At 42.4% G+C, this 56585-nt stretch carries 69 protein-coding genes and 1 tRNA gene; 46 read left to right on the top strand and 24 right to left on the bottom strand.

The features are described 5' to 3' along the window. The first annotated feature begins 140 nt into the window (after positions 1 to 140). Complete coding sequence (locus tag PHE37_RS09475) at positions 141 to 1325, top strand: hypothetical protein (protein ID WP_300008467.1); 1185 nt, start codon at positions 141 to 143, stop codon at positions 1323 to 1325. A 308-nt stretch (positions 1326 to 1633) separates the two neighbouring features. Here the strand turns inward: PHE37_RS09475 and PHE37_RS09470 are convergent, their stop codons facing one another. Continuing rightward, a complete protein-coding gene (locus PHE37_RS09470; protein WP_300008465.1) occupies positions 1634 to 3166 on the bottom strand; it encodes a TraM recognition domain-containing protein in 1533 nt (510 codons plus the stop codon). 127 nt (positions 3167 to 3293) lie between these two features. Here PHE37_RS09470 and PHE37_RS09465 point away from each other — a divergent pair, with 127 nt between their 5' ends. Continuing rightward, positions 3294 to 3512 (top strand): XRE family transcriptional regulator, encoded by a 219-nt coding sequence (locus PHE37_RS09465; RefSeq protein ID WP_299997313.1) that lies wholly within the window; start codon positions 3294 to 3296, stop codon positions 3510 to 3512. A 31-nt stretch (positions 3513 to 3543) separates the two neighbouring features. On the opposite strand, the gene PHE37_RS09460 is transcribed toward PHE37_RS09465, so the two are convergent. Beyond that, the gene (locus PHE37_RS09460; RefSeq protein ID WP_299997316.1) at positions 3544 to 4863 is read right to left on the bottom strand and encodes an integrase arm-type DNA-binding domain-containing protein; all 1320 of its coding nucleotides are present in this window, start codon (positions 4861 to 4863) and stop codon (positions 3544 to 3546) included. A 31-nt stretch (positions 4864 to 4894) separates the two neighbouring features. Here PHE37_RS09460 and PHE37_RS09455 point away from each other — a divergent pair, with 31 nt between their 5' ends. Further along, entirely contained in the window at positions 4895 to 5065 is a 171-nt protein-coding gene (locus PHE37_RS09455; protein ID WP_299997319.1) for a hypothetical protein, read from the top strand. A 165-nt stretch (positions 5066 to 5230) separates the two neighbouring features. On the opposite strand, the gene PHE37_RS09450 is transcribed toward PHE37_RS09455, so the two are convergent. Beyond that, positions 5231 to 5926, bottom strand: coding sequence for a hypothetical protein (locus tag PHE37_RS09450; RefSeq protein WP_299997322.1), 696 nt, complete (start codon positions 5924 to 5926; stop codon positions 5231 to 5233). A gap of 12 nt (positions 5927 to 5938) precedes the next feature. Continuing rightward, positions 5939 to 6553 (bottom strand): S24 family peptidase, encoded by a 615-nt coding sequence (locus tag PHE37_RS09445; protein WP_299997325.1) that lies wholly within the window; start codon positions 6551 to 6553, stop codon positions 5939 to 5941. 355 nt (positions 6554 to 6908) lie between these two features. Between PHE37_RS09445 and PHE37_RS09440 the strand changes: the two genes are divergently transcribed. The 16 genes from PHE37_RS09440 to PHE37_RS09365 all read left to right on the top strand — a co-directional run bounded on the left by PHE37_RS09440 (position 6909) and on the right by PHE37_RS09365 (position 16155). Beyond that, positions 6909 to 7187, top strand: coding sequence for a hypothetical protein (locus PHE37_RS09440; RefSeq protein WP_299997328.1), 279 nt, complete (start codon positions 6909 to 6911; stop codon positions 7185 to 7187). A 141-nt stretch (positions 7188 to 7328) separates the two neighbouring features. Then, on the top strand, positions 7329 to 7700 hold the full coding sequence (locus tag PHE37_RS09435; protein WP_299997330.1) for a hypothetical protein: 372 nt from the start codon (positions 7329 to 7331) through the stop codon (positions 7698 to 7700). Between the two features lie 9 nt (positions 7701 to 7709). Beyond that, positions 7710 to 9887, top strand: a complete 2178-nt coding sequence (locus tag PHE37_RS09430) for a transposase family protein (protein WP_299997331.1) — start codon at positions 7710 to 7712, stop codon at positions 9885 to 9887. A gap of 70 nt (positions 9888 to 9957) precedes the next feature. Then, the gene (locus PHE37_RS09425; protein WP_299997334.1) at positions 9958 to 10680 is read left to right on the top strand and encodes an AAA family ATPase; all 723 of its coding nucleotides are present in this window, start codon (positions 9958 to 9960) and stop codon (positions 10678 to 10680) included. Further along, the gene (locus PHE37_RS09420; RefSeq protein ID WP_300008462.1) at positions 10646 to 11233 is read left to right on the top strand and encodes a hypothetical protein; all 588 of its coding nucleotides are present in this window, start codon (positions 10646 to 10648) and stop codon (positions 11231 to 11233) included. Before PHE37_RS09425 ends, PHE37_RS09420 begins: the two co-directional genes overlap by 35 nt. After that, the gene (locus PHE37_RS09415; RefSeq protein WP_299997669.1) at positions 11181 to 11504 is read left to right on the top strand and encodes a hypothetical protein; all 324 of its coding nucleotides are present in this window, start codon (positions 11181 to 11183) and stop codon (positions 11502 to 11504) included. Before PHE37_RS09420 ends, PHE37_RS09415 begins: the two co-directional genes overlap by 53 nt. A gap of 203 nt (positions 11505 to 11707) precedes the next feature. Then, complete coding sequence (locus PHE37_RS09410) at positions 11708 to 11872, top strand: hypothetical protein (RefSeq protein WP_299997672.1); 165 nt, start codon at positions 11708 to 11710, stop codon at positions 11870 to 11872. Between the two features lie 142 nt (positions 11873 to 12014). After that, positions 12015 to 12674 carry a DUF3164 family protein gene (locus PHE37_RS09405; protein WP_299997675.1) on the top strand — a complete coding sequence of 220 codons (660 nt, stop codon included), beginning with the start codon at positions 12015 to 12017 and terminating at the stop codon, positions 12672 to 12674. Then, on the top strand, positions 12671 to 12922 hold the full coding sequence (locus PHE37_RS09400) for a hypothetical protein (RefSeq protein ID WP_299997678.1): 252 nt from the start codon (positions 12671 to 12673) through the stop codon (positions 12920 to 12922). Before PHE37_RS09405 ends, PHE37_RS09400 begins: the two co-directional genes overlap by 4 nt. Next, on the top strand, positions 12909 to 13625 hold the full coding sequence (locus tag PHE37_RS09395; RefSeq protein ID WP_299997681.1) for a hypothetical protein: 717 nt from the start codon (positions 12909 to 12911) through the stop codon (positions 13623 to 13625). The genes PHE37_RS09400 and PHE37_RS09395 overlap by 14 nt, the downstream gene beginning before the upstream one ends. Next, positions 13622 to 13774: a hypothetical protein gene (locus tag PHE37_RS09390; protein WP_299997683.1), complete on the top strand. Its 153-nt coding sequence runs from the start codon at positions 13622 to 13624 to the stop codon at positions 13772 to 13774. The genes PHE37_RS09395 and PHE37_RS09390 overlap by 4 nt, the downstream gene beginning before the upstream one ends. Then, entirely contained in the window at positions 13775 to 14092 is a 318-nt protein-coding gene (locus PHE37_RS09385; protein WP_299997686.1) for a hypothetical protein, read from the top strand. Then, positions 14085 to 14288, top strand: coding sequence for a hypothetical protein (locus PHE37_RS09380; RefSeq protein ID WP_299997688.1), 204 nt, complete (start codon positions 14085 to 14087; stop codon positions 14286 to 14288). The genes PHE37_RS09385 and PHE37_RS09380 overlap by 8 nt, the downstream gene beginning before the upstream one ends. 73 nt (positions 14289 to 14361) lie before the next feature. After that, positions 14362 to 15264, top strand: a complete 903-nt coding sequence (locus tag PHE37_RS09375) for a hypothetical protein (RefSeq protein ID WP_300008460.1) — start codon at positions 14362 to 14364, stop codon at positions 15262 to 15264. 128 nt (positions 15265 to 15392) lie between these two features. Then, complete coding sequence (locus PHE37_RS09370; RefSeq protein WP_299997693.1) at positions 15393 to 15797, top strand: phage protein GemA/Gp16 family protein; 405 nt, start codon at positions 15393 to 15395, stop codon at positions 15795 to 15797. A gap of 79 nt (positions 15798 to 15876) precedes the next feature. After that, complete coding sequence (locus PHE37_RS09365) at positions 15877 to 16155, top strand: Mor transcription activator family protein (protein WP_300008458.1); 279 nt, start codon at positions 15877 to 15879, stop codon at positions 16153 to 16155. Here the strand turns inward: PHE37_RS09365 and PHE37_RS09360 are convergent. From PHE37_RS09360 to PHE37_RS09315, 10 genes are all read right to left on the bottom strand, one after another. Next, positions 16144 to 16620, bottom strand: a complete 477-nt coding sequence (locus tag PHE37_RS09360) for a phage virion morphogenesis protein (RefSeq protein WP_299993266.1) — start codon at positions 16618 to 16620, stop codon at positions 16144 to 16146. The genes PHE37_RS09365 and PHE37_RS09360 overlap by 12 nt on opposite strands. 90 nt (positions 16621 to 16710) lie before the next feature. Further along, on the bottom strand, positions 16711 to 17874 hold the full coding sequence (locus PHE37_RS09355) for a PBECR2 nuclease fold domain-containing protein (protein WP_299993265.1): 1164 nt from the start codon (positions 17872 to 17874) through the stop codon (positions 16711 to 16713). 2 nt (positions 17875 to 17876) lie between these two features. Continuing rightward, positions 17877 to 19274, bottom strand: coding sequence for a DUF935 family protein (locus PHE37_RS09350; RefSeq protein ID WP_299993264.1), 1398 nt, complete (start codon positions 19272 to 19274; stop codon positions 17877 to 17879). A 2-nt stretch (positions 19275 to 19276) separates the two neighbouring features. Next, positions 19277 to 21001, bottom strand: a complete 1725-nt coding sequence (gene terL / locus PHE37_RS09345) for a phage terminase large subunit (protein ID WP_299993263.1) — start codon at positions 20999 to 21001, stop codon at positions 19277 to 19279. Further along, complete coding sequence (locus PHE37_RS09340; protein WP_299993262.1) at positions 20988 to 21476, bottom strand: DUF1804 family protein; 489 nt, start codon at positions 21474 to 21476, stop codon at positions 20988 to 20990. Before PHE37_RS09340 ends, terL begins: the two co-directional genes overlap by 14 nt. Next, on the bottom strand, positions 21476 to 21859 hold the full coding sequence (locus PHE37_RS09335) for a phage protein Gp36 family protein (RefSeq protein ID WP_299993261.1): 384 nt from the start codon (positions 21857 to 21859) through the stop codon (positions 21476 to 21478). The genes PHE37_RS09340 and PHE37_RS09335 overlap by 1 nt, the downstream gene beginning before the upstream one ends. Before the next feature lie 142 nt (positions 21860 to 22001). Continuing rightward, entirely contained in the window at positions 22002 to 22976 is a 975-nt protein-coding gene (locus PHE37_RS09330) for a major capsid protein (RefSeq protein WP_299993260.1), read from the bottom strand. Positions 22977 to 22985: 9 nt separating this feature from the next. Then, a complete protein-coding gene (locus PHE37_RS09325) occupies positions 22986 to 23432 on the bottom strand; it encodes a hypothetical protein (RefSeq protein WP_299993259.1) in 447 nt (148 codons plus the stop codon). After that, positions 23429 to 24322 (bottom strand): phage protease, encoded by an 894-nt coding sequence (locus PHE37_RS09320; RefSeq protein WP_299993258.1) that lies wholly within the window; start codon positions 24320 to 24322, stop codon positions 23429 to 23431. The genes PHE37_RS09325 and PHE37_RS09320 overlap by 4 nt, the downstream gene beginning before the upstream one ends. Then, positions 24319 to 24762, bottom strand: a complete 444-nt coding sequence (locus tag PHE37_RS09315; protein ID WP_299993256.1) for a hypothetical protein — start codon at positions 24760 to 24762, stop codon at positions 24319 to 24321. The genes PHE37_RS09320 and PHE37_RS09315 overlap by 4 nt, the downstream gene beginning before the upstream one ends. Before the next feature lie 183 nt (positions 24763 to 24945). Between PHE37_RS09315 and PHE37_RS09310 the strand changes: the two genes are divergently transcribed. The 21 genes from PHE37_RS09310 (at position 24946) to PHE37_RS09210 (ending at position 38225) form a co-directional block, all read left to right on the top strand. Beyond that, a complete protein-coding gene (locus tag PHE37_RS09310; RefSeq protein ID WP_299993254.1) occupies positions 24946 to 25188 on the top strand; it encodes a hypothetical protein in 243 nt (80 codons plus the stop codon). Then, on the top strand, positions 25175 to 25708 hold the full coding sequence (locus PHE37_RS09305) for a phage baseplate assembly protein V (protein ID WP_299993253.1): 534 nt from the start codon (positions 25175 to 25177) through the stop codon (positions 25706 to 25708). Before PHE37_RS09310 ends, PHE37_RS09305 begins: the two co-directional genes overlap by 14 nt. Beyond that, entirely contained in the window at positions 25705 to 25980 is a 276-nt protein-coding gene (locus tag PHE37_RS09300; protein WP_299993251.1) for a GPW/gp25 family protein, read from the top strand. Before PHE37_RS09305 ends, PHE37_RS09300 begins: the two co-directional genes overlap by 4 nt. Further along, entirely contained in the window at positions 25980 to 27047 is a 1068-nt protein-coding gene (locus PHE37_RS09295) for a baseplate J/gp47 family protein (RefSeq protein WP_299993250.1), read from the top strand. Before PHE37_RS09300 ends, PHE37_RS09295 begins: the two co-directional genes overlap by 1 nt. Continuing rightward, entirely contained in the window at positions 27040 to 27585 is a 546-nt protein-coding gene (locus PHE37_RS09290) for a phage tail protein I (RefSeq protein WP_299993248.1), read from the top strand. Before PHE37_RS09295 ends, PHE37_RS09290 begins: the two co-directional genes overlap by 8 nt. Beyond that, positions 27582 to 28172 carry a phage tail protein gene (locus tag PHE37_RS09285; protein ID WP_299993246.1) on the top strand — a complete coding sequence of 197 codons (591 nt, stop codon included), beginning with the start codon at positions 27582 to 27584 and terminating at the stop codon, positions 28170 to 28172. Before PHE37_RS09290 ends, PHE37_RS09285 begins: the two co-directional genes overlap by 4 nt. Continuing rightward, the gene (locus tag PHE37_RS09280) at positions 28172 to 28489 is read left to right on the top strand and encodes a hypothetical protein (RefSeq protein ID WP_299993244.1); all 318 of its coding nucleotides are present in this window, start codon (positions 28172 to 28174) and stop codon (positions 28487 to 28489) included. The genes PHE37_RS09285 and PHE37_RS09280 overlap by 1 nt, the downstream gene beginning before the upstream one ends. Then, positions 28489 to 29427 (top strand): hypothetical protein, encoded by a 939-nt coding sequence (locus tag PHE37_RS09275; protein ID WP_299993243.1) that lies wholly within the window; start codon positions 28489 to 28491, stop codon positions 29425 to 29427. The genes PHE37_RS09280 and PHE37_RS09275 overlap by 1 nt, the downstream gene beginning before the upstream one ends. Before the next feature lie 10 nt (positions 29428 to 29437). Further along, positions 29438 to 29860, top strand: a complete 423-nt coding sequence (locus PHE37_RS09270) for a hypothetical protein (RefSeq protein ID WP_299993241.1) — start codon at positions 29438 to 29440, stop codon at positions 29858 to 29860. After that, entirely contained in the window at positions 29857 to 30237 is a 381-nt protein-coding gene (locus PHE37_RS09265) for a hypothetical protein (protein ID WP_299993240.1), read from the top strand. The genes PHE37_RS09270 and PHE37_RS09265 overlap by 4 nt, the downstream gene beginning before the upstream one ends. After that, positions 30221 to 31315 carry a hypothetical protein gene (locus PHE37_RS09260; protein WP_299993239.1) on the top strand — a complete coding sequence of 365 codons (1095 nt, stop codon included), beginning with the start codon at positions 30221 to 30223 and terminating at the stop codon, positions 31313 to 31315. Before PHE37_RS09265 ends, PHE37_RS09260 begins: the two co-directional genes overlap by 17 nt. 10 nt (positions 31316 to 31325) lie before the next feature. Further along, positions 31326 to 31826 carry a phage major tail tube protein gene (locus PHE37_RS09255; protein ID WP_299993237.1) on the top strand — a complete coding sequence of 167 codons (501 nt, stop codon included), beginning with the start codon at positions 31326 to 31328 and terminating at the stop codon, positions 31824 to 31826. A gap of 13 nt (positions 31827 to 31839) precedes the next feature. After that, a complete protein-coding gene (locus PHE37_RS09250) occupies positions 31840 to 32073 on the top strand; it encodes a phage tail assembly protein (RefSeq protein ID WP_299993236.1) in 234 nt (77 codons plus the stop codon). A gap of 138 nt (positions 32074 to 32211) precedes the next feature. Continuing rightward, positions 32212 to 34251: a phage tail tape measure protein gene (locus PHE37_RS09245; RefSeq protein ID WP_299993235.1), complete on the top strand. Its 2040-nt coding sequence runs from the start codon at positions 32212 to 32214 to the stop codon at positions 34249 to 34251. Continuing rightward, the gene (locus PHE37_RS09240; protein WP_299993234.1) at positions 34248 to 34628 is read left to right on the top strand and encodes a phage tail protein; all 381 of its coding nucleotides are present in this window, start codon (positions 34248 to 34250) and stop codon (positions 34626 to 34628) included. The genes PHE37_RS09245 and PHE37_RS09240 overlap by 4 nt, the downstream gene beginning before the upstream one ends. Next, a complete protein-coding gene (locus tag PHE37_RS09235; RefSeq protein WP_299993232.1) occupies positions 34625 to 34825 on the top strand; it encodes a tail protein X in 201 nt (66 codons plus the stop codon). Before PHE37_RS09240 ends, PHE37_RS09235 begins: the two co-directional genes overlap by 4 nt. Before the next feature lie 38 nt (positions 34826 to 34863). Beyond that, complete coding sequence (locus tag PHE37_RS09230; protein ID WP_299993230.1) at positions 34864 to 35763, top strand: contractile injection system protein, VgrG/Pvc8 family; 900 nt, start codon at positions 34864 to 34866, stop codon at positions 35761 to 35763. Between the two features lie 9 nt (positions 35764 to 35772). Beyond that, on the top strand, positions 35773 to 36123 hold the full coding sequence (locus tag PHE37_RS09225) for a hypothetical protein (protein WP_299993228.1): 351 nt from the start codon (positions 35773 to 35775) through the stop codon (positions 36121 to 36123). A gap of 1 nt (position 36124) precedes the next feature. Beyond that, on the top strand, positions 36125 to 36709 hold the full coding sequence (locus tag PHE37_RS09220) for a hypothetical protein (RefSeq protein ID WP_299993227.1): 585 nt from the start codon (positions 36125 to 36127) through the stop codon (positions 36707 to 36709). A gap of 12 nt (positions 36710 to 36721) precedes the next feature. Then, positions 36722 to 37126, top strand: coding sequence for a hypothetical protein (locus PHE37_RS09215; protein WP_299993226.1), 405 nt, complete (start codon positions 36722 to 36724; stop codon positions 37124 to 37126). A gap of 325 nt (positions 37127 to 37451) precedes the next feature. Next, positions 37452 to 38225 (top strand): DNA adenine methylase, encoded by a 774-nt coding sequence (locus PHE37_RS09210; protein WP_299993224.1) that lies wholly within the window; start codon positions 37452 to 37454, stop codon positions 38223 to 38225. Between the two features lie 93 nt (positions 38226 to 38318). Here the strand turns inward: PHE37_RS09210 and PHE37_RS09205 are convergent, their stop codons facing one another. Then, positions 38319 to 38543: a hypothetical protein gene (locus PHE37_RS09205; protein ID WP_299993222.1), complete on the bottom strand. Its 225-nt coding sequence runs from the start codon at positions 38541 to 38543 to the stop codon at positions 38319 to 38321. A gap of 419 nt (positions 38544 to 38962) precedes the next feature. After that, positions 38963 to 39046: transfer RNA gene (locus PHE37_RS09200), tRNA-Leu, on the bottom strand. Positions 39047 to 39194: 148 nt separating this feature from the next. Here PHE37_RS09200 and PHE37_RS09195 point away from each other — a divergent pair. From PHE37_RS09195 to PHE37_RS09170, 6 genes are all read left to right on the top strand, one after another. Then, positions 39195 to 41297, top strand: a complete 2103-nt coding sequence (locus PHE37_RS09195; protein ID WP_299993220.1) for a flagellar biosynthesis protein FlgL — start codon at positions 39195 to 39197, stop codon at positions 41295 to 41297. Between the two features lie 99 nt (positions 41298 to 41396). Further along, on the top strand, positions 41397 to 43616 hold the full coding sequence (locus tag PHE37_RS09190; protein ID WP_299993267.1) for a DNA translocase FtsK: 2220 nt from the start codon (positions 41397 to 41399) through the stop codon (positions 43614 to 43616). A 228-nt stretch (positions 43617 to 43844) separates the two neighbouring features. Continuing rightward, positions 43845 to 46454 carry a bifunctional aconitate hydratase 2/2-methylisocitrate dehydratase gene (gene acnB / locus PHE37_RS09185; protein WP_299993218.1) on the top strand — a complete coding sequence of 870 codons (2610 nt, stop codon included), beginning with the start codon at positions 43845 to 43847 and terminating at the stop codon, positions 46452 to 46454. Between the two features lie 79 nt (positions 46455 to 46533). Continuing rightward, positions 46534 to 47886: an ATP-dependent RNA helicase DbpA gene (dbpA, locus tag PHE37_RS09180; RefSeq protein ID WP_299993217.1), complete on the top strand. Its 1353-nt coding sequence runs from the start codon at positions 46534 to 46536 to the stop codon at positions 47884 to 47886. Positions 47887 to 47924: 38 nt separating this feature from the next. Continuing rightward, the gene (locus PHE37_RS09175; protein ID WP_299993215.1) at positions 47925 to 48413 is read left to right on the top strand and encodes a PAS domain-containing protein; all 489 of its coding nucleotides are present in this window, start codon (positions 47925 to 47927) and stop codon (positions 48411 to 48413) included. Next, entirely contained in the window at positions 48391 to 49839 is a 1449-nt protein-coding gene (locus tag PHE37_RS09170) for a methyl-accepting chemotaxis protein (protein WP_299993213.1), read from the top strand. Before PHE37_RS09175 ends, PHE37_RS09170 begins: the two co-directional genes overlap by 23 nt. 9 nt (positions 49840 to 49848) lie before the next feature. Here the strand turns inward: PHE37_RS09170 and PHE37_RS09165 are convergent, their stop codons facing one another. The 8 genes from PHE37_RS09165 to PHE37_RS09130 form a co-directional block, all read right to left on the bottom strand. Next, complete coding sequence (locus PHE37_RS09165) at positions 49849 to 51090, bottom strand: glucose-6-phosphate isomerase (protein WP_299993211.1); 1242 nt, start codon at positions 51088 to 51090, stop codon at positions 49849 to 49851. Continuing rightward, on the bottom strand, positions 51090 to 52085 hold the full coding sequence (gap, locus tag PHE37_RS09160) for a type I glyceraldehyde-3-phosphate dehydrogenase (RefSeq protein WP_299993209.1): 996 nt from the start codon (positions 52083 to 52085) through the stop codon (positions 51090 to 51092). The genes PHE37_RS09165 and gap overlap by 1 nt, the downstream gene beginning before the upstream one ends. Positions 52086 to 52189: 104 nt before the next feature. Beyond that, positions 52190 to 52717, bottom strand: coding sequence for a glycine zipper 2TM domain-containing protein (locus PHE37_RS09155; protein WP_299993207.1), 528 nt, complete (start codon positions 52715 to 52717; stop codon positions 52190 to 52192). Between the two features lie 66 nt (positions 52718 to 52783). Beyond that, positions 52784 to 53404 (bottom strand): ATP phosphoribosyltransferase, encoded by a 621-nt coding sequence (hisG, locus tag PHE37_RS09150; protein WP_299993206.1) that lies wholly within the window; start codon positions 53402 to 53404, stop codon positions 52784 to 52786. Then, entirely contained in the window at positions 53398 to 54015 is a 618-nt protein-coding gene (locus PHE37_RS09145; protein WP_299993205.1) for a type III pantothenate kinase, read from the bottom strand. Before PHE37_RS09145 ends, hisG begins: the two co-directional genes overlap by 7 nt. A gap of 4 nt (positions 54016 to 54019) precedes the next feature. Next, a complete protein-coding gene (locus tag PHE37_RS09140; RefSeq protein WP_299993204.1) occupies positions 54020 to 54853 on the bottom strand; it encodes a tyrosine-type recombinase/integrase in 834 nt (277 codons plus the stop codon). Beyond that, positions 54853 to 55851: a hypothetical protein gene (locus PHE37_RS09135; RefSeq protein WP_299993202.1), complete on the bottom strand. Its 999-nt coding sequence runs from the start codon at positions 55849 to 55851 to the stop codon at positions 54853 to 54855. The genes PHE37_RS09140 and PHE37_RS09135 overlap by 1 nt, the downstream gene beginning before the upstream one ends. Continuing rightward, on the bottom strand, positions 55851 to 56447 hold the full coding sequence (locus tag PHE37_RS09130) for a hypothetical protein (RefSeq protein WP_299993201.1): 597 nt from the start codon (positions 56445 to 56447) through the stop codon (positions 55851 to 55853). Before PHE37_RS09130 ends, PHE37_RS09135 begins: the two co-directional genes overlap by 1 nt. Positions 56448 to 56585 lie beyond the last annotated feature (138 nt).

Raw genomic sequence — 56585 nt, 5'->3', positions numbered from 1 at the left:
TGTTTTGATGTTGTCATTTAACCAAAAAGAGAGGTAGCTTGTCTAAAAAAAAAACCGAAAAAAAATCGGTTTTTTTATTTGACAAAACAATAAAAAAACAAATTAAAAAGTTATATTTTTAGTTATACAGAAGGGTCTATATGCAGATTTCTCAAGAATTTATTTCACAATTAAAAGAATTAAACAACTGTTTTTCATCATCACAATCCGCATGCAAATCAGAATTTTTGAATAACGATTTTATGTCAATATTTTGCCAAATGGATCAAAAACAAAGACTTGAATTACTTCAAAACTTGTTAGAAAATAAAAAGTCACCGACTAACGATATAAGTAATCAGACGAATTTTATCAATACTTGCTTGGAAAATGAAAACACTAGGCAAGTGATCATTTTTATATTATGGCAAATGCTTTTAGTAGATGTTAAAAATCATTTCACCCAAAATTTTGTAAATCATGACTCATTTCCAAATGTCGCAAAATACACATCTATTGATGTGTCATCTGTTATCAAAAGAGCAACAGAAGATGATCTTCATAAGCATTCACTAGAATATCTTTTATTTACAAGTTTGAAAAATTTCATTTTATTTGATACATCATGTTTTGAAATATCGCCAGCTTTATTAGACTTAAAATTTAATTGGGAGTCATTGGATAATGATAATAATAAAGAGTTGTTGATTATTCAAGAAATGATTGACAACTCTTTTGACTATCTCATTGCATACATACGAGATGAATTTAAAGAGCAAATCATTAATCTAGATTTTTTTCAATATTATTTACACAAAAAATCAAAAAATGAAAATAACAGATTCACATTTCTAGGCGTTATAGCCGATCAAATGGATGAATTAGTTAAAGAGATAAGAAATTCTGCAAATAAATATGACAAAATTAAAAATATGCTAATGCTGTTAGCAAGTGACCAACAACTATTAAAAGCTACAGTTAATAAAAAAGTCATATTCCCTCAATTAGTATTTGTTCTTGCATATATATTTGCTGAGAAAGTTGTTTACGGAATATTTAGGAGTATGAGTTCATCAAACAATATTTTGGCTGACTTAAAAAAACAATTTGACAATGATTTGATCGCTTTTGAAATGATAAGCAGCTATTTTCTTGATATGTCACCTAATATTTCTGAATTGAAGAAAAAAATTCAACAGAAATATGATTATTATGTCAAAATAGAAAAATTTAATTTTACTTCTGATTGGGATCTTTTCGAAAAGATGATCAAGGAATACCAAGAAAATAGTGAAAAAGACAGTAAAGAAAAAGGTCAACAATCTTTAAACCTCCAAATTGAGTGATTTGCTTATCCATTTATTCAATTCTCTCAAAATTCACGTATTATTACACTACAATACTAAATGCATTTCCAAGTTTTAATGCGTTGTAATGATCCCGGAAAACTCTGCTTTTGACCCTTTCTGCATCAGGCAATAGAGTTACAAATGATATCTGATTGGTCACGAGGTCGTATAAAAGAATCTTGTTTTCTTTCTCCAATATCCGGAAGTAATTGAAGTTAAATATATATTTGAAAACGAGTGTTTATCGCACTCTCTCTACCATGCGATGTTTTTATTTTATAAATAATCTCCACCTCTACGATCAATCACACTGCCACTCCAAACAAACGATTATTTTTCAAATCTTTAACCCTGTCTCGAAGAACAGTGGATTTAACATTGGCTTCAGTTGGGTAGATGGTAGCAAAACTCATCGCTTGATCGGTCAGATTATACAGAATGATTTTTTCTTCTTTCTCAAATAGGGCATGATCGTACATGACAATTATTTTATGTTCCGTATTGCCAAGGTAGCGATTATAGAATTGGTGATTGCTTTGATATTTCCATTCCACATTATCCAAATCATGTTGATTAAAAAACATAGGCTCTGCTTCAAACTCTTGATCATCAAGTTCATTCATCAATTTAAATCTACCACCTTGTCCCATCCCTAAAAAATGAAGTCGAGTGTTGAAATTTTGCGCAAATGAGAGCCATCGGTCCCCACCCATTTTCGTAATCATCTGCTCGTGATTCTGTGCTGCCATGATCACCTCGACTTTACTTTCGCGGAGCACATCAATACGAATGTCGCTGTCAGACGATAACACGCGGTTTGCTTCATCGATGATAATGCTAATCGGGTGTACATTTTTATATTTTGAACGCGTAGCCAGCGATTCGAGTGTCTGATCGAGCAACGATGATAAAATCGGCGTAGAGAACGATTCGGTATTGATAACAATAATTTTCCCTTGATTCAATAATGATGCAATGCTCTCAGCGTGTGGATTATTGACATAACGGTCTTGAGCTAGGATATTGATCACAGAACTGACCATGAAGTAGGTCCCGTTATTTCCACTGGATTCCGATAAGTCTGCTTTGATCATTTTGCCTTTTAGGATTGTTTGAAGCTCGTTCAACTCATCGATCAGCTTTTCGGCTACAAGCAGTTGATCATTAAGACCCTTATTTTTTAGATGATTCGTTTCAATGGATTCAAGGACATGCGTGATCAACATATCAACATAGACACCGCTTTTTTGGGACACCATTGCAAATGCCACTGGATCATGAAAATAAGTGGAAATCTCTTTTGCTGTTAAAGGATTGATATCAATACTCCATACATACTCTTTTTCCGTTTTACTTTCCTTGTGGGTCAATGTTAATTCAATTGCCTTCATATCAAAAGTATCGATTCCAAATCGGTACAGTTTTTTCATGCCTAACAACCATTTGGCAAGCGGCATAAATAAATTGACTGCGCCTTCTTCCCAAAACGATTCTTTTGAACGTTTCAAAAAACGTCGGATAAAACTTTCTAGTTGACGTTCACTGAGATTATCCATCAAATTAACGGTGATTCCGTGGGGTTTGCCTAATTCAATGACATCATTCAAGCGGCCATAACAATCAGCGATGGATTTGACGACACGGTGTTCTTTCCCTTTTTCATCGAAAATCAACATTCCATATCCGGCTTTGATACGGCTATCCATGATCGGATTGATTCCACCGGTAGTTTTTCCATTTCCCGTCTTTCCGATAAAGAGAGCATGTTTGAATTCATCGATTGGTACCTCAATTGAGGTAGATTTTTTACTATTTAGTACAAATCCCATCTCTGCCATGATTTACTCCTTCAATATCCTTATGAATATTAATTTTTAAATTATAGTATTCATATGCTTACATTTAGCTTATTATTATATTCATTTGTATACTATTTGATAAAATTAGTATTCATAGGGATATAATTTGGATAGAGATAGCTTTAACCAAAAACTAAATGATGCCAAACTCTCTCGAAAAGAGTTCGCTGCTTTATTTGGACTAAATTATCAGAGTGTAAATGGTTGGGGAAGCAATGATAGAGAGTTTCCCTATTGGGTCGAATCGTGGCTCGACCTCTACATAGAAAATGAAAAATATAAACGGCTTAAAAGTGTGATAAAAGATATTCAGTTGGAAGATTGAAGAAGTCAGATTGCATCTCAAATAAAATTATTCACTCATATTTTCTGACTTTCAACTCGTCCAAGAAATCAGCCCACCACTGTAAAAGTTCCCTCATCTGTTCAGTGTAATCAGCCATATGTGCATAAGCTCGAACAACTTGATTGCCTTCTTGATGATCCAGAACTCTCTCTAATGCTTCAAATACTGCCCCGTGGTCTTTATGATGCGTTCGCGCCAGACTTGCATAAGTTCCTCGAAAACTATGCAGTGTCTGTTTTCTTCCACTCTCTTCATCCGTAAATCCCATTTTTCGTAATGCTTTATTACCGCTCTCTTTATTCACATGATATCGGCTGTCTTTGATACCGTGGAACACCCATTCGCCCCAACCTGTCAATTCCTTAGTTTCTTTCAATATTTCGATAGCTTGGCGAGACAAAGGTAAAACAAAATCAGGCAAATTTTTATCTTTGACTTTCATCTCAGAACGCTTGATGATGATTACACCTTTTTTTAAATGGATGTTATCCCATTTTAATGTTGCCAAATTACCTATTCTTAGCATTGTCAAAGCGGTAAGTCTTAGGACATTTCGCACTATGACACCACCTTCACCTTTATAACTATCCATCGCTCTGAGCATTTCACCCAATACTTTTTCATCGGTAATTTTTGGACGATGCTTCACTTCATGTTTTTTAAAAGCATCGATGCTTATTCTATCCGGGGTATTGATTTCGGTATGACCGTGATTGATCGCATATCGCCATAAGCGTTTACAGTCAATATAGCGACGATTAGCAACAACAGGTGCCGTCTTCTCTTTTTCCAATAATACTTTCAACAGTTCCGGATGAGTTATATCTTTGATATGTTTTGAGGAGACAATGTGCTTGTATTTATCATAGGTGCAGAAAAATGGAAATATATCATTTTCGAAAGAAGTAAATCTTTTTTTATGGGTACTTTCTGCATTTGTTAGACTATTCAACCAACCATATGCAACTTTATGAAACTGCCCTTCTGACATAGCCTGATTCTCAGCCTCTTTTTCGGCAATAATCTCTTTTGCTTTTTTACGCTCATCGATCGGATCAATACCTTCGAATGATTTACTCCTATATTCATCACGCATTACTCGTGCTTTTGCAAGAGTAACAGTAGGATAAGTTCCAAGCGTAGTCTTTTTAGGTTTACCATTGATCGTATAGCGTATTTCCCAAATTTTTCTGCCATCCGTTTTTACAAGCAGCTGCAAGCCATTGCCATCTGCTTTTGTGTAATCTTTATTTTCTTCAATGTTAGGCTTTAATTTTTTAATCTCGGTATCGGTAATGTGAGGGGTAGGATGAAATGAGAGTGAATCCAAAAGAGCGCTAATCCCTGAAATAGGGAGTTTTATGCGCGAATCACTTGTGTTTCATTTTCAAAGCAACACGTCGTTTCTTCACTCACGCGCAGTTTTGCGAAAATACCCGCTACATTTACGAAAATTACCGAGAAAATATCAATACACGCATATCAATCAATCGACCGTTTTAACGGCATTTATGGCGCGGATACGGGTATGAAAATTTTAGTGAAGAGTGAGCAGCTTATTCACACGAAGATTTTATGGCTTAGTGTGTTGTAAAGTTGTGGTAAATGGACATAAGATATGGACACTTATGGACGCATACTTATGGACACTATTAGGCGTATATATGGACAAAATATAATTTTAAATTCAAATATATTTAATTGTTAGATGGATGAGCACTATTATATTTAGCATAAAACTCAGTAAGCCATTCTTCTGCATCGACGCTTCCGCTCATTGGTTTAGTATGCGAGAAGAATTCCAGATAGGTCAACTCGTCCCATTTATTAGGTAATTGTGTTCTATCTACTTCAATACGTGCCCAATCTAAAGTATGATCGTAATTCCAAACTACAAATGATATTTTTCCTATATCAGATCTTTTAAATAGTGTTTTACTAAGGTCAAATATTCTTATAGCAACTCCATTCCAATCTTGCGCTCCACCCCATAATACTGATGACTTTATATTTACATCGACGTTATATTTCATACCTGCTTCAAATGTTGATCCTGCGTATTGTTGGTTAACAGTAGCGGATAATATATCGCTTGACTCGCTCATTATCATGGCATCAGTAAGATTATGGCTAGTGATATATAATTCATTAGTAGTTGAAACAGCTTTTTCAGTATTTACATGTTTTATTACTGATTGATTATTTTGCATAGACTTTGGTTCAAACAATGCAACACCAATCGTAAGCATTAAAAACCATATTAAAAGACCAGCTATTACGCCAGCAATATAAGATATTAATTTGCTATATCCTTTATCAATATAATTTTTTGAAATATTTTTCCATGCAAAGTAAGCACCAATAAATCCAATAATAAAAAATAAAATTACCATACTGTCCTCTTCTTAAATAATAATCCGTAAAACTTTTCCAACGATATGGAATACGCTCTGATCATCAGGATCAATAACCCAACTCTCATAGTCTTTATTGGCACTATTAATATGAAGTTTTCCATACGGATCGATCTGCAATATTTTAACCATCAACTCGTTTCTCCAGTTAAGAATATATAGACCATCACCACGCCATTCCGGATGCTCATCGAAAAGGACAAGTGAATCTGGATAGAGCATCGGTACCATACTATAACCATCAACTCCAATAAGACGTAATGTACCGTTTGGCTGTGTTTTGAGTAGTGACCGAGATATCGTCATAGTCTCAACTACCTCAAATTTATCAATAGACTCAAGGTGATTTCCGCATCCGGCAGATGCTTTTAATGCAACTCTTTGAATATTTAGTAAAGTTGGGTCAGTCTTAATACTGTCATTTGACCTTATAAGTTCAAATTTTGTAATCGCATTATTTGAAGCACCTCTTGATCTCCATGTACTTGCAGTAGCCTCACTAAATCCCAATAATACGGCAACTTGTTCAATGCTTGGGACATTGAAATAATCTTTCATCTCTTCTAAAATAGCTTTTCTATATTCTGTATTTTCAGTCTTTTCCACAAAACACCTTTATTTTATTGTCAAACGACTTGACAAGCAATGTCAAATGACTATATAATGCTCTAAGCCAAAAACATTCCACATTGTTTTTTTGGCTGTGTTCGCTTTTGGGTTCAATTATACACTATTCGTAATTTGTGGTTGATATATATGAAATTGAAAGCGTGTTGTTTTTTCAAATATCGAGGTGGTCTACCCGCGCCTCACGACTTCGGTCGGTGTTAAATACTGAACGGCTTTGCGCCAACTATATTCTGCCTATGAAAGGTCATAGGTGTTACTTGGGATGGGAGAGGATATAGTGAATACTTGAATGATCCCCCTTCGGGGAGATCATCAAAGTATTGGAGACATTATGAAAAAAACAATATGTATAGAGTGTTATGTAGATATTGAAGTAGATGAATCACGTCTAACAAAAGAACTCATGGATAACTATGAAAGATATATTACAGATATCAATGAGGATTCTGACTTTGATAAGTTCCCTACACAGCTTGAAAAGCATATTGCCAATATTACATGGCATATTTTAAGAGGTGATGATGATTTTATCGAGGGATACGGATATCTATCTCATCTAATAACTAAAAATAGCATCCAATTTGGAAGCTTTGAAGAAGTGAAGGATTAATCTTCACTTCATAGCAAAACATATCTAACGACCTTCATATTTTTATCCACTCCAAAGTTTTTTAATATGTACGGCTATACATATATGAGAACTTCGGTGTGGGTAACCCCCACTTTACCCCATCTTTTAAAAGGAATTGCTATGGATGAAATCGAACAAATGCAGATGATCATGGCTACGGTCGCGGAAGCCAAGGCAAACGGTAAAAAGCTCACGATAGAACAGGCTCAACGAAAGCTTCATCGTGAGTACATCACTCGTCAGCTTTGGAATAAGCACGGACTTCGACCGAAAGGGTTTCTCATCATCAGCGGTTTTATCGGTGATGAGGAAGAGGGATTTATCTCACCTGATCCTAAGATCGATACGATCTTTAACAGCTATCTGAATATGAGTAACAAACTCACCGGAGCGACTGGGAAAAAACTCAGATCGGCGATGGATGATTTAGGGATCGATTATCAGAACTCACCGACCTACCCGCTCGACAATCTCGAAGAGAATGCGGCGTAGGTGGTCGCTATGAAATACTTGGAAGCAAGGACGGCAGCAGTTGTACTGAATGTAGGATATGAAGGTATTGCAAAAGCTGTTAAACGCGGCTCAGATCAATATCCAAATATCTACATCAAAGGCAACGGTCGTGGCGGTAAAAAACTGCTAATCGGGGTGAGTGATGATGATCTGATGGAGGCATTACGCAGCGGAGTGATCGATAATAACATCGATCTATATGACGATTGCGGGATATTTTGCTCAATGGAAGATCGAAATACTCTTATTTCTAATTCAAAAAACGAAAAAGAGGTGATTACGGCGGTCGTTATCGCTCCGAATATGAAGCCGTATCTTAATGCATCACCGGATCAACGCACCAAAACGCTTCTAAAAATGGAGGTGGTAGAGGGTTATGATCAACGGGATCGGAGGATTAGTGCGAAAGAGTACATCCAAAGTCTAGACAATCGGTTCGATCCTATCGGTATAAACGAAGCGAAGCTGTTTCGGTGGAAAAAAGCGGTTGATGATGCGCGAAAAGTAGGTGAGAGTCCACTGGTCGCACTGCTCGATACCCGTGGTCGTGCTAAAGGCTCAGTCAGTATGAGTGAGAAGATGCAAGAAATGGCGGTGAGGATGTTCGCCCGTCGTGACAACCCGCTGAGGGTATCTGCCATCTATCAAAATATGCTCCATGAGTTTGGTGAAGCGACGATGTGCAGCTACGACGTACTCAATAATTTCATCAATCAATGGAAGATCAAGAACCATTCGCTCTATGCGTTCGCACAGAGTGCGGATAAATGGAAGAACACTTATCTGCCTGCTATGGGTAGCTTGAGTGAAAAGGCTCTTTATCCAAACCATTATTGGGAACTGGATTCTACCCCTGCGGATATTATCTGTCGAGATGGCAAGCGGTATGCGATACTAGGAATGATCGACATCTATTCGAGACGATGTGTGTTTTGGGTGGATGAGAGATCAAGCAGTTACAGCATTGCTCGGCTGCTTCGTAAAGCAATCCTACGATTGGGAATACCTGAGAACGTCGTCGTGGATAACGGGAAAGATTATCAATCCAACCACTTCGACTCGATCTGCTACAACCTCGGTATCGCAAAGGTAACGGTTCCGCCGTTTAGCGGTGATATGAAGCCGCATATCGAACGGATGTTCGGGACACTGAGCCGTGAGCTCTTCGAAGAGCTGGATGGATATATCGGTCACTCGGTAGCGGAGCGTTCAGCGATCCAATCACGGAGAGGCTTTGCCCATAAGATCGAGTCTCAAGCGAAATGGAGAGAGGAAGCACGAAAGGCAGAACAAAAAGAGTTTGAAAACCGATTCGCTATCAAAAAAAGTAATCTTGGATTAGAACTCAAGCTTCCGATAGAGGCCGATCAGCTCCAAAAGATTATTGACAAATGGTGTGACAATATCTATGAGCACAGAGGTCATAGCGGTATTAAAGATAAAACACCTGTAGCGAAATGGAAAGAACAAGCGATACCAGTCAAAGGTATCAGCGATTCGAGGATGCTCGATCTTCTCCTCGGAGAGAGCTTCGAGCGTAAGGTCGGGAAGAAAGGTATTAGACTCGATGGTGCGCTCTATCAGCATGTGGCGTTAGCCGAATATGTTGGGGAGATCGTTCGGATCATGACTCACTCCGACATGGGGTATGTAAGCGTGTACCGGATGAATTATGAACCGATCTGCGTTGCTGAGGATTATGAGTACATGGGCAAAAGCCGTGCTGAACTCGCCGAAGGTAAACGGATCGGACATCGGATCGCAAGAGAATACGCCAAGCTGCTTGAAACTTGGGAAGAGACAAGTCGCCGACTTGATCCAACGATTCGAGATCGTATCGAAGCATCGATGGAAGAGAGAAGCGGATGGAGTGGAGCGGCTACTATCGCCGTATCCAAAACAACTGAGACGATACGTGCAGTTAGTGACGGGGTAAGAGCGTTTGCTATGGCAGATGAAAAAGCTCTCGAAGAATCCAATATCATCAATATGAATGGAGAGAAACTACTGCCGAGCGGACGACCGACATTTAATCAGTTAGTTGATCGCTTCATGTGGGATTTAGAACATGATATGGTGGATGAATCAACCGATAAACTCAAACAAAAACAGCCTGATCTGTGGGACATCGCATATCGGGAACATGAACGTAAGAAGATTGGATAGCGGGGCGAATCGTCGCTCCGTGTTCGAGTCTTTGCTGGAACAAGGACTAAAAAACACTCAGGGAGCAACCATGATCGAAGAATTTATTGAAACACGAAATTATACCAACCTTTTGGCTGGTTTTTTAAATCTAAAGGCTTTGCCTACTACAGCACCACGCATGGGGCTAGGATTTGGGAACTTCGGGTTGGGAAAAACGGTCGGACTAGAGCGGATCGCAGCGAAAGAGAACGCGATATTGCTCAGAGCGGCTCAAACATGGAGTAAAACAAGTTTACTCATCAAACTATGTACTGAATTGGGACTCGACACTAAAGGGCATAGCTCGCAAATGTACGAACGGGTTAAAGAGTCATTCTTGATCGATCCGCGTATCGTGATCATCGACGAGGTAGATGCACTGCTAAAAGCTGAAAAGACTCCGGTGCTTGAACTGCTCCGCGATCTGCATGACGAAACACAGATCATCGTCTTTTTTATCGGTATGGAAGAGGCAAATGCCAAGTTTAAACGGCATAACCACTACTACAGCCGAATTGTAGAGCTGATCAAGTTTGAAGCGATACCGCGAGCGGACGTTGAAAAGTTTTGTGCGCTCAGTAGCGTAAAGATCGAAGCAGATTTGATGGACTTATTCGTCCAACGCTATCCAAATCTACGACAAATTAAAGTGATGCTGCTCCGACTGGAGAACTGGTGCGATATGAACGGCATCGAAAGTGTCAATTTGAACACATTTAAAACAAGCGGGGTTGAACATGGGCTTGGCGTACAAACGAGTAAGACGAAGTAAAAAACAGCAGATTTGGGAGTTTATGCGAAGAAATCGACAATTCAGAGCCGGAGATTTGATGATGATATTGGACGTTTCCCAAGATTTTTTAATGCCTATCTTCCGCGCTTTTGAATTATGCGGATATCTGCAGCTAAAAGCCGGAACCGATACGTTTAGAGATCGTATGTATCGACTCAATAAAGATACAGGTGTTCGATCCCCAAGCGTCCTTAAAAAACCATGCGACATTGTACGTGATATTAATACCGGAGAAGAGTTTATCCTCGATGGTACTCACCCCGTACAGATGGCGGATAAGCTCGCCCTACTCTACGCGATGAAATATAAAGAGATGTTTCGTGAGCAGATCGCTGTCATTTCAAATATCCACATATACTCTGCAAAAATGATCCGCTATATGGATGAGTTTACTGAGTACGGGATCATGGAACGGCTTCCAAGATCATCCAAGCGTCGCGATGATAGAAGAGTATTTAAAATCGATATGGAGAAACGCGATGACCTCATTAGAGCTCTTGAAGAAAGCCTGCGACCTAAATGGTCAGCGTAAGGTCGCTAAATCTATAAATCGCAGCGCAACAACGATCAATCAAACGCTTAACGGTACCTATCCAAACCCTGAACCGATACTGGAGATGATCCGATTGGCTTACGGTCACTTGGATTCGAATGATACTCAGTGTCCTACACTAGGAGTCATCCATCCGCAAACGTGTGAACGGTACCGAGAGTGGGCAATGAGTGAAAAGGTACATCCTGATCGACTATATCGGGAGGTCAAAGATAAGTGTACGAGTTGCACGATAGGAGGGAAACAGTGAAACAAGTCTACATTTGGGAAAGAAAGAATGTTCATACAGTGATCGGGTTGATAATGGCAGCAGTTGCGATTTTGATCGGAGTTATATGTGATCTATCGGGAGTGGTGGGATGAATTGGTTATCAGACTTATCAGCAGAAAAATTTATCCTCGTTATGTTAGGTGCTGCATTAATAGTCGGGATTGTTATGGAGGTATCTAAACATGGATGAAAAAGAAAAAGAGATCAAAGAAGGTGACTTTGTATTGGCAGACGGATTCAGAGGAAAAGTCATCCGTTTTCGTAAGCTCAACGGTGAAACGTTAGTAGATATCGAAATAGGAGGTGTAATCAATCCATATCAGATGAAAGATATTAAACCTGAGTGAAGAGTGTTTCTCAAGATCGCCGACGGGCGGTCTGATGGAGGACTCCAATAAATATGAGGCGGTTCCAATGGGACTTAGAATAAAAAAACCTATCAAGGTCGCAGTAGCTACGCGGTATGGATATGTATATTGGGAGAAAGTTATGGCAACAAAAAACGAACAAGGCCACTGGCGCAATAAGCAAGGCGGTTGGGTTCATCCTGATCTGGTATCGGTTGATAAAAAGCTCGAAGATGAGCTGGTAATCAAACTGGTTGAGGAAGCGAAACAAGAACATGAACGGATGGTTGATTTCAAAACTAAATCATTCGGTGATTGTTATTCATTTGTAGACCTGCTTCGCCAAGAGTACGGCATGGATCGACTCTCAGGGTCTGAAGTCGGGTCGGTAACCCTCAAAGCGTTTGATGGTACGGCAGAGGTTCAAATCCAAGTAGCAAAGCTGATCACGTTTGATCAAAAGCTCACTCTTGCAAAAGAAAAGATCGATGAGTATCTCACCGAGAAAACAGAGTTTGCAGATGCTGAGATTCAAACGCTGATCATGAGAGCCTTCGAAGTGCGAAACGGTAAGGTAGACGCGAAGCAGATCATATCGCTCAAGTCATACAAAATTGAGCATCCTAAGTGGCTCGAAGCGATGGCAATGATCGATGATGCGACTGAGATCGCCGGAACGAAAAGCTACATCCGTTTTAAAGAGCGAAAAGACGGAGACATCTCCGGAGAGCTGAATACTATCGTACTTGATCTCGCATCGGTACCGGTTAGAGCAAAGATTGAAAAAGGAGTCCAATCATGAGCAAAGCACCATCTTATGCCCCGATCATCCGTCGGGTTAAAAATGGATCGGTAACTTTTGAAGAGGTTGAGTATCACCATGAAGCACTTGAGCCTCATAGCGGAAGCGATGTGTTCTGTGATATGGAAGTTGATGTAGAAACGGAGAAGTGCTGCTATCGCATCTATGATGCTTGGGAGAATGAAATCTGTGTCATTGAATTGAAAACTATGGATACTATCGAGGAGGCGGTCAATGTCAAAAAGTGAAACAATCTGGATTCCGGACAACTATTATCAAGGATTTTTACGCGGTTGCTTGGCCAATGAACTGATTGAAGAAACTCCATCGAAAACGGCACTTGAAAATGCCGGTTGTGAGATCAGTGCCCTATGCTATCTAATCACCCCTGATGGGAAACAACATAACCCGCGTATTATGAAACCAAATGATCTTTCGACATCGATTCGTAAACTGTTCTCAGCAAAAGTAAGTGATGAACCGGAACAAACTGATTCGACACCGAAGACACTTCCTGAAGAGGTCGGAGATATGATCATGTCTGCAACCTCTCAACGCTGCGATACGTGTAATGAAAGTAAGCCGATCGAAGCATTTAAAAAGTTTCCGGGTCGAGGTATCAAACGGAAAAGCACCTGTATTGAATGTGAGGCTAAAGCAAAAGCAGAAACTACAAATGCAAGTCATATGAACGGATCTGAATTTAAACGGAAGCTCAAAGATACATTGTTAGGTTCTAATGAGTCTGCAAGTACTCCGGATCAGGAACCGAAAGCAGAGATCATCGTCACAGATGCTGAGATCATTGAGAAACATCCAACCGTATGCGTAACGCTAGCTTATCTCAAACGACTTGCAACTGATGCCTATGAGCGTGGGCGAGAGTATGAGAGAAGCAATGTTGAAACGGTCGAACCGTCGCTTGATGAGCTACTGGGGATCGGGGCATGAGTACCTTTGAACGTGTCGATGCGATCGTTCGTCAGAAACGGTATGAGTCAGGATGTGTCATGCGCCAAGAGCAGATGATATCCAATGCTAATATCGAAGCACTTCGGAAGATGAGAGCTGAGATCGAGGCGAAGATAAAAGGAGCATGAATGGATAATTTTTTAGAAAATGTACATCAAGAGCGGCAAAGACATATCAATATTGAAGGCTATAAGCCTGAAGATGATGATAAATACATCAATGGTGAACTTGCAAATGCAGCAGCTTGTTATGCCGCTTCATGCCCTATATTCAAAGTAGCCAATAGCACTATCTTCCCAATTCGTTCTCTCTTCCCTTGGAATCCTACTTTTTTTAAGAAACATAAACATGACCGTAAAAAGCAAATTGTCATAGCGGCATCATTGCTTATGGCTGAGTATGAACGGTTAGATAGGGAAGAGAATAAGGAGAAGATCGATGAGTGAATTTGAAGAGCGTACAGTATCCGGAAGTGGAGTCCAGTATTTCGGAGCTAAACAAAAACATCCTAGACTCAAAGAGTATAACGGAAAAAAGGTATTGGTATCCGCTACGCTCGATGAAAATAAGAAAACAGTAATCGTATGCATGTATAGACAACATGGAAAAGAACAATTGATATGTGCTATGAGTCAACGATGACGTGGATTTAACAGCCTCCAGTGAGCTGGGGGCGATTGAATCAACTTGCATTTTAAATTCAAAAGGTAAAAAAATGAATCCATTTCGCGGTCAAGGACTTAAGTCCGAACATTTTAATCACGAAGTTAACTATATCATCGATAACTTCTTGGTCGAGCAAGCGATTACGATCTACTTTGCCCCGCCTAAGCAGGGTAAGAGTCGATACAGTCTCGGATTAGCAAAGTACCTTTATGAAAACACTGACAAAATCATTCAGTACTTTGACTTTGATAATCCGCTCTCTGCTCTGAAAGAGCGTGGAGCTTCGAAGATCATCGAGGAGTTATTTGAACGGCTCGACTACGTTCACCCTGAAACTGCCGCTATGACTTCGCATGAGGTTTTAAAGCTTCTCGTTGAGGGTGCGATTGGTGATGCTTATCGGGATTACATCTTCTTCTTCGACTCGATCACCGACTTCGTTCGAGACGTACATAATGAAGCGATGGCTAAAAGCTTTATGAACGCGATGAAGCGATTACGCAATGCCGGAGCGACTGTCATACTGCTGCATCATACGAACAAAAACGAGAAGAACTATCAGGGAGCCGGAGTCTTTAAGTCGGCGGCTGACAATGTGTACTTTATGCGTCAATGTAACGGCACTGTAGATAACGATCTCTTCTTGCTCGATGTCGAAGCGGGACGGTTCCATGTCGAGAACTCAGCGTTCTATCTCGATAAGAAGACCTATGACCTCAGCATTGTTGCTTATGATCAAGCGATGATCCGACCTGAAGAGCAATCATTCATCGACTCGATCAAAGAGGTGATCAAAAAGAATCCTGACGGTATCGGTCAAAGCCAACTCCTCGCCGAGATCGGAAAAGCCAAAGACGACAAACTCGCTCGAACCAATCTCGCTAAATATACAGGTCGCTTTTGGGAAGTAAAAGACGGCAAAGGCAAGTTAAAACTCTACTTTCTCCTATAGTCTACCACACGAACCACATAACCACAACCACCTACAAAACCCCATAAATAGCCATTTAGTTAGTGGTATTTGTGTGGTTAGTGGTTAAGTGGTCTAAGTGGTAAAACATCACCAAATAAGGAATAAAAATGACCCAAAGACAAAAGAATGCCCACGCGTCACTCGTCAAGCAGGTGCATACCTCAATACGGTATCAGAACTATTATCGCAATGAGAGAGAGGAATACGTCGAGATGATCAAGGGAGCTTTCGGCAAAGACTCATCGGTTGCGTTGAGTGTGTCAGAGCTGATCATACTGGTCGATTATCTGAATATGAATAGCGATACTCTACCGACGTTTACCCCGAAACAATCCTCTCCGGCACAGGTGTGGAAGATGATGCAGTTGTGGGAAGCTAAAGCACGGGATAAGAGCGATGCCGCACTGCTGTCGTTTTGCAAGCGGATCATTAAAAAAGAGTATGAGACACCGAACCAAATGGAGTTTAACGAAGCTCAAAAGGTGATTTTAGCACTGGAAAAAATGAAGTGATAGAAACGCCCCTCGTGTGAGAGACGCATGTAATTCAGGCGTGAGAACCGAATTATACATCATCTGCGAGGGGTTTGCAATGGATTTAAAAGATACCGTAACGAATTTAGACATTTTCAAAGAGTTTACCCGCCGTATCCGTGAGGATGGAGCGAGCGATGAAGAACTTATGCGAGATTACGGCGGAATGCCAATCTATGTCCCATCGTGGCAGCTCAACGGACGTAACAATGAAATCATCAAAGACTACACTGAAAATAAGCTCTCCCCTAAAGCTCTAAAAATGAAATATAATCTCAGTCTTAGCCGTATCTATGAGATCATCGGCGAAGTACGCACCCCTCAACTATTCTCCTAAATACCCCAATAATATATCCAACACCTCAACCTTAACATTGTCATATAGCTCCCCATCATGCGTAATCGGCATAAACGGTCGTGCCGGAACCTTTCCGTCTTCGGTTCCAAACTGATGTACTATCGGATAGGGATAGCGATCTTTACTATACGCATTGACCCCTACGATCATGCTATCGCTATCTGCACTGTACCCTGTACTCTCTCGCGTATTTCGGTCCTTACTTTGCAGAATCTTGTTCTCACCATGCTTTTCTTTGTATGCCTTTGTCGAATCGGCAAGGGGATGCCATGCATGTCCGTCTGGAGATGTCTCACTGTCGAAGCTCTCTTCTATGATGTTTGTGAGATAGGAACCTACCGAATTGAACGGATTCTCAAGATTTTGTACTTTATGAAGCAACTCTGCAAGCGCATGATTTATCTTATCATCCCCTGTGATCTCAATCGAAATCATCTCCGACATAGTCTCCCCTTTATGGTATAATTATAATTACAGTCGAAAAGACGTGCCGCATGGAATGAGCAATGAGCACTCCATCGTGTAAAGATGCGGTTAACGAGTGCCTTCTTTTCGATAGATCAACTTCTCTCCCCTCTTTTTCTCCACTGTCGATGGACTATCAATCAAATATAAACTGACTCCCTGAGTTTTATCGCTCTGATATTCAAACACTGCCATGAGCGCTTTTTTCTTACCTTTGTCATCCGTAAAGTACCGCATCATCTTTTTAACGAGGCGTTTTGCCTTATCATCCCATTCCAAATAAATCTCGTCCGGATCATCAATAGTGGTAGCAAACTCATCGATAAAGAGGTGTCGGTCTTTCTTGGTGATCTTCGAGTGTCCGCTGAATGAGTGAAACAGACTATCATCGATTACGGTAGGATCACCGACCTTATCGATATATGTATCTCCGGGCTTGATACTTAGATCATCATAAAACTTTTGCTTGAGAGCAGCATCACTCAGCTCTTTGTATTCTCGTTTCGGGAGTATCGTTGGGAGTTTATCGAGGCTTTGATCGAGATTGATCTTCGAGAGCTTTCCGACACGGTTACCCGCTCCCGGATTGTATGACCAATCTGGAGAGGCAATGTTCTCATGAGCAGCAGTGGAAACACTCCAACCACGTCGTTTAATCTGTGCTTCGCTCCATGTTCTGACCTCACAATGACATAGCCATGCATTCGGTGGATAGTTATATTGCCACCATGGATCACTTTTAAGAAGCACAATCCCATTTTTTGCCATGTGGCTCATACGCGGATGCTCAGATAGTCCACCAACATATTGCATATAGGGAAGATCGCTCGCCATCTGCTGATCATATCGCGCAGTAGCACGGGCAACCATCGTGTTAGTTTTAAAGATCGTTTTGAGGCGACGTCCACCGATCATAACCTCTTTTACCTCTCCGGTAGATGGGTTAACGATCTCTTTTTTACCCCACCATCCTTTCGCCTCCAGCGTTGGAATAATCTGTTTTTTCCAATCCTCGAAGCGGGTTCCCTTTTCCATAGCATCGGTAATTGATGAGTGGATATCGCTGAGTAGATCGAGGCGGGTTACTTTGGCAACGGTGAACGCTTTATGGTGAGCTTCGCGCTGCATCTCCTGATAATCAAATGTGAGCTTAAAGCCTTTGGATCGGAGGTACTCTATCGCTGCAGCTGGTTTGAGACCAAAAGCAAACGACGGTTTAGGGAGAGGAGGCATTATTACTCCTCTTCGCTCTCACGCTCTACTTCAGCAGTGCCGAGAATGTATGAGCTTTGCAATGCCATATCCATCGTATCTTGCAACTCTGTGATATCCATGCCCGGATAGGCTGCATGTAAAAGATCGATAGCCTCTTCGAAACTGTTAGCCTGATCGATAATATCCACGATTTGAGTTTGAAATGAGAGTGCTATCTTGTGAACATCGACGCTGTCACTTAGCTCATCGGTCGTCGTGATCGGCTTAGTAGCACTCAGCGCGTAAAGCTTTTTCATGAGAGCATGGTTAGCGATTTTAGAGGGTTCGATGGCTTCAACGGTGATGTTGTAGGTCTTCTCGATGTACTCTTGCGTCGGTCGATATCCCATTTTTGTGATCCGCTCGTCCCGCTCCGCCAATGAAAGGTTCGGATCGTCTTTATCTTTGAGCGTTACTTCGATAGAAATACTGAGATTATTGATCGTGATAAACGCTTCGATTACCCGTTCAATCAAAGAGATCGTCATATTCTCATCTGCCATTGCGATATCTTCACGTATATCGTTGTGCGTCTCGGCGGCAGCATAGCTTCCTCCTTTGACGTTCCCTGTTAGATTGCCTCCGAGTATTGCTTCACGGATCTGATCATCAAGATAGGCAGTGATCTTATCAAAGTCACCCGTTTTATCGGCGGTCTTGATATCGATCTCTTCATCGGACTCAATGACGGCAGCATCTCCAGAGAGCATGGCATAGAGTTCATCAGCTAAGATATCTTTGTCACCGTCTGTTTTACCTATCGCCCACGGTACACCGTATTTTTCGAGGAACTTGACCCAAAACTGCAATGAAGCATTTTTAAACTTCACATACCAAAACAGTGACTCGGCAAGCGGTGTCCCCATCGGACGGTGATATTTGTCTTCATAGAGAGCATAGACCGCTTTGTATTGCGGGATTTCTTCGGGTGATCCATAGGGTGCATAGTAAAGTGTTTCGTTCTTAATCATAAACTGTGTGTAATCGCGCTCTATGAGCTTAGGTACCAACACCGAGTTCTTTTCACTCCAATTGATCTCGAAAATAGCAGCACCCTGAAACGGAGCATCGAGAACTTTACGGAGCGTTCCGGGATGAAATACACTATAGAGATTATTGGCCATATCCTCATTATCACTGGAGAATATGAGCTCTTTTTTTAGAGTAGCTGCTTTACGGCTCCCAATCGATGAGATTACGGTGGCGTCCCGTGCAATGCGATCGAGTTCTTCACGGCTTAACCATTCATGACGTATCGGAAGATTATCCATAATGCTGACAAGAATATCAACTGCCGGAGCCGCTGCCGATTTACGTGGATTGCTTTTCTCAGGCGTAGATTGTTTTGAAGCAAAAAGGTTTTTAAATAGACGTTTCATGATCATCTCCTATGGGAATTTCGAGGTCGGATGGATCGGCGGTTACTGCGCGGTGCAGATACATGCTGTTTTTTAGCAAGCTTACTGAGGCGATAGACTCCTGATAATCCATCGGGAGCATCATCGTTTTTACCTTCGGGGTGATCTTCAAGCTGCTCAATCAGAATAATCTGATCTTCGTGAAGTAAGATCTCTCCGTTTTCAATAGGAAGTTCCAGCTCTTCGATACGGGAATCTTTGTTGTCGCTGTTATGAATACCTTTGAGCGGCATGTGTACACCACGCTCGTATGCCTCTCTCAAAATAAAAGGCTTGAGATGGAATTGCCCTCCGTTGGTCTCTACTCCAAAGACCTTGCACCCGTATCGATCTTGCAAAGTTACTACCCGCTTAATGATCTCTATTGATCCGATCACCTCATTGATCGATTCGAGGACGTACCCTTTGAGGGCTTTATCATCAACTCCGAAAATAGTCATGTTCGTGAAGTCCGATTTTTTTCCACTTCCTGCCGGGTCACACCATCCATAAATAGTAAGTTGCCGGAGAGGTGGGTGAGAACGCCAAAAGTGCATTGTTTCGCGTTTAAAGTTTTGAGTATCTAAGCTTGGGTTGTTTTGGAGTTCTTTGGCAAACGATCTCGGAGCTTCAGAGCGTTTACGCATCAGGGTTTCAATCGGAACGGCATCCGGCCATAAGACACGAGCACCCGCATCCATCTCCGGCTTTTGACTCATGTAGAAATCGTGTGCCTCTTCAGTACCGCGTGATTTGTAGATTTGTGCGTACCGCTCCCATAGATCAAGACGATCCGGGAAGGTAATAATCGCACGAAATATTTTAGGGTTCCAAAAGCCGAGCTTTAGCTTACGCGATAGAACCGAGTCTCGGTGTAGGATAGTTCCGATGTAGATGATATCCATGTTAGCATCGACGCTTCCGAGGTTTACAACTGCCTCATCTATCCATGATTCGAGTTTATCTCGCTGATCACGGCTTCGGACGTTCTCATCATTTTCGAGGTCATCGATGAGTGCTAGGTCTACACGATAAACGCCATGCTTGATACCACGGACACGCTTACCCGACCCAAAGCCTTTGACCCTGATACCGTTTCGTGTGACGATATCGCCGATCTTCCATACTTTACCAAGACCAGTGGCATGAGGAAAGTCAGCTTTGAGGTTATCATTCTCAGAGAGTTCGGCCTTGATCGCTTCGATGAGTGTTTCAGTCAGCTCTATCGCATCGGAGAATATCGTAATGAAATGCTTTAGATCATTGATGATACACCATATCACGAAGGCTACCGATACATCAGTCGATTTACCGTGACCGCGCGGTGCGGCAATGGCGAACTTCTCACCCATAGCCGATGCAGCGGCATTACTGATAGAACATCGGTCTGCTATTCGGCGATATACACCTTCAAGATGTTCTTGAAGATCTGACTTACCCGGAAGCGAATAGTAGTGAGGAAGATAGGTAGTTCGGAAAAAATGGAAGTCATGGCGTTGACGTTCTCTTCGCTCGTCTCGCTGATCTGCCGGAAGTGTGGCATTGGATCGGATCGTCTCTTTTAACTCGCTTGTATAGCCATCAAGCCACTTTATAAACTCTTTACGTGTCAGCCGTTTTGCGGTTTTTTCATCCGCACCGTCGGCTAAGAATGACTCTTTTGCTTCAGATAAAAGTGCTCGCAGATCATTCGAATTATATGGCGACATCGATGCGCTCTCCGATCTCGTCAATCACTTGGATAAAAAGCTCGAGCATGGCAGTATCGCCTCGTGCTTTGATCGCCTCTCCTATCGTCACGATAACGTGCTGGATAATACCATGTTTAAATGCGATCGGATCTTCGTGCCGGATGATCCCCTTCATCTTCGAGAATGCATCGGAGAGCCTGACGATCATGTCCGCTTTCTCCGAAGAGGTGATAGTAGACTCGCGCACCTCTTTTAGTGTTTCATGCATATACCCTACAAAATCGCTGTAAAGATACCCACGGCGTGGAGAGTCTGCAGAGATATGCTTCTCAGCTCTGAGTACGTCCCAATCATACCCTGCTGCAGAGTCTTCGGATTTATAGTTTTGGATAGTCCGTTTTGATGAATCCATAATTGTTGCGATTTCATCTTCATTACGTCCTGAGATGTAAAGAGCACGAGCGATCTCGATCTTTTGAGCTTTTGATGCCATCAGCGAAACCCTCCAAAATCAACTGGTTTGACACCATGACGGAATGCACTGCTATGGCCTTTAGGCTTTTGCGGTTCGCTCATCGTTGTCGGGATCGTCCCTTTGCCCATTTTCGTCAGAGCTGATTCGATCTCTTTGCGATCTTTCGGATCGTGGAGGTCGTGAAGCTTTCTGAGTTCGTAGATGGCGAGATCGACGGCGATGGTTTTTAGGAATGGTGTTGGATTTGAGGGAATGACGAGAAATGAAGAGATAAAGGCTATCGCATCGTTAATGGCTTCATCTACTACTGTAGTATCGACAGTGCCGGTTCCATTGAGGTCACTTAGTTGGGTCAGCTCTGTAGTACTGAGTTCTTTTTTTAAGTCTGCGATAGTAATCATGTGACCCTCTCATAGTAGTGTTTAATAGGTGTTTAAAATCGCGTAGAAACGTTTTAAACCTTTTCGGCGATAAATGACGCGGATTAAGACTTAAAACGTTTTTAGGGCTATTTACATGCTTATCCCCAAAAGGGGAAAGCGATTAGAGTTTTTTGCCGCGAATGACTGCGTTTGGATTGAGACATACCGGGAGCGGTTTTGTTTCGCTTAATACTGATACGCCTCGACCTTTTGGAAGTTCTTCGGTAGATCCAAAGAAAAGGGTCGGAGGGCTTTTAACTGCTGCCGTATGATCTGCACGACCATAGATACAATCGGTGAACGTATCACTGTTTGGAATAGCTGCCATCTCATTGGTACCTACATAAGTTACAAGTTGCCCTTGAGTATTTTGATATTTCACTGTGTATGCTTCAAAACGTCGACCGTGAACAACTAGGAAGATCGTCTCACCCTCTGTAACGATAGAGGCGAGTTTTTTGGTAAATAGATCTTCTGCTTCCGCTAACGCCATGACATGGTTATAAAATCCGCGCCCACATTTAATGACATAGCCCGGATTCATTCCCAACTCTTCAACCATAGCATCATCAATTTCAGTGATTGAATCAAGTAACTTTTTACCGGTTTTAAACTCGACCTGAGGACGGGTTGAAGCAAACTCGAAGAGTGTTTTACCTGTACCATCCATTACTTTACCGAAGAGTGCTCCGGTAGACATATATTCAATCGTAGTATCGAAGCTAAGGCGATGCTCTTTTTGGATAGTTCCAACTTCTGAAGCAAGTTGAATCGGCTGGGATGGATCATCCAAGCTTGAAATCTCATTGAGCGTAGATGCGCTGATATTATTTTCAAGTGCAAAACGCGGAAGCTTGACCGCAATTTCAAATAGAGTCGGGCGTTCATGGATCAAGTGCTCTGCATCCGGAGCTACCGACTGAAGGATCATCCCTGAACCTTTCATAATTTTGATAGTAGTTGTACTACCTAAAATCCCATGAGCTTTATTTCTGAAGTACTTATCAAAGATCGGTGTACTCGTCACTTTCATCTGAGACAATGTTTTTGTTGTATTTTTAACATTCCAACGTGCTGCTGCTTCTGCTGCTGTCATTGTTTATCCTTATTGCATTGTGATTTTGTTTTTGAACAATGTATGACGCATTGCCGAATCGTAGCCGAGTAGTTTGTTCTCTACTGCAACACCTGTGATCATAACGGATGCCATACCAGTGACATCGATGTTTTCAATCAGGATACCGTTAGCATCCCATACACCGTTATCTTCCCATTTGAGCGGATCGGTTCCCGGTTCGACATCATTGAAATCAATAAGTGATGTAAACGTATGATTGTTATGCGATACAACCTGAGTGCTATCGTATGACCCGGCTACCCATGCTTCAGGGATAGCATCAAAAGTCTGACCTCCATCTGTAGAAGATAGAACTTTACCGATGAAATATTCATCCCCTTCAACAACAATAAGCGGTACATTTACCGTTGCATAAATAACGCGTTCTTTTTTGACGATGACTTCATCGACGATCGGTGGACGTGTATAAATCATTGATTATCTCCCGTAGCGGCTTTAATTTCTTCAGGTGATAGCTCACCTTTAGCTGCTCCGCCATTGTTGTTTTTATTATCGAACATATCATCACCAGGTACTTGGATCATCGGTTTGGCAGTACTCATAAACGTATCAAATCCTGCCGGATCTGCTTTACACATTTTTAACGCCGATTCTTTTTGATCCGGGTGCAGTTTTTTGGCTGCGATTGCCGCCTCTACTTTTGCTTCCGCCTGAGCATCTGCATGTTTTTCGTTTTCAGTTTTTAGCGCTTCGTTTTCAGCTTTAAGCTTTTCATTTTCAGCTGTGAGCACCGCCTCTTCTTCTTTTGTCATTGTTCCTTCCTCCTTTGTGTGGTTGGTCTGTGTGAGTTTGTTAAGTCGTACCTCTCCGAGCTCTTCGAGGAACGGTTTATTGGTAAGCGCGACCGAATGGAGTGTCCACCCGATGTTGCTTGCATCCGTTTGTGATAGCGTGTTGGGTGCAAACACCGGGGAGAGGTAACGGTACTCACCATTAGCGATCATCTCTTTTGCTTTATCCGTCCATTTGATCAATGCGAATAGCTCTCCGTTCTCTGCTTTAAGTGAGATTGGTTCTTTTAAAATCCACCCGGAAGCAGGAGCAATATCACCCCATAATGTTTGATGTTCATAGTCGCATACGATATCGATACCACCGCGCTCATAATTGGAAACCATCTGTTCAAAGATATTTTGATTCATCTCGAACGTGCCACCTGAATGTCCGTTCCATTTACCGCTTACTCCGATTTTTTGCCACGGTGCAGTCTTTGTGATATCAATAGAAGCTTTGAGTACGAAATAATCCGTATTGGCTGTAGCTCCTGCAGTACTAAGGGCGATCATAAGCATTTTGTTTTTCATTCTATTTCCTCGTCGAGTGGGGTTGGATCATTGAGTGTTGCAGTGATTACCATCTGATAGACGGTCAAATATGCGGAGTCTTTTGCATCGTCGTATATCTTCTTAATCCGGGTGATCTCTATCGGGTCGGATCCGCCTATCGATTTTCGGATGATCAATTTTCGAATTGACCAAATATAGTCCAATAAGGTGAGGTCGGTTTGTGTTCGTAGGTTCTCTTGTTTTGAGTAGGTAGCGTGAACGATATATAAAGAAAAAGTCACGTTTTCTCTCTGGAGTCCATCAGGTTTTGAATCGACAAAATCGACCATGATTCCCGGTAAGAATGTTTTGAGCAGTTTGGCTTCACTCGGACGGGCAAACTCTCCAAAATAGTCTTTGGTATTGAAACCGGCAGTTTTCAAATATTCGATAAGAGCGTTTTGAAATACTGCGATCACATGGACTCCTTATTTTAATATTGTCGATTCTTGCAAATTTCGAATTGTCAGCCGTATAGTATCGCCCTACTCTCCCACCCTGCCACTCACCCCCATGAAACAAGAAGATGAAACAAGGAGTTGAATAGAAAACCGGAACGCGCTTCCGGCATCATTCGGCTGACATAAAAAAAGGATGGCTGAATGGAAGAGTTGAATAGATGGTTGCCACTCATACAATTGGTGTTAGCCGTAGTTATCATTCCTCTTCTAAGAGCTGCTTACATAACAATCAAAAATCAACAAATCCAAATTGGAGAGCTAAAAATCATCATCACTGCTCAACAAAAGCAGATCGATCTCCTTGAGGCGATAGTTCTTGAAGTGGCTGATCCTGAAATTATAAAAAACCATCTGATTAAAAGAAGCGAGCATGCCAAGCACTGATAATTTAATCCAACTTGGAACTATCGTAAATATCGATCCGGATGGTAAAGCACTTGTGCGTGTTCAAATCTTTGAGCGGGTTACGGATTGGATTCCGTATAAAATGGTTTCAAACTCTCATATCCGTGTATGGATACCTCCAAAAGTCGGTGAGCAGGTAATTGTACTCTCCCCGTTCGGTGAAGGAGATAGCGGTATAGTACTTGGATCTATCTTCAATAAAGACCTCAAAGAGCCGACATCTGCCAACGATCACACTTCTATTGTCGAGTTCTCAGACGGAACCATAATCACCTATGATGTGACAGCCAAAGTGCTCACTATCGATGCCAGTGGATCGATTGATATTACTGCTCCATCCGGAATCACTGTGACGGCAAATACTGCCATCACCGGAAACGTAACCATAAATGGAAACCTGAATGTGAGCGGAACCATCACCGATGAAAAAGGGTCATTGTCAGACCATGTTCATACAGGTGTTACTTCCGGACCATCAGATACGGGAGTACGTCCATGAACCGAGCACAACGCATTACCCGTATTTTGACAACACGGCTCGGCGAGCGGGTCGGTATGCCGACGTATGGATCGGAGCTCTACAAACTGCGTGATCGCCAATTTAATCAAGAGACTCGACTTTTGTTTGCAAAGTACTCTAAAGAGGCGATTGAGAAGTGGGAAGATGTCAAAGTTAGCAAAGCGGAACTGACATCACTCGATGCAGTCAACGGTAAGTTCGGATTTACTATTACTCTGTCCAACGGTGACACGATAACGGGGGTAGCATAATGATTATTCCTCCGATGTGCGAGATCAAAACCTTTGAAACTATCAAAGAAAATATGGTCACGATCTATCAGGGTATCGTTCCTGAATATGTCCCCAATGAATCCGACACGATCATGCCGGTACTTGAAGCATTCGCTTATCGTGAACTGCTTTTACGGACTCACTTTAATGCTCAGATTGCCGGTAGCTTTTGGCAATCTGCTACGGCTGAAAACCTAGATTTCATTGCGGCGTTTTTTTGGATTACACGTTTACCAGGATCAAAACCTACCGCCACGGTCAAATTCACGATCAATACAGTTTTAGGATATGACTATGTACTTGAATCCGGGCTTGAGATGATAAATAATGATGGAAGCACATCGATTCTGCTGGGTACTGTAACAATTCCTACTGGATCACTCGAAGTTTCCGGAACAGCAGAACTACAAATCTATTCCGCTTCCAGTGATGCGCTGATTTCAGCAACGATGGTTCCTAAAGCATATTTGAGTTCGGTAGAACAGACTACTGCATTTTCAAATGGAAGCAATCCAGAGAGTGATTCTGAACTAAGAGAACGAATTGCCCTTGCGTTTGAAGATCAGACAACAGCGGGTAGTATTAACAGCTATAAAGCATGGGCAATCCGTGCCGATGAGCGAATCGATGATGTATCTGTATCGAGTGCAGTTCCCGGATATGTAGATGTCTTACTGCATAGTATTGTTGGTGTCGATGCAGCAATGATTACCCGTGTTGAAGATACACTAAGTGCTGATCGTGTACGACCGCTTACCGATTCGGTTTTTGTAGCTGCCGCAACAGTCGTAAATTTCAATGTTAATGCAGTCTTGATTCTCGATCCGCTTGCTGATGCTCCATCGACATTATCAGCTGCAGAGTCCCGTTTGAGGGAACGACTAAACAGTATTCGAATCGGACATAGCGTCACGCTATCGATGATCATTTCGGCACTGTCCGTCGATGGGGTAATAGACGTGCAGCTGATCGCTCCGACAGCGAATGTTACCGTTAGTGCGTCAGAGGTTGCAATCTCATCTTTAGTGGAGGTGTCTATTGGCTGATTTAATCCCACCACCCTATACCCAAGAGGAGCATAACCTTGATCTCGTATCCCAAGAGGTGCATGATCGATTATTCCAGAGTTTATGGATGGCTCCACTGCTCGACCCGTCTCGCTGTGATGCTCGATTTTTGCCGGTATTGGCGAACTTTTACAGCGTCGATTTTTGGAGTGATGCGCTCAGTGAAGCAGATAAGCGCCGCCTTATAGCCTCATCTATTGATATCAAGCGGCACAAAGGGACACGCTGGGCGGTCAATCTTGCGGTCAATTCTATCGGGCTGACACCGACGATTACCGAATGGCATCAAACGACGGGGATGGACGTCCATACGTTCAAAATAGTCGTCGATGTCCCCGATGTCGGATACGACATGCGTGATCTTAGTTTGGTTGAACAGGTGGTGTTTCCGGTTAAGCCGGTGCGATCACACCTGACATCGGTGGGGGCTTCAGTTTCGCGATCAGAAAACACGCCTTACATGGCGATGGTGGTGATCAGTTCTGAGACGACAACCCTATATCCGGAGGCAGTATGAGTTATTCAACAGTAATCACTAATGCAGGTTTGGCAGCACTTGCCGCTGCTCAATCAGGTGGAACGCCTGTCACGATCACTCATATCGCTTATGGTGATGGGAATGGATCGATCATCGTCCCTGATCCGGCGCAAACCGCACTGACGCATGAGGTACATCACCGCGCGATCAATGGCATTTCGACCGATGCAGTTCATCCTGAATGGGTAGTGATCGAGAGCACGATTCCTCCTGATATAGGAGGGTTTACGGTGCGTGAAGTCGGTGTCATCCTAACCGACGGAACGCTCTTTGCGGTAGCTTCGTACCCCGAGATCTATAAACCGACACCGATCGAGAGTGCCGGGCGTGATCTATATGTGAAGATGATCTTATCCGTCGGAAACGCAGCAAATGTGACGATACAAATAGATGCGTCAGTTGTAACCGCAACAATTTCCTATGTGAATCAATCTATTCTTGATCATGAAAATAAAGTTGATCCGCATCCACAGTATTTGACTCAGAGCGATGCAGATGCCATATATGCTCTTATAGATCACAAACATAATATCAATCCTAAATCTTATTTTATCGGAGGCATTTAATGGCGAGTGGAAGACTTGGTAACGCCGATTTAGCGGCAACAACAAACACGAAAGTTTATACAGTACCCGTCGGAAAAGTATCGACTATAAACGCCGGATTTGTAAACCGATCATCAGTACAGGTGAAGGTTCGCATGGCGATAGCTTCTACCGATGTTCCTACAAATGCAGAATATGTCGAATATGATGCGCCAATCCCGGCAAACGGTGTTTTAGAGCGCAGCGGAATCGTATGCGGAGAGAATGAGAAAATCGTATGTTATGCATCATCAACTGGTATTAGCGTGAGAATTCACGGGTTTGAGGAGGTTGTGTAATGGGTAGAAGTATATCGGGTGAATTTTCCCCACAAAATATTTTCAATACACCAACAATCGCAGGTACAAAAGTAGTTCCTGCTGGGTATATGGGTGAATTTGGACATGGGCTTTGGACAGTTTTCAGCGTAAATGGGACATTTATTGTGCCATCCGGTATCACATCGATTAGAGTCCGTGTTGTGGGTGGTGGCGGAGGGGCATATTCTGGCGGAGCCGGAGGCGGTGGCGGAGGGTATGCTCACGGTATCTTTACAGTCAATCCAGCGGATACATTTCCTGTCACTGTAGGTGCAAGAGGAATAACCGGAATAACTGCTACCCCTGCTACTCCAGGAGGGACATCATCGTTCGGGTCTTTAATTTCCGCTACGGGAGGAGGTGCAGGAGCATCAGGTATAGGTGCAATGGGCGGAGTTGGTATTGGAGGTGACTTCAGAGCAAATGGAGGCAACTCAGGCAATGCAAATAACACTGGCGGAGGCGGTGCAGGTTCACAGCTCGGTAACGGAGGGTCAAGCTATGCTTTAGCCTGTTCCGGAGGGGGCGGTGTTTTAGGCTCTGTTAGTGCATTTACAACATCGGATTCAGGTGGAGGAAGCCCGTTCGGATTTCCGATAAACACAATTCCAGCCCCTGATATTAAAGGTATATCATCTGCTGCAGCCGGTACTTTAAATGATATCAATGCAATTATCAGATTTCCATTTGACGGGTTCACCGGTGGAGGCGGTGCAGGACATGGCATTAATAACGGTGGGATTGGCGGTGGTGGCGGCGGATCATCAAGTACTGCTGCCGGCGCAGGAGGAACCGGTGGCGGTGGTGGAGGCTCGGCATCAAGCTCCGGCGGTAACGGAGGGATAGGAGCCGGTGCCGGAGCAGGTGCAAGCTCTAGTTCAATGGCAGGCCAAGGTCTAGTTATCATTGAATGGTAAGGAGCAAACAATGAAAAAAGCATGGATTGAAAACGGAAAAATAAGAGATATCGCAAATGGGGACCCCGTTGATCTGTTCCACCCGGATATCGCTATAAATTACAATACTGACGTACCGGATAGTGCGGTTGTTGGGGCCGAACTGATCGATGGAGTATGGGTGAATCCAGTTATCGACGCAGTCATCGATACAGTAGTGGTCAATAAAGTTCCACTTCTCTCACCTATCGAATTTAAAATGCTTTTCTCCTCGGAAGAACGCATTGCGATCAAAACCAGTACTGATGCGGTAGTACAGGATTTCTTTGAACTGATCAATGATCTGCGTCTCACTTATGTAGATCGAAACCTTCAGTCAGTGAAGGATGCATTGGCCTATCTTGAACATATCAATCTGATAGCTTCAGGACGTGCTATGGAGATTCTATCATGAAGTCATTCGCTCTCATGCTGATCGCCATAATTGTAGTCGCTACTTTTGCACCGATAATTATCACACTCAATACGATACGTAAAGTATATCGGATGGAGAGTATCAAAGAGTATTTTAGTGTGATTGCCTGCGGTTTTGATCAAGCCGGTGGAAGCATACTTTACTCTCAAGAGGATTGGAAAGTCTCAAGCTGGACATATTACCTGCATCGAGAAGGAAATAGATATGCCACCTATTTTATGCAGTTCATCAACTTCTTGTTTAGAGATCAAAAACATTGTGAAAACAGCTTTTATAAAGAGGCTGAGGAATTAAAATTTACTGCATCATGGATGTTATCAAAATCTAAGGAGGTAACAAATGTTATTCGGAATTAATGGAGACATCAGTGCTGATGCTGCGCGTCCGGTTACGGTCATATCGACCACACCTATCGCCATCGTCGGAACAACGGATGCGGGGACACTTGGGTTACAGTTTTTCGGGAATGTGGAACTGGCTATCACCGCTTTTGCTGCAGCTACAACCGGAACGATTCGAGAAGCATTGGCTTCTATCGATGCTCAGGGCGTAACCTGCCCTATTATCATCAACGCTTTAGCGGATACAGCAGTCGAAGCGGATGTGATCGCAGGCGTTACAGCGCTAAACACCGCGTATGCATTTACCGGATATCGCCCTGACCTGATCGTTTGTCCAGAATGGTCGGGGACGTTATCGATCGGTACTGCTATGGATGCGGTGGCAACACGGCTATGGAGTACTGCTATCATCGATGTAACAGCGATGAACGAAGTGGATGCACTCGCTTATGCCGCTAACTTCGGCAGCCGTTTTGTTTTACTCATCGGTCCGGAATCTATTACTATCAACGGGATGGTAACTACCGGGTCTGCCGCATACGCAGGTCTGATCGCTGCTATGGATGCATCAAATCCATTTGGATGGGCTGAATCTGCATCTAACCGTATTGTAAAAGGTATCAGTTCTACAGATCGTCTCATTGATTATGCCGATGGTCAAGATAGTGAAGCTCGACGTCTTCGTAATGCCGGTATCGCATCAATCTTACGCGATGTAGGATGGAGATCATACGGATTTGAAACTACCGATATCGATCCTATTTGGCAATCACTAGAGCGTGTTCGAACATTCTACCGAATGCTACGTGCAATGATGAGTGCGTCGAAGTGGGCACGTGATCGTCAAGCCGATGAACTTCTATCCGTTAAACAGTCCATCGAAGAGTTTATGCGTGAACTAATCGGAAACGGTGTTGGTTTAGGGTTCGAGGTCTATTTCGATAGTACGAAGAATACAAAAGCAACAGTGAGTACCGGTAAATTTTATTTGACGGTTCGTTTCCAAAACATTCCGACAATCAAAGAGCTGAACATCGAGCTCGTCTATGTAGACGATTATGCAGATGTATTACTCACGATCATCAACGGGTAAGGAGTAGAAGATGGGAATAAAAGAACGTCAATATTGGAGAGATTTTAATATCTTGGTAGATGGGATCGGTAACCTCGGAGTTAGCAAAAAACTGGAGACTCCTAAAATCGAGTTTCAGACTGGTGAACGCGACGGAGCTATGGCTCAGAAAGATGTAATTGCTCTGATCAAAGCTCTAAGTGCGAAGATCACTCTAAATGAGTACAACGCTGAAGCATTCACTGCTACGTCTAAACAGTTCGGCACAGCTCCGACTTTTGTCTGTAAAGGCTCAATGACACAGGGAGTCTCAATACTTCCTGTATTGATCATGCTAAAAGGTCGTGTTGAGGTATTGGACACTCCGATACCGGACCGCTCTAAAGAGGTAGAGATGACATTGGACATTGCAGTTACTGCATACTCGCTTGAGATCAATGGGGTCAAAAAGATCGACATCGATGTCGACAATATGATCTGTATCATCGACGGTGTAGATCTCTATACCGAACTTCGAAATCACATTCAATAAAAAAGAGGAATAAATGAAAAATGTACGTATCCAAGAGAAAAAAATCAAACTGCATGATGACAAAGAGGTAACTATGCGTCGTCCAAAGGCAAGAGACCTAATTACTGCATCAGAAGCAAGTAATAACCCGGCTAAACAAGAGGCTGTACTCATTGCAAATCTTTGCATGATGACTATCGATGAAGTAGAAGACCTCGATGCAGATGATTTTATGAATTTAACAAAAGAGCGCAATAGTTTTTTGTAATCAGTCGAGAAGACTGTATCAGTGCTATGGCAATCGTGGGGCATTGGCTCCATTTTAGCTATAGCGATATGGCAGATATGGATTTAGAGCTTTTGTTATGTTTTATGGACGAAGCTAAAGATATGGGAAGGAGACAAGATGGATAAAACGTTAACACTTGGTATTTTGCTAACAGCAAGAGATCAGTTCAGTCCTGTATTCTCATCTTTCAAAAGCTCTCTGTCTAACATTACAAAAGGTACCAAAGAGTTCGGAATCGCTACATCCGGAATCGGTACCGGTCTCAAAGGTGCTTCTGTATATACACGGGGAACTACTGATGATATTATAAAGTCTTTTGTTGATTTAGAAGATGCGCGGACGCAACTCGAAAACACGCTCATGAAGAGTGATGGAAGCATCAGCCCGTTTTTTAAGTCAATCAATGATGAGGCAGTGAAGCTCGGTGATGCTCTTCCAGGAACGACTGCCGACTTCTATAAAATGGCTTCTCAGCTCAAATCACTTGGAGTCGAAGAAAAAAGTATCGTAGAAGGTGCTCTCAAATCTGCCGCTTATCTAGGTGTCGTATTAAAGATCCCTTATGAAGAAGCAGCGACTGAAACGGCAAAGTTTAAAGAGGCTCTTGGAATTGCGGATGATGAGCTTCTACCTTTCATCGATGATATTCAGCGACTCTCTCACATGGGTGTGCAAGTCGGAGAGATGAGTTTTGCGTTTTCAAAAATCGGGGCGACTATGAAGGGGCTTGGTCTTATGGGGCTCAAAGCCGCACGAGATGTAGAGCCATTGGTAGGGATGTTGATCAAAGCAGGATTTTCAGGTGAAACAGTCGGTACCAATCTCGGAAATGTCATCAAAGATGCCGTTTCATATAAAGGCAATAAAAATCTCGATGCGATTGGAATCAAACTGAACTTCACCGATACCGGAGGGAACTTTAAAGGCACCGCAAATATGATGAGTGAGCTGGAGAAACTCAAAGCGATCAAAAGCGACTCGTCTCGTCTCGGTATCGTCGAATCGATATTCGGAAAAGGCGAAGCATCCGGAATGGTCAATGTTCTGATCAATAATGGAACAAAAGGATTAGCAGCATTCAACAAAAAACTCGCCGAGCAAGCCGATCTCAATGCACGTGTTAAAAACTCATCTCAAACGCTTGGGAATATGTGGGAAGCATTTACCGGAACTGCAAGCAATCTTATGGCACTGATCGGAGAGAGTTTAGCTCCTGAGCTCAAAGGTATGACTGAGTGGTTCAATAACGCAACTTCATCATTGGCATCATTTGCAAAAGAGTATCCGGGCGTAGCTAAATTTGTCGGAGTAGCTATCGTAGGGTTTACGGTAGTGACCGGAGTACTCGGAACACTTGGAATTGCAATCGGAGCAGTAGCCACAGCCCTCTCATTTTTAGGGATTACATCTATGGTGACGTTCGGGTGGGTAATCGGAGGGGTAGCGCTGATCGCAGGAGCTGCTTATTTGATCATATCGAACTGGACTCCAATTAAAAGTTTTTTTAGTGGAATGTGGGGTGGTATTAAGTCTCATTTCTCCATAGCATGGACAGTCATTAAAAACCTTTTTAGCTGGACACCAATCGGGATCATCATATCAAATTGGGGAGTTATTTCTCCATATTTTGACAGTATTTTTAATGGAATAAAAACAGTTGCTTCGATTGGATTTGGAATTATAAAAACGCTATTTGCTTGGACTCCGCTTGGGATTATTATCAATAATTGGGGGGCAATATCGTCTGTGTTCAGTATGATAGTAGACAATATTAAAAAACCGTTCGTCGAGTTCTTCGGATGGATCGGCGAAAAGTTCACATGGATGATGGATAAAGTAGGTTCAGTTGCCGGATTTTTTGCCAACAATGACAGCTCGATGCTTCCTAAAAAAATGGATCATTTTGCATCTACAGTGATGGGGGTTAAACCTACTCCATCACATGTACCTGTACGTGTTGCCGTGCGTAATCCACGTGTCACTGAAGCAAGAATGGTCACTGCTAAACAAACAGCTCAGAGTAATACATTTAACACAAATATATCCCTCCCAAATGCGGTTATTAGATCTGATCAAGATATTAAAAAGTTGGCAGTTGAAGTCGACAAACTTCAAAGAAAATCAGCCAATGATAAAAACGACCGGAGCTATTCATGAAAACGATGGCGATGATTGGAGATTTTGCCTTTAGTATATCCGATAAAGATTTTAATCGATTGAGTAGAACGGTAAGCTATGGCTTTGCAGATATCCCGAAAGCTCAGAATTATGAAGGGTCTCAAAGCATCGGTAAAGATGTCGAAGAGATCAATATCAGCGGAAATTTGATCACACTTAAAAGTGGTCTCAAACCTCTCTCTGCCCTCGAAGCGATAGCTGATAAGAAGCAAGCAGTCCCATTTGTTATGGGGTATGGAGATATCCTCGGAGATTTCAAGATAACGAAGATCAGCGAAGATCGATCCGTTTTCCTAGATGATGGTAAATCGATTAAAGTGGATTTTAATATCGATCTTAAAAGGGTCAGATCATGAAGCACACTGTTGCGACTACCGGGGACCGTCTCGATCAGATCATTTATCAGTACTATAAAACGCTCGACGTCATGAACGAGGTGCTGATGAGCAACGTGCATTTAATGTCAAAGCCAATCTTAGATACTGGAGATAAAGTCTACCTTCCCGATATCGAGGTACCTGAACAACCGGAGAATGGAGTCAACCTATGGTAAAGATTCCAGATTTTAAGATCATGGTTAATGGTAAGGATATGACCGAAAGTTTGCGGACGTCTTTAGTTAGTATCGAGTACTCCGATGATATAGATGATACGGCAGACGGGTTTACAATCAAATTTCAGGGTGAATCATTTACTCCACCATCGTTCAAAGATATACTCAAAGTATGGATTGGATACCGGGATAATATTTGGTATATCGGATCGTTCAGCGTTCTAAAATCCAGATTGGAATACGAGACGATGGAGGTTAGTGTTACAGCAACACCGATCGATTTCGGAAATGATATCAAAGAGAAAATTACGACCTCTTACGACAACGTCACACTCGATCAAATTTTACAAAAGATTGCTGCACGGAACGGGTTGAACATCAAAAATAGCTTCCCAAAACATACCTATAGCTATAAGAGCCAAACTCATGAGTCTGATATTGCATTTATGCGCCGTTTAGCTGGAGAGCTGGGAGCGACATTCGCTATCAAAAATAATACGATCCTCTTTCGTCCGAAAAAATGGAGCGATCAAGAAGACGAATTACCGGATGCAGTTATCGATGCTAAATCAACAAAAGGGCTTTGGTTTGAGACGCTTGATAAAACATTCTATAAGTCAGTCACAGCTATGTGGCACAGTACCAAAGAGAACCATAACAAGCGGGTAACAGTAGGAAGCGGAAAGCCTGCTCTGCATATCGAGGGGGTGTTTAAAGATGAAAGTGATGCCCGTACAAAAGCCAAAGCCAAACTCGAAGCGGCTAATAGAGGGATGGCACGCGGAGGTTTTGACTATGAGGGAGTAAATATCATCGCTGGATCACTGCTAAACCTATCTAATATCCCTCCCGGATGGCCGTCAAAATTTAGTGTACAGCAAGTACGCCATGTATGGGGAGAGAGTGGGTACACGGTAAGCGTGGAATTTGAAAACTAAGGATAAGAAGTGAAAAATCTAAAAGATGTAATCAGAAAGATTACTTTGTATATCGTCGGGTTATTCTTGAAAATGACCGTGCTCATTTTTAAAGAGATGATTCGATTATGGCCTGTACTGATACTATTGATAATCATATGGTATGTCTTCATAAGCGGCATATATGACACGATGTCAAACCCTATGCAGATGGTAATCTTAAAAACGCTTCTGACCGTATCAGGGATTTTAGTGGCTCATGTTATACGTAAAGCACTGCTACCTAAGATTAACTGGAATAACGATCATAACTGGCAACTCTTCGTTGCATCGTACAGCATGTATATCATTATCCCTTACTGCTTTGCGATGGGTGGATGATATGAGAATCATTGCATTGCTGATCCTATGTTCTGCTCTTTATGCAGGCGGAGCAATTCAGCGGTGCCAATCCTATGTTCAAGAGGTTCGGCGCTATCACTGGTTGCAATTTGGTACCAAGTATCCGTACTGGTATGGGGTTGGCCAGCTTCATCAGGAATCGGGATGCAGAGATATCGTTAGCCGCGACGGAGTCGGATCACAGGGGTTAGCTCAGATCACATGGAGATGGCATAAAGATACTCTTCAAAAGAATGGGATTAAATCCCTTGCTACAGTACCGGATCAGCTCAATGGTCAAGCGATATTGATGAAGCAGTTTTGGGTACCTAAATACGGCCTTTGGGTGACATACCAGCGTTACAACGGCGGAGACTACATCATAAAAGAGTTGGGGCGTGCCGGTTCTGAGAATTGGGAGCTTGCAAAGGCTCAATGTCGACGTGGACAGAGCTGCTTTACATACCCATCCGGGAGGAGAGAATGTGTCTCTAATTGTGATATCAATTATGACTACTCTCTCAAAGTGTACCAGTACGGAAAAATGTACTCTATATCTAAAAACGATGCAATCCGATTTTGGTGAGAAAGGAAACTTATGTTTAAAAATTTAACGTCTGAAATGATCGAAAAGATCAAGACCGGTGCATTGATCATATCAGCACTGATCATAGCCGTATTAACGGTTTGGATTATGTACCTGAAGTTGGCGGTTATACCCGTATTAGAATCTAAAAATGAGGCACTTCAATCACAAAAAGAGTCATCTGGCAAGATCATTTCTATTCAGAGCAAAGCGGCGGAACTCGCCAAAGCGGATGAGAAGAAGAAAGAGCAGCTTCCAGAGCGTCTCACAAAGATAGAGAAAGCACTAACCCCTGTGTACCGGGATATTGAAATAAAAAAAAGAGGAGATAAGAATGAAAGCAACGCTACTAGCCCTTTTTGGGATTTTGACGCTGTCGGGGTGTTCAACAGTGCAGCCACAGCCGCAGATCATTAATCTACCGCAAAAGTGTCAATTTGAAGAGCCAAAGTACCCTGATCTAATCAATCCAAAGGATACGTGTGACAAGACGGATAGGGACTGTATTGAGTATGTACTTGCTTATGATTTTGTATCTGTAGTCGAGTATGCGATGAAGTATAAAGAAAATGCCGGAGTTTGTCGCTAAGATCAGAACCTCAAAACACCTTGACGTTCATATTTCATGATATATGAACGTCAAATGCCCCCGCTACACCAACCACAAAAGATGCAGCGGTACCGGAATTATTCCGAGTATCTTAGATTGGCCATGTAAATATGACATGGTGAAAGGCAATTAATGCATCATCCTATCAAAGCCCCGTTCGCATGGATCGGGGGTAAATCTAAACTGGCCGATGATATTGTGGCCATGTTCCCGGAACACCGTCTATATGTCGAAGTATTCGGAGGTGCTCTTAACGTTTTGTATCGTAAGCAATGTTCTACAAAACAAGCTGAAGTAGTCAATGATATCAATGGTGAGCTGATCAACCTACACCGTATTATCCGGACGAGACCTCAATCCTTATCTTCGTATCTCAACCGGCTATTGATCAGCCGTGAAGTATTCTCCGATATCCTCTCCGGACGAATGAATCCGACAAATAATATCGAGCGCGCTGCTTTATATTTTTATCTCCTATCTCAGAGCTTTGGAGCTAAGGGGACTACATTCGCCATGAACGCCAAGAGCAGACGTCCCAAAGACATCTATAAGGACTTCGGACAGTGGTCTAAACGGTTGAAGTTTGTCACGATTGAGAATATGAGCTTCGATAAGCTAATTCGGACATACGATGCCGATGATGCGTTCTTTTACTGTGATCCACCCTATGTATCGACTGAGAGTTACTATCAGCATACGGGCGGTTTTGGTGAAGCAGAACACCGGCAATTGTCAGAGCTGCTTCATGGGATAAATGGTAAGTTCTTATTGAGCTATAATGATTGTGAACTGGTAAGAGAGCTCTATGCAGACATGAAGATCATATCTACTAAAGAGATCAACTATACCCTTCGAGGAGCGGGAAGTAAGAAGGCGGTTCGGGAGGTGTTTATTACGAACTATTAGGAGGCGATGCCTCCTAATAGTTTTTATGATTTGAATTTAAAATGCAAGTTATTGATTGTAACTGATGAATATTGCAGTTATTTAGATTTGAATTTAAGTTGTTTGCATTTTCTGTAATTGGTGTTCAAGTTTATCACTTATTACATAATGCAATCCCATCTTTCTTAAGAGTTCTGTATTTTCTATATAAAACTCATATTTTGTTTGCTCACTTGGATGAGCATTAAGAAGCGACATGGCCTCTTTTGTAGTTTTACATCCAAGCATTTTAAGCATGTTTTGTCTATTTTCATCTGTTATATTTTCCTGATAAAACATTCTATACCTCCTACTTTATGAGTAATTATACACCTATTACCTACCCAAATTATCAGTCTGTATAGTTTTATTTTTGAATTTGAAATGATAGTGATTTGTTCACATTTAGCTTAAAAAAGGTACGTTACTATCATTTTAAATTCAAATTACTATCATTTTAAAAACGGTTGTACAGGTAAGCGGTGCTACTTTCTTATTTGCCATAATGTACCTCTGCTAAATGTACTTAATTTGAAACATATTAACAGTAGATTAGCACAATGTACTTTGATTGTAAAGTACATTAAAAAGTACATTAGGCTTTCGGATATAGATGGATTGGCTCGGAGCGTTTTGGACTAGAAAAATAGGAAAAGTGGCTAAATAAGGGGTTTGTATAGGATTTTTTGGATGATTTTGGACTGATTCGAATAAGGGGGTGGTACCAGTGGGCGGACTCGAACCGCCACGACTCGCGCCACCGGATTTTGAATCCGGCGTGTCTACCATTTCACCACACTGGCATTTGTTTGAAGAGGACGGAATTATAGGCACCGTTTGCTTAAAGATACGTAAAAGTACTTTTACTAATCATTTGTAACTTTTTGCCGATAATAGAGTATGGAACTTTTATTGCTTAACAATGCTTAAGCTTGCACAAAAGGATTTGACGTGAGAATCACAGCGGGATCATATTACAATAATATATACGGCGAAAATAATAAACTTAACCAACAATTGTTTGATGTCAATAAACAAATTTCTTCCGGTATGAAAATACAATATTCGTATGAAAATCCGGGAGTAGCGATTGATACACTCCGTTTGGACAACGAGATCACAACTCTGACTCAAGTCAAAACGAGTGCCCAAAGCGCCTATAAAATTTCGACCCAAACGGACACGACGATCGGAGAAATCGTAAAAACGATCGAATCCATGAAAGTTAAAATGATCAATGCCGCAAATGACACAAATTCCGATACCAGTACCCAAGCGATCGCAAAAGAGCTTCGCGGGCTTCAAAATCATCTATTAACCTTGGCAAATACGTCGATAGGAGGACAATACCTCTTTTCCGGCACGGCTACCTCTGTCAAGCCTATCGATGCAAACGGTATGTATCAGGGGAATGATCAAAATCTTGAAGCTTTTTTAGGGTCAGGGGTAAAACAAAAATACAATATCAGCGGTTCACAACTCTTTTTAGGAAGTGAAAATAGAATCAGCCGTATGGTGACTTCCAATGTCCGCCAAATGAGTTTAACGGATCTGTACCCGGATATCATGAAAGATCCGGCAATATCTCGCAGCGCTTCCACCGAAACTTATATTAGCGGATCAAGCACGATACGTGATCTCATGGGGGATACGGACAGCATTACGACCAATGACGCTGCCCACCCAAGTTATTTTTATCTTCAGGGAACGCGCACTGACGGAAGTACGTTTAAATCAAAAATCCAGATGAATATGACCGACACAATGGATGATTTGACCCACAAAATCGCCCTCGCGTATGACCCGAATCAAACAAATCCGACCGAGAACCAAGTCAATGTAACGATTAATGCCAACGGCCAAATAGAAGTTTCCGATAAATCAGCAGGATCGAGCAAACTCGATTTTCATCTGGTCGGTGCGGTGGATTTTAGCGGCGGAGCGGCAGCCGATGTGACCAACATCGATAATCTTCAATCGGGCACAACCGATTTCGAAACGGCAGCAATTACGACACCGGGTCTGTACATCAAAGAATTTACAAAAAGCGGTTTCACAACCCCTACCGGTACACCTAATACCATAGAAGGGATCAATTACGATCGAACGAACTTTACGCAAGACGGGGCAATCCTGACATCAAATGTTTCTCAAATCGTAAATGCTGATAATTCGTTTGCAACCAGTTCTACTAAATTGATAGAAGTAAGCGGAGAAACAACTTTAGATGGGAAACAGTTCGTCATTCAAGGTAAGAATGTAACTGGAGCTGCTTTCACCGCACAAATCAATTTATCATCAGCCGGTTCAACATTTTCACTTGATGGTGGTGTAACAAACTTTAACATTTTTACGGCAACAGCTCCTCGAAGTGCAGTTGATGCAGATCAAATGACTTATCAACAAATGATGGATGTTATTAACATTGCGACATCTGGAACATTACCGACTGCTAATACAGCAACAGCTTATGATACAGCAATTACAGCATCAAATGTATTATCATCTACAACACTAGATTATGCAGGTCGAATCAAAATTGAAGACAAAACTAATCCTACCACGAAAGCTTCAATAGCCCTGTATGATTCAACATCGAATACCTATCCTCTTCTGACAGGTACAATATCATCCGGTAGTGCATTGTCTTTTAATGACAATAGCGCATTGCAAGTCCGTGATGCAAAAACAGATTTTTTTGCCCAAATTGAGGAGATGATACAATCCGTTGAAGCCGGTAAAAAACGAGCGGACGGCACAACTACAACCGGTCAAAGAGATATCGGTGTTCAAAATTCAATACAGATGCTGGATGATCTAAGCGACCATGTCAGCCGACTCCAAACTGAAGCAGGTTCGTATTCGCAAGTATTGCAGGCATCTTCCGATCGGACGGATATGCTGATCATCAGTACAAAAACATTGCAATCCGATGTTATTGATACGGATATCGCAGAAGCGACACTCAAAATGCAGCAATTGAGTCTTAATTATCAGGCATTATTATCAAATATCTCAAAAGTGTCCAAACTTTCACTCGTTAACTATTTATAGCAATCTGCAATAAAAGGGCTTTCTGTCCCCTTTTTTGCTATAATAAAACCACTTTCAACCTGATTTCAAGGATCTCCTATTTTACGCGATACACTGTTTATAGCCGGTTTCGGCATTTTATTTTATTTAGGCATTGCAACCATCATCGGCGATGCATCCATTATTGGTGCGTACGGGGCAATGTTTGCCCAAGCCAATGTTTGGATTTTCGGCTATGTCGCTTATGTCTATTTATTACTCTTAATGATACCGCTGTTTTACTCGTATAAATACGACGGAGAGCTCTATCGACGTCTTGAAATGGCGGGCATTTTTATCCTTTTATTTATTGCTATGCTATTTTTTCAGGCAATGGTGGTCGAGGGGATGTATCGCGGCATATTCATCGGAAGTATGGTTGATTTCTTATCGGTTTACATCGGAACATTCGGACTATGGATTTTGTGGTTAATGATGGTGGCCGTTTCCGTCGTATTGGTCATGGAACAAAGCCTCTCAGAACTGGCACAACCCCTTAAAGAATACATGGATAAACCGCTTAGAACTCCTAAACAGCCTCAAACGAAAACAACTACGCCTCCCTCACCACTAAAATCTGAACCTATTATCGAAACACCTCTTTCTGCACTCGATGATGAATTCGAAGAACCGTATTCTCTTTTCGATAACGCATCTTCCAAAATAGAAGAAAGTGTTTCCCATACAGAACCTATACAGCCTTCAGAATCTTCTTCTCCCGTCTCCGAAGCGCCGAAAACCGTAGAAGAGCTTCCGAAAGAGTCTACCATTCTCAGTATGGCTAAAAAAGTCAAAGAGAGCAAACAGCATGCCCTCGTCATCGATGAGCTCGAAGAGAATAAAATGCTGCTGGAACAAATCGATAAAGGGGTAAGTGAAAAACCTAAAAACTTTAAACTCCCGCCAACTGATTTTTTCCAAAATCCCCCTAAAAAACAGACTTTGGTCGATGAAGCCGAGCTTGATGACAAGATTAAAGATCTTATAGACAAACTAAGACATTTTAATATCGACGGAGACGTCGTACGCACTTATGCCGGGCCTGTTGTTTCGACGTTTGAGTTTAAACCTGCCGCAAACATCAAAGTCTCCAAAATCTTAGGGCTCCAAGATGATCTCGCGATGGCACTGCGTGCTCAGACCATCCGTATCCAAGCTCCGATCCCGGGCAAAGACGTTGTCGGTATTGAAATCCCGAACAAATCGGTCGAAACCATCTATTTGCGTGAAATGTTGGAAAGCAAACTTTTCCAAGAGGCGGCTTCTCCCCTCACTCTGATCTTAGGGAAAGACATTGTCGGTAAGCCGTTTATTACGGATCTTAAAAAACTCCCCCATCTTCTTATCGCAGGGACGACCGGGAGCGGTAAAAGTGTCGGGATTAATTCGATGATTCTAAGCCTTCTTTATAAAAATTCTCCGGATCAGCTCAAACTTCTGATGATCGATCCGAAAATGTTGGAATTTTCTATTTACAATGATATCCCGCACTTACTCACTCCGGTCATTACAAAACCGAAAGAGGCGATCTCAGCGCTCAACAACATGGTCTATGAGATGGAGCGACGATATCATTTGATGAGCGATACCCGCACTAAAAACATCGAAAACTACAATGACAAAGCAAAAGCCGAAAAACGGGATCCATTACCGTATATCGTCGTCATTATCGACGAACTTGCCGATTTGATGATGACCAGCGGTAAAGATGTCGAATACTCGATCGCACGGCTCGCGCAAATGGCGCGTGCCAGCGGTATCCATCTCATCGTAGCGACACAGCGTCCGAGTGTCGATGTCGTAACCGGCCTTATCAAAGCCAACCTCCCGTCGCGCATCAGTTATAAAGTAGGACAAAAAATCGACAGTAAAATCATTTTGGACGGGATGGGTGCGGAATCGCTTCTCGGACGCGGGGATATGCTCTTTACCCCTCCGGGTATGAGCGGGCTTGTCAGGCTGCATGCTCCGTGGAGTACAGAGAATGAAATTGAAAAAGTAGTCGATTTCCTCAAAGCACAGCGTGAGCCCGATTATGATCGCCGGTATTTGGCGGATAACGGCAGTGTGGCGAAAATCAACAATGATACAACGGATAATAAACCCCTCGATGAGCTTTATGAAGAAGCTAAAAATATTGTCCTGAGTGAGCAAAAAACATCGATCAGTTACCTTCAACGTCGATTGCAAATCGGATATAACCGTTCAGCAACCCTTATTGAACAGCTTGAAAACAACGGTATCCTCTCCGCTCCGAATGCCAAAGGTAATCGCGATATCATCGCCAACGACCCTTTTTGATTCTCCCCTTTGGAGAACCACTCCCCTTTCTTTCTTATTTGTAACTTTTCTACCTCTTTTTTATGTTAGCTAATCTCTTATGTTTTTGCATTTAGAATTAATATTGTTACTATAATACACATTATGCACTCTTTTATTAAAAACAAATGTGTAATTGTGTAACATTTGTTCGAAAGTGTTTTTTTCTTCTGATATAATCATTCAAAATTAACTGGCACAGGAGTCACTATGGCTTTTATGGACGAATATAAAGCACACGTAGCGGAACGCGCAGCTCAAGGGATCCCTCCATTCCCACTTACAAAAGAGCAAGTTACTGAATTGGTAGCACTCATTACAAGCGAAAGTTCTAAAAATGATGAGTTGGTCACTATGTTGGCAGAACGTGTCAATCCGGGTGTTGACGACGGCGCACATGTTAAGGCTGCATTTTTACACCAAGTCGTTCAAGGTGAAGTAAAAGCTTTCTTAGCGGACAACAGCGATATTAACAGCGATGATCACAAAAAAGCGGCGATCAAAATCCTCGGTAAAATGGTTGGAGGCTACAACGTTAAACCACTTATCGATGCACTTAGCAACGAAGCAATCGCAAACGAAGCGGCACATGAACTGAAACATACTCTTTTAGTATACGATGCATTCAATGATATCGTTGATCTTTCAAAAACCAATAAATACGCAAAAGAAGTACTTCAATCATGGGCAGATGCAGAATGGTTTACCGCTAGAAAACCTCTTGTTGAAAAATTCAGCGTAGTCGTGTTCAAATTCCCGGGTGAAACCAATACCGATGACCTTTCTCCTGCGAGTGCGGCATTTACCCGTTCGGATATTCCTCTTCACGCGACAACCATGTTGAGCGCAAAAATGCCGGAAGGTATCGCAAAAATTGCTGAACTTAAAGAAAAAGGGATGCAAATCGCGTATGTCGGTGACGTCGTAGGAACGGGTTCAAGCCGTAAATCCGCAGCGAACTCCGTTCAATGGCACATGGGTGACGATATTCCCGGTATCCCGAACAAACGTACCGGCGGTGTCGTCATCGGAAGTATCATCGCTCCGATCTTCTTCGCGACATGTGAAGATTCCGGTGCACTTCCGATCGAAGCCGATGTAAGCCAAATGGAAACAGGCGATGTATTGGATATCGATACCAAAGCGGGAACCATTTCTAAAAACGGTGTCCAAATCGCGACATTCAGCCTTCGTCCAAATACGATCGAAGATGAAGTACGTGCTGGCGGGCGTATCCCATTGATTATCGGTCGCGGCTTGACGGCTAAAGCACGTGCTGCGCTCAGTATGGCTCCTGCAACTATTTTCGCTACCCCTATCCAACCGGCTGATACCGGTAAAGGATATACCCTTGCTCAAAAAATGGTAGGGAAAGCATGCGGCATGGAAGGTGTACGCCCGGGAATGTATTGTGAGCCTATGACAAGCACCGTAGGTAGCCAAGATACTACCGGACCGATGACGCGCGATGAGATCAAAGAACTTTCGGCTCTCGGCTTCTCGGCTGATTTCGTATTACAGTCTTTCTGTCATACGGCAGCGTATCCGAAACCCTCAGACGTGAAATTGCACGCAACGTTGCCTGCATTCATCAGCTCACGCAGCGGTGTTGCCCTTCGCCCTGCGGACGGAGTTATTCACTCATGGTTGAACCGTATGGTTCTTCCGGATACGGTAGGAACCGGCGGTGACTCTCACACCCGTTTCCCGATCGGTGTCAGTTTCCCTGCAGGTTCAGGTCTTGTTGCGTTTGCAGCGGTTACCGGCTCTATGCCTCTTGAAATGCCGGAATCCGTCCTTGTCCGCTTTAAAGGTGAAATGCAACCGGGTATCACATTACGTGACCTCGTTAACGCTATCCCGTATTATGCAATCAAACAAGGGTTGCTCACGGTTGAGAAAAAAGGGAAGAAAAATATTTTCAACGGACGTGTTTTAGAGATCGAAGGTCTTCCGAACATGAAAGTGGAACAAGCATTCGAGCTTTCCGATGCGTCGGCTGAGCGTTCAGCAGCGGCATGTACCGTTCGTTTGAATAAAGAACCGGTTATCGAATACCTAAAATCAAACGTGACGTTGATCGAAGCGATGATTAAAGACGGTTACGAAGATGCTCGCACGCTTCAACGCCGCGCCGATAAAATGAAAGAGTGGCTTGCCGCTCCGTCATTGATGGAACCGGATGCGGATGCGGAATATGCAGCAATCATCGAAATCGATCTTGCAGAAGTAACTGAGCCGATCCTTGCTTGTCCGAACGATCCTGATAATGTTAAATTACTCAGTGAAGTGGCGGGAGAGAAAATCGATGAAGTATTCCTAGGAAGTTGTATGACCAACATCGGTCACTACCGTGCAGCGGGTGAGGTAATGCGCGGCGAAGGCAAAATTGCTGTCGAAAAATTCTGGATCGTACCACCGACCCGTATGGATGAGCAACAACTCATCAACGAAGGGTACTATGACGTTTATAAAGCGATCGCGGCACAAACGGAAGTTCCTGGATGTTCACTCTGCATGGGTAACCAAGCAAGTTCACGTGAGGGTTCAACCGTATTCTCGACCTCTACCCGTAACTTCGACAACCGTCTTGGTAAAGGGACTCAAGTTTACCTAGGATCAGCTGAACTTGCATCGGTATGTGCGAAACTCGGACGTATCCCGAGCGTAGCGGAATATATGAGCATCGTACCTGAGAAATTGGCAGGAAAAGCCGATCAAGTCTATAAATATCTCAACTTTAATGAGATTGCTTCGTATTCACTTCAAGCACGTAACGTGGCTGAAGAAAAATACGGCGTCACGATTAAAGCTGTATAACCAACCTCTCTAACCCCCCTACAGTGGGGGGGTCCCCCATCTGTGCTATAATCGCATATCTACATTACAAAGCGACACAATGTCCTCATTCGAAACCTTAGCCTTACGTAAACCTCTCAAAGAGGCATTAAAACGCCTTGAATTCACCGCAATGACTCCGATTCAATCTTCTTCACTTCCTGTCATTTTGGACAAAAAAGATTGTATTGCACAGGCAGCGACCGGAAGCGGTAAAACCTTAGCCTTTGGGTTAGGGGTTTTGGAACGGATTAATCCTAAATCATTCGGTATCCAATCCCTTATCCTCTGCCCTACCCGCGAACTTGCAGAACAAGTTGCAAAAGTACTCCGTTCACTTGCCTCTGAAATCGGCAATATCAAGATTCTTACCCTCTGCGGCGGTGTTCCGATGCGCGGGCAGATCCATTCGCTTAAGCATGGAGCCCATATCATTGTCGGTACTCCCGGACGCGTTTTAAAACTGCTGCAAATGGATGCATTCGACCCGATTCAAATACAAACGGTTGTACTGGATGAAGCCGATCAAATGATCGATATGGGGTTTATCGAAGACATCACCTCGATTTTGGGATTTACTCCTTCAACGCGTCAGACTCTCCTTTTCTCGGCCACGTTTCCCGAATCGATTCAAACGATTACATCGGAGTTTATGAAAGAACCCGTAATGCTCAAAACGGAGCATGCTGTCAGTCAACCGAAAATTGAAGAGATCGCCTATCTGTGCAACGATAAGCTTCCGGCCATATCCAAAGTTCTCCATCTTCACAACATTGCAAATACGATTATCTTTTGCAACACGAAAGTCGACGCAAACGCCTTATGCGATGATCTAAACCGTATTGGCATCCATGCACTTACCTTACATGGCGATATGGAACAATTTGACCGTAACGAAGCGATTATCCAATTCCGCAATTTGAGTGCTCCTATATTGGTCGCCACCGATGTTGCGGGACGTGGAATCGACATCGAGGGACTCGATGCGATCATCAACTATGAAGTACCGATTCAAAATGAGCGCTATACACACCGCATCGGACGAACAGGGCGTGCCGGAAAAAACGGTATTGCAATTACGCTTGTCAATCATTATCAGTATGATCGTTTTATAGAACTCAAACGTTCTGTGACCCCTATTGAGCTTCCAGAGATTAAAGAAAAGTTTTCTATTAAAACCTTGATGCGTTCGATCTGCATCGATGCCGGAAAAAAAGAGAAACTCCGAGCAGGTGATATCGTCGGTGCGCTTATCAATGAATGCGGATTGACACAAGAAGAGATTGGTAAAATCGATCAACTTGATCATCTCAGTTATGTTGCGATTCCTCGTAACAAAGCTGAAAATATTTACCAAAAATTCGTCAGTCGACCGATAAAAGGGAAAACATTCAGGAAATGGTTGTTAGACTAACATAAACAGTTTCTGATACTTTTTTGCAAGGGTTTTCTATGTCCAATAAAGAATTAACATTCGGTGAAGAAGAATTTATCGTCTCGAAAACAGATTTAAACGGTAAAATAACCTATGGAAATGCTCTTTTTATTCAAATGTCCGGATACAGTGAGCTAGAGCTCATCGATCAGCCTCATAACATATTACGTCACGAAGATATGCCCGCAATTATTTTCAAACTCCTTTGGAGTAGAATTAAAGCTGGTAAAGAGATTTTTGCCTATGTCAAAAACAAGACGAAACAGGGAGATTATTATTGGGTATTTGCCCATGTCACCCCGTCATTTGATGCGAATCGAGCCATTAGCAATTATCACTCCGTACGCAGAAAGCCCTCTGATAAAGCGCTTAATGTTATCCGCCCTTTTTATGAAACTTTACTTCAAAAAGAGCGACAAGGTGGGGTTTCAGCATCTGAAGCAGTATTGAACCAATTATTACAAGATAAAGGAATGTCCTACGATGAATTTATCCTCACTCTCTAAAGTACAATATGCCAACCTTGCCTCGATAGCACTATTTATTATTGCGCTGATCCTCGAAACAGTGATGGACGGATGGAGTTGGGTCCGTATTCTCAATATTTTCAACTTCGCCTTGGCATGGTTTATCTTTATCAATATTCGAAAAACCCAAGAGACGATCCATGAAGTTGCTTCTGTAATCAAAGGGGCAGAAAAAGGATATTTGGAAAACCGGATCACCCACATCAAAGATCATGGAGAACTCAGCGACTTATGTTGGAATACCAACAACATGCTTGATCAAACGGAGGTATTTATCCGTGAAATTCGTGCCGGTGTTGAAGCTTCCAGCCGTGATGAATATTATCGTCGCATCAATACACAAGGATTGCAGGGAGAGTATAAAGAAGCAAGCACTTTTGTTAATAAAGCCATAGATGCAATGCATTTAACCTACCTTCATATCCAAAAATCTGTCTTAAATAGCTCTCTCGGTAAAATTGGTAGCGGAGTTGGAGGGGGACTAGATGTAATCCAACAAGATCTTCAAAATACAATTCAACGACTTGGAAACATCACGCAAATAAGTCAATCCACATCTCACAACGCATCAGAAACAGTCCATGAATTGGAAATTATTATCTCAAAGCTCAGTCGACTCATTGAGTTGGTTCAAACCTCTGCTGAAGCCATTAATGCACTCAATGAAAAAACCAATGAAATCAGTTCTGTTGTCAATTTGATCAAAGATATTGCGGATCAAACCAACTTATTGGCTCTGAATGCCGCTATTGAAGCGGCCCGCGCCGGAGAACACGGACGTGGATTCGCTGTCGTTGCCGATGAAGTACGAAAACTTGCCGAACGGACACAAAAAGCGACCGGTGAAATCGCCATAGCTGTCCAAACCTTACAACAAGAAACCACTGAAATCCATACAAATTCCGAAGATATGAGTGATATAGCCAACGAATCAAGCAGTGCAATTGAGTCATTTAGAGTGACCCTTAGCAGCTTCAATGAAGATGCACTTAGTACATCATTACAAGCAACAGTAATTGAAAATACCACTTTTGTTACATTAGCAAAAATTGATCATATTATGTTTAAATCAAATGCATACAAAACAATTGTCAATGGTCAGTCTGAAGCTAAATTTAGTGACCATCATAGCTGTCGTCTCGGAAAATGGTATGAAAGTGGTCCGGGAAAAGAGCGTTTTTCTCATCTTCCAAGCTTTAAAGGGATTGAAAAACCACATGAAACGGTTCACACTGAAGTGCATAAAAATCTTCAATTTATTGAAAATGGAGACCATTCTGTTGAGCATAAAGATGAAGTTATCAAAAATTTCCAATCCATGGAAGATGCAAGTCAAATACTCTTCACTCTTATGGATTCCCTGATCAAAGAGTCAGAGCAAGAAATACTTAATAAACGCTCATAAAGAGCGTTTTTATTTTTTTTGAAAATACCCTGCTAAAATTGTTTTCCCAAGCTCAACACCCGGCTGGTTGTAGGTATTGATTTCCATTAGAGCACCGCATATCGAAGTTAATAGCTCATAATAGACTATCATCTCACCTACCGATGTTTCGTCTATTTTCTTCCATGTGATTTCATCTACACTGACACCGCTTTTTAAGACGCTTTGCATGGTTGCTTTGCACTGAGCATTGATAAGGTCGTTAAAGCTTTTACCATTGATAAAATCACTTTTTTCCAAGAATTTCAACGAGAGTTCCGGAATCATCAAATGGTCTGCAGAAGACTCAACATGCATAAATGTAACCGTTTTATTCAACGGCCCTTCTATAATAAGCTGTAAGAAGGAGTGTTGATCCACAGAACCGATTAACGAAATCGGTGTTAAACCGACACGCTCGCCGTAACGGTTACGCTTTCCGAGTGACTCACCCCATAATTGTACGACCCACTTGCCAAACTCTTCAAAAGAATCCGCATAGGCAAATAAAACATTCATCGGATATTGATCTTTATGGGATACATAATACGACGCTTTTTGCAGAATATGTTCTTCTTTTCGATCCCAGAAACGCTCTAAAAAGCTTTGGGCTCCTTTGAGAATCGCAGCCGTATTAAATCCTGCCAAAGTAAGCGGAACAACACCGACGGCACTCAAGACGGAAAATCGTCCTCCGACATTATCCGGAATGACAAATCGACGAAGATGATATTCTTCCGCAAAACGCGAAAGTATAGAGTTGTCATCACTGACGATATAAATTTGGTCAGAACACTCCAAAGTTAGTTCAAAACTGACGATTAAACGTTTAAAAATAGAAAGGGCTTCTACTGTCCCGCCCGATTTGGAGATAACGATAAAAAGGGTTGTTGCCTTATCGATCTCTTCCATCTCGCTTATGATACTGATGGGATCAGAATTTTCAAGGTAAACAATTTTTTTGGCATTGGGCGTACTGGGGCGTAATAAACGCTCGATCGCTTTAATCCCGAGTGAAGAACCGCCGATACCGATAACAGCTATGGTATTAAATCGCCGGTCAATCTCATCTCGTGTCGTATTGAGTTCTTCTACAAGTGCTTGAGACCCTTTAGGAAGATGATAATACCCTACTTCATTATTTTCTACTTCATAATGAACCGCCTCAAACCCTTTTTCAAGTGTAAAGGGATCAAGTGTTTTCGTATCGAAATGGTTCGTATACTGCAACATCAGTGCGTTCCGATAAGAACTGTCATATCAACAAGACGACTGCTGTAACCCCATTCATTATCATACCAAGCCAATACTTTAACCGTATTTCCATCCACGACACTCGTCATATCCGGAACATACGTCGAGCTGTAGGTTGAACCGATAAAATCACATGAGACCCGTTTATCGTTATCGACTTCGATCAGCCCTTTGAATGCACCGGCGGCCGCAGCGTTAAATGCAGCATGGATATCGTCTTTCGTAACTGACGTACGCAAATTAACCGTCAAATCGACCACCGATACATCCGGAGTCGGTACACGCATAGCATAGCCGTTGAGTTTTCCGAGTAATTGAGGCATGACTTTGCCGATTGCTTTAGCTGCACCGGTAGAAGTCGGGATCATATTAAGGGCTGCAGCACGGGCACGACGAGGATCTTTTGCATGCTTGACATCTAAAATATTTTGATCGTTTGTATACGAGTGAATCGTTGTCATCAACCCGTTTTCGATACCGAATGCATCATCTAAAACCTTACAAATCGGTCCAAGACAGTTGGTTGTACAGCTGGCATTGGAAATAATCGCTTCACCTTTGTAGCTGTCTGAATTTACTCCATACACATAGGTCGGAGAATCATCTTTTGCAGGTGCAGACATGATCACTTTTCTGATACCGTTTTTGAGGTGTTTTTGACAGCTTTCCTGATCTAAAAATACACCGGTACATTCGATCACTACTTCAGCCCCGCAGCTTCCGAAATCTACTTTGTCAATGTCCCGCTCACGAAACATACGGACATTTTTACCGGCAATGGCAATAGTCGTTTCATCAATTACTTTTGCTTCGATACCGCGATGGACACTGTCAAACTTGAGCAGATATTCGAGCATTTCCGGTTTTGCCGTTGTGTTTAATGCAACCAACTCAATATCACTGCGCTCTGCAATAATCTTGGCTACAATAATCCCAATTCTTCCTGTACCGTTAATTGCCACTTTGAGTGCCATGAAGTCTCCTACTAAAAATATCTATATATTTATTTTAACGAAAAAACTTTACAAAAGAGTTACGTAGGGAAGATTTCAGCCTCATTTTGAGACTGAATTATGAATTAATAGCTGTATGTGACTGTAACAGGAATCTGTCTAAGAGGTTCAGCACTCTCAACACTGATCTCTTTGCCTTTATATCTGGCGACATTTGTATAACCACTCAATACCTGACGTGTTCGTACCGTATTAACCGTTTCACATCTGCGGACGGTGCGGTAAGTTGCCGGAGCGTTTCCACCGTAATTATTGGCAACGTTTTGTCCTGCCAATGTTCCTAAAATAGCACCGCCTACCGTTGCTACGGTTTTACCGGTTCCACCGCCGATTTGGTGTCCTAAAACACCGCCCAATGCTCCGCCTGCAACTGCACCGACAACGCTGTTTCCGCCACCGCCACCGCCGCCTGAACTTACCTGTTCTTGGACATCATAACATTTCTCACCTGGAACCTGTTCTTGGATTGTCGTCATGATCGGAGTCGATTGACTTACTTTGACATACTCCACGGTTGAAAAACTATCGGCCATCACTGCTGAACCTGTACATAACAGCACAAGCGCTAAACGCGATATAGAGAGACTTGACATAACTATCCTTTTTGCTTGTTAATTATGGCAATTGTATGCATTTATTGTTAATCGATAGTGAATTTTTTATTTTTCCCCATACAAGAGGGCATTAATTTTTTCGTATATATCCAATATTTCGCTTTTCTTCTCAAAAAAGCTGTTTTTATTCGCGATCAAATGGGTCGTCGACTCCATAATCGTCTCAACAACTTCGAGCCCGTTTTGCTTCATGGTACTGCCCGTCTCTACCACATCGACAATCATATCCGCCAATCCGACCAACGGAGCGAGTTCGATCGAACCGTAAAGTTTAATTATGTCTGCAGCGACTGCACGCTCAGCAAAATAGCGTTTGGTGATGTTAACCATCTTCGTCGCTACTTTGATTTCGCTTTTGGAAAAATCAGGTTTTTCACCGGCACGCATTCCGATAGCCACACGGCATTTGCCTTTTTGCAAATCGAGGAGACGAATCACATCCAACCCCTGCTCTTCGAGAGTATCGAGACCTACTACACCGATATCGGCGGCTTGGTGATAGACATAGGTTGCAACGTCTTGATTGCGTACCAACAAAAATTTGAAATTTTCAGTTTGCAAGATCAATTTACGATCATCAAATTTAAAACTGCTTCCGAAAATCGTTTCGAAAATCTCCAGCGTATCTTCGGCAATTCGCCCTTTTGGGAGTGCGACACTTAGCATTTAGACCCTTTATCAATCAACTTTTTCATCCCTGTGAAGATCAAATCTTCTTCCACTGTCGCCTCCGTAAAAAAGCGGGACAACAGCCGTGCATCACCACCGGTTAGATAAAGCGGTTTTCCGAGACTCTCAATCTTCTCGATTAGCGGAGCCAAAAAACCGACCGTAAGAGCATCGGGAGTATTTTTCGCCATTATAGTCAAATCTACCTCAAAGTTAAATGACACGTCCAATGCAGGAGAGAGTCTTGCATAGGCTTCTTGCGCCGATCGGAGTCCTAATGATATAAACCCGCCCTGATAGACCCCGCTATTCATCACATCAACCGTAATGGCACTCCCCGCATCGACGATTACCCCCTCATGAACCGATTCACACACCATGATTCGGTCAATTCCCATCGTAGGATAATAGTGATTCCAGTCAATCAGTGCACTTACATCGTGCCAGTTAGATTGATTTTTGATTCGTTCATTGAAAACACGGTTTACGCTGACGAAATAAATATCGTCTAGGATTGACGATGGGTCAAAATCAGTTGCATTATACTTAGTATGCTTACCCTCATAAAACAAATCCACCGTCGTATTACCAATGTCACAAAGAGTCATTTATTTATCCTTTAATCGCTGTATGTGCCATCGGATGATGTTTGCATACTGTCTCTTGAAGATTTTGTTTTTGCACATGCGTATAAATCTGGGTCGTTAGCAGTGAAGCATGACCCAGTAATTCCTGAACGACACGTAAATCCGCTCCGCCGAGTATCAAGGCCGTCGCATAGGAGTGGCGCAGTGCATGGGGAGAAACGCCCAGGTATTTTTGCGTAATTTTAAAAGCGGAAATTCGGCTGAGCGGCTCTCCGCGATAGTTAAGCCAAAGTGTTTGACGTGTATAAGGGCATGACTCCTGATAGATTCTAATCGCTTTCAATGCCTCATGAGCGATAGGGACATAACGCTCTTTTTCCCCTTTTCCGTGACGGATACGTAGCCACTCCCCCTCAATATCCCCCTCTTCGGCAATCAGAGCCTCACTGATGCGGGCACCCGTCGCATACAAAAAAAGGATGAGGGCGTAATCACGCATTCCGATCCACTCACTGCGATCAATGCATTGCAATCCGGATTGGATCGTCTCATACGATAAATATTTCGGAAGGTTTTTCGGGACTTTTGAGAGGGGGAATTTGGATGATGTATGATCGTACCGATTACGGTGGCAAAAGTCTAAAAATGAGTTAAATGCTGAAAGCTTCCGGTTGAGCGTCCGTTTGTTGGTTATCGTCCCAAGGATACGAAAAACGGTGCCTGAATCGATCTCAGTAAGATTTTTGAGTGACGTGTTTTCAATCTCGGTCAAATCATGGCGATAGGCCTCGATCGTTCGAGGGCTAAGCGCTTTGATAACCGTTATATATTCGATAAAAGCGTCAAGCTCTCCCGACATTATTTGAGATTGATATAGCGGTCATCAAAATAGAACTGACCGTCTCCCACAAAGATTTTATTATCGCTGTCCATATCAATGTCAAATACATCGTACGTTAAAAGATTTTTGCTCAAAGCGATCATATACCCTTCTTGCTCTAAAACAAACACGCGGTCATTTTGTACGCTGATTCCCACAAAGTGAGCAAACGGGAATTTTTTCTTCGCTTTAAACTGTAGAGTCGGGCTCAAAGCAATTACTTCCCCTTGCTTCGTCGTCAGCCAGATACCGTCAGCAGTATAGGCAATGTTTCGAATCTCATACTTTTCGCGAGCCTCTTTTTGCGAAAGTGCTAAAACAGTATTTCCGGTTGAAGCGACAAGATTATTGTCGATAACATTCATATAGGTAATATTATTAAAGTATTCATCCGAACTGACAACGACGGAGCGTAAAACTTGTTTTGTCTCTGAATTGACAATCACAATCTTGCCGTCCAGCGTCAAAAACATAACCAATTCTTTTAGGAAATAAGGATTTGCGATTCGTGCATCAACTGCAATCGGAGCATTAGAAGGCTCTTTAAAAAGAAGCTTTTTACTTTCAAGAGAGTAAAGCGCCATCTCATTATTCGTAAATAAAACGGCAACAATATCACCTTGAATACTTGCTGCAGCGACCCCTCGTTTGAAATCAAACGTTATTTTTGAATCGGTACCGTCTTGAGGGAACAGTACCATATTGCCTTCCGGACTCGCAGTAATTACCCAAGAATCGCTTATGTTAATCAGGCTGTAGTCATTTGGGATTTTCAACATTTTTTCACCGTCTTTAGAGAGAAGATGTCCATTTTCCAGAACAGCTGCCGATTGTGTCACCTGGTTAATAGAAGCACTCAAATGTCCGGCACTGCGCCATTCGCCTTTTACATGCTCCGGTTTGAATACCTCTTTGTGAGAGCACCCGCTGAAAAGAACAGCCATTGCGGCTGATAACGCGATAAAGGTCGTTTTCATTATTTTACTCCGTAATGCGAGAGCGACTGCGCTATACTGTAGATAGGTGAATTTTCGGGAATCAGAGAAAGATGTTTATGTGCCGACGCCGTATCACCCTTTTCGATTGCATTGACGGCAAGTTCAAGTAAAGCAATATCTTTATATAAAGCGCCTTGCTTTTTCGTATACATATCAAGAGCTTTAGAATCGCCTTTGATCGCTGCAGCTTCATATGTGGCGATATCAGAAACGCCAAAGGCGTCAGAGTTCTCCAACTTTTCTAACACTGTCACATCATTTTGTGCAATACCGCGTGAAAGCTGCCATACGTCATACAATTTAGGGTTGTCATTTTTAAGTGTCGCTTCTGCATTTTTATCCGCAGGATTAGCCAACAAAGCATTAAATGCCGTATTGGAACTCTCAATTTTTGACTTTATATACATTTGGTAGCCGATCGCACCACCTACTGCGAACAACGAAGCAGCGACTACAGCAATTAAAGGTTTTTGATACCGTTTGACGAAACGTTCAGTCCGGATAGCACTTTCGAAAAATTTTTCTTCAGAACTCAGCTCCTCTTTGAGGGCACTCATATTCTCTTTTAGACTCAAAACAGCTCCTGTCTTTCACAATCATTAATTAGAGCAATGATATCTTACCCTACGTTAAAGTTTTGTAAACCTATTTTTAGGGTACAATTATTTTTCATAAATTTATCACAACTTAGGTTAACCATGCAAATTGACGAA

It is taken from the genome of Sulfuricurvum sp., assembly GCF_028681615.1.
Classification (GTDB): Bacteria; Campylobacterota; Campylobacteria; order Campylobacterales; family Sulfurimonadaceae; genus Sulfuricurvum.
The sequence above is the reverse complement of the archived record's forward strand: the minus strand, read 5'-3'. Positions and strand labels throughout refer to the sequence as shown.

Coding starts and splice junctions, on each gene's coding strand:
- PHE37_RS09390 (WP_299997683.1), top strand. CDS start 13,622: ATGAGTACCTTTGAACGTGTCGATGCGATCGTTCGTCAGAAACGGTAT.
- PHE37_RS09425 (WP_299997334.1), top strand. CDS start 9,958: ATGATCGAAGAATTTATTGAAACACGAAATTATACCAACCTTTTGGCT.
- PHE37_RS09355 (WP_299993265.1), bottom strand. CDS start 17,874: ATGCCTCCTCTCCCTAAACCGTCGTTTGCTTTTGGTCTCAAACCAGCT.
- PHE37_RS09140 (WP_299993204.1), bottom strand. CDS start 54,853: ATGTCGGGAGAGCTTGACGCTTTTATCGAATATATAACGGTTATCAAA.
- PHE37_RS09375 (WP_300008460.1), top strand. CDS start 14,362: ATGAATCCATTTCGCGGTCAAGGACTTAAGTCCGAACATTTTAATCAC.
- PHE37_RS09395 (WP_299997681.1), top strand. CDS start 12,909: ATGTCAAAAAGTGAAACAATCTGGATTCCGGACAACTATTATCAAGGA.
- PHE37_RS09295 (WP_299993250.1), top strand. CDS start 25,980: ATGATTATTCCTCCGATGTGCGAGATCAAAACCTTTGAAACTATCAAA.
- gap (WP_299993209.1), bottom strand. CDS start 52,085: ATGGCACTCAAAGTGGCAATTAACGGTACAGGAAGAATTGGGATTATT.
- PHE37_RS09245 (WP_299993235.1), top strand. CDS start 32,212: ATGGATAAAACGTTAACACTTGGTATTTTGCTAACAGCAAGAGATCAG.
- acnB (WP_299993218.1), top strand. CDS start 43,845: ATGGCTTTTATGGACGAATATAAAGCACACGTAGCGGAACGCGCAGCT.
- PHE37_RS09360 (WP_299993266.1), bottom strand. CDS start 16,620: ATGTCGGAGATGATTTCGATTGAGATCACAGGGGATGATAAGATAAAT.
- PHE37_RS09240 (WP_299993234.1), top strand. CDS start 34,248: ATGAAAACGATGGCGATGATTGGAGATTTTGCCTTTAGTATATCCGAT.
- PHE37_RS09205 (WP_299993222.1), bottom strand. CDS start 38,543: ATGTTTTATCAGGAAAATATAACAGATGAAAATAGACAAAACATGCTT.
- PHE37_RS09410 (WP_299997672.1), top strand. CDS start 11,708: ATGGATGAAAAAGAAAAAGAGATCAAAGAAGGTGACTTTGTATTGGCA.
- PHE37_RS09450 (WP_299997322.1), bottom strand. CDS start 5,926: ATGGTAATTTTATTTTTTATTATTGGATTTATTGGTGCTTACTTTGCA.
- PHE37_RS09135 (WP_299993202.1), bottom strand. CDS start 55,851: ATGAAAACGACCTTTATCGCGTTATCAGCCGCAATGGCTGTTCTTTTC.
- PHE37_RS09340 (WP_299993262.1), bottom strand. CDS start 21,476: ATGGCATCAAAAGCTCAAAAGATCGAGATCGCTCGTGCTCTTTACATC.
- PHE37_RS09380 (WP_299997688.1), top strand. CDS start 14,085: ATGAGTGAATTTGAAGAGCGTACAGTATCCGGAAGTGGAGTCCAGTAT.
- PHE37_RS09370 (WP_299997693.1), top strand. CDS start 15,393: ATGACCCAAAGACAAAAGAATGCCCACGCGTCACTCGTCAAGCAGGTG.
- PHE37_RS09255 (WP_299993237.1), top strand. CDS start 31,326: ATGGGAATAAAAGAACGTCAATATTGGAGAGATTTTAATATCTTGGTA.
- PHE37_RS09300 (WP_299993251.1), top strand. CDS start 25,705: ATGAACCGAGCACAACGCATTACCCGTATTTTGACAACACGGCTCGGC.
- PHE37_RS09165 (WP_299993211.1), bottom strand. CDS start 51,090: ATGTTGCAGTATACGAACCATTTCGATACGAAAACACTTGATCCCTTT.
- PHE37_RS09305 (WP_299993253.1), top strand. CDS start 25,175: ATGCCAAGCACTGATAATTTAATCCAACTTGGAACTATCGTAAATATC.
- PHE37_RS09440 (WP_299997328.1), top strand. CDS start 6,909: ATGAAAAAAACAATATGTATAGAGTGTTATGTAGATATTGAAGTAGAT.
- PHE37_RS09310 (WP_299993254.1), top strand. CDS start 24,946: ATGGAAGAGTTGAATAGATGGTTGCCACTCATACAATTGGTGTTAGCC.
- PHE37_RS09230 (WP_299993230.1), top strand. CDS start 34,864: ATGACCGAAAGTTTGCGGACGTCTTTAGTTAGTATCGAGTACTCCGAT.
- PHE37_RS09475 (WP_300008467.1), top strand. CDS start 141: ATGCAGATTTCTCAAGAATTTATTTCACAATTAAAAGAATTAAACAAC.
- PHE37_RS09430 (WP_299997331.1), top strand. CDS start 7,710: ATGAAATACTTGGAAGCAAGGACGGCAGCAGTTGTACTGAATGTAGGA.
- PHE37_RS09350 (WP_299993264.1), bottom strand. CDS start 19,274: ATGAAACGTCTATTTAAAAACCTTTTTGCTTCAAAACAATCTACGCCT.
- PHE37_RS09175 (WP_299993215.1), top strand. CDS start 47,925: ATGTCCAATAAAGAATTAACATTCGGTGAAGAAGAATTTATCGTCTCG.
- PHE37_RS09400 (WP_299997678.1), top strand. CDS start 12,671: ATGAGCAAAGCACCATCTTATGCCCCGATCATCCGTCGGGTTAAAAAT.
- PHE37_RS09420 (WP_300008462.1), top strand. CDS start 10,646: ATGGGCTTGGCGTACAAACGAGTAAGACGAAGTAAAAAACAGCAGATT.
- PHE37_RS09265 (WP_299993240.1), top strand. CDS start 29,857: ATGAAGTCATTCGCTCTCATGCTGATCGCCATAATTGTAGTCGCTACT.
- PHE37_RS09325 (WP_299993259.1), bottom strand. CDS start 23,432: ATGATTTATACACGTCCACCGATCGTCGATGAAGTCATCGTCAAAAAA.
- PHE37_RS09210 (WP_299993224.1), top strand. CDS start 37,452: ATGCATCATCCTATCAAAGCCCCGTTCGCATGGATCGGGGGTAAATCT.
- PHE37_RS09385 (WP_299997686.1), top strand. CDS start 13,775: ATGGATAATTTTTTAGAAAATGTACATCAAGAGCGGCAAAGACATATC.
- PHE37_RS09470 (WP_300008465.1), bottom strand. CDS start 3,166: ATGGCAGAGATGGGATTTGTACTAAATAGTAAAAAATCTACCTCAATT.
- PHE37_RS09215 (WP_299993226.1), top strand. CDS start 36,722: ATGTTTAAAAATTTAACGTCTGAAATGATCGAAAAGATCAAGACCGGT.
- PHE37_RS09275 (WP_299993243.1), top strand. CDS start 28,489: ATGGGTAGAAGTATATCGGGTGAATTTTCCCCACAAAATATTTTCAAT.
- PHE37_RS09260 (WP_299993239.1), top strand. CDS start 30,221: ATGTTATTCGGAATTAATGGAGACATCAGTGCTGATGCTGCGCGTCCG.
- PHE37_RS09330 (WP_299993260.1), bottom strand. CDS start 22,976: ATGACAGCAGCAGAAGCAGCAGCACGTTGGAATGTTAAAAATACAACA.
- terL (WP_299993263.1), bottom strand. CDS start 21,001: ATGTCGCCATATAATTCGAATGATCTGCGAGCACTTTTATCTGAAGCA.
- PHE37_RS09335 (WP_299993261.1), bottom strand. CDS start 21,859: ATGATTACTATCGCAGACTTAAAAAAAGAACTCAGTACTACAGAGCTG.
- PHE37_RS09435 (WP_299997330.1), top strand. CDS start 7,329: ATGGATGAAATCGAACAAATGCAGATGATCATGGCTACGGTCGCGGAA.
- PHE37_RS09155 (WP_299993207.1), bottom strand. CDS start 52,717: ATGTCAAGTCTCTCTATATCGCGTTTAGCGCTTGTGCTGTTATGTACA.
- PHE37_RS09280 (WP_299993244.1), top strand. CDS start 28,172: ATGGCGAGTGGAAGACTTGGTAACGCCGATTTAGCGGCAACAACAAAC.
- PHE37_RS09455 (WP_299997319.1), top strand. CDS start 4,895: ATGCGCGAATCACTTGTGTTTCATTTTCAAAGCAACACGTCGTTTCTT.
- PHE37_RS09405 (WP_299997675.1), top strand. CDS start 12,015: ATGGCAACAAAAAACGAACAAGGCCACTGGCGCAATAAGCAAGGCGGT.
- PHE37_RS09220 (WP_299993227.1), top strand. CDS start 36,125: ATGAGAATCATTGCATTGCTGATCCTATGTTCTGCTCTTTATGCAGGC.
- PHE37_RS09170 (WP_299993213.1), top strand. CDS start 48,391: ATGAATTTATCCTCACTCTCTAAAGTACAATATGCCAACCTTGCCTCG.
- PHE37_RS09415 (WP_299997669.1), top strand. CDS start 11,181: ATGACCTCATTAGAGCTCTTGAAGAAAGCCTGCGACCTAAATGGTCAG.
- PHE37_RS09320 (WP_299993258.1), bottom strand. CDS start 24,322: ATGAAAAACAAAATGCTTATGATCGCCCTTAGTACTGCAGGAGCTACA.
- PHE37_RS09285 (WP_299993246.1), top strand. CDS start 27,582: ATGAGTTATTCAACAGTAATCACTAATGCAGGTTTGGCAGCACTTGCC.
- PHE37_RS09235 (WP_299993232.1), top strand. CDS start 34,625: ATGAAGCACACTGTTGCGACTACCGGGGACCGTCTCGATCAGATCATT.
- dbpA (WP_299993217.1), top strand. CDS start 46,534: ATGTCCTCATTCGAAACCTTAGCCTTACGTAAACCTCTCAAAGAGGCA.
- PHE37_RS09145 (WP_299993205.1), bottom strand. CDS start 54,015: ATGACTCTTTGTGACATTGGTAATACGACGGTGGATTTGTTTTATGAG.
- PHE37_RS09250 (WP_299993236.1), top strand. CDS start 31,840: ATGAAAAATGTACGTATCCAAGAGAAAAAAATCAAACTGCATGATGAC.
- PHE37_RS09365 (WP_300008458.1), top strand. CDS start 15,877: ATGGATTTAAAAGATACCGTAACGAATTTAGACATTTTCAAAGAGTTT.
- hisG (WP_299993206.1), bottom strand. CDS start 53,404: ATGCTAAGTGTCGCACTCCCAAAAGGGCGAATTGCCGAAGATACGCTG.
- PHE37_RS09270 (WP_299993241.1), top strand. CDS start 29,438: ATGAAAAAAGCATGGATTGAAAACGGAAAAATAAGAGATATCGCAAAT.